Here is a 56,700-nt window from a genome sequence, read left to right as displayed (position 1 = left end):
GGCGGGCGCCGCCAAGTCGATGCTGGACCAGGTCGTTTGGTGGGCGCGCGCGGCGAAGGAGGCCCGGGCCCGGCGTCCGTACCGCTGAATCTCGGCCAGACGGCCCCTTGTCGTGGCTGCCGGGGCGCGCGAAGCTACCTGGCAGCGGACGACTGCCGTCGTGGAGGGGCGATGTGGTGGTTGCGCGTGTTCGGCACCCTGGTCACCATCGTGGTCGTCGTGCTCGGCGGGTTGGGCCTGCAACCAACCGGAACGCTGTCGGTGCCGATCGCCGAGCCGCCCCCGCCACCACCGCCGCCCGAGCCGCCACCTCCGCCGCCGGTCGGGCCGCCGGTGCTCGCGGTCAAGGTGGACAACTCGCCGCCGGCCCGCCCGCCGACCGGGATCGGCGCGGCCGACGTCGTCTTCGTCGAACCTGTCGAGGCGGGAATCAGCAGGCTGATAGCGGTTTTCGCGTCGAACCGGCCGGCGGTGGTGGGCCCGGTGCGCAGCGCCCGGCAGACCGACCTGCGCCTGCTGCCGCAGTTCGGGCATCCGACGCTGGCGTTTTCCGGTGCGGCACCGGAACTCCTGCCGGAGATCGGGCGGGCGCCGCTGAACGACGCCTCGCAGGCAAGCGCGCCCGGCGCCTACTTCCGGGGGCCAGGTCAGGCTCCGCACAACCTCTTCGTGCGCCCGTCCCGGCTGCCGGCGGGCGCGGGTTGGGCGCCGAACGCCCAGCTGCTGTTCGGCGCGGCCCCTCCCGGCGGCGTGCCGGCCGACCGGGAGGAGGTCGCCTACCGCGCCGCGCGCGTGAGTTTCACCTGGTCGCCGGGTGATCGGCGATGGCTGGTGTCGATGGACGGCCGCCCGTACTCGGCGACCGACAGCGGCCGGCTCGGCGCGAGCACGGTGGTGCTGCAGGAGGTCCCGGTGTCGTCCTCGCCGTTCCGCGACGTGGTGGGGAACGTGTCGCCGTTCGCGGAAACCGTCGGTGAAGGGCGCGCGCTCGTGCTCCGCGACGGCCTGTCGTTCGAGGCCCGCTGGTCCCGGCCGATCCCGGAGGCCGGCACCGCCTACACCACACCGGCAGGCGAGCCGATCCCGTTCGCGCCCGGCCAGATCTGGATCGCCCTGGTCCCGGTCTAGGCCGGGGCCGTGAGTCTTTTGGGCTGCTATGGCAACCCATAAGACTCACGGCCCCGGATCGGCGCGGATTTCCCTGCGGATCAGGCGAATTCGAGCAGTGCGTGGACCGGCAGGTGGTCGGACGGGAAGTAGCCGTCGCGGCGGTAGGTGTTGATCGCGACCCGCAGCGCCCGGAAGCGGTCGTTGTGCAGCAGCCAGTCGATCCGCTCCTTGCCCTCGACCGGTTCCTTGTATCCGCCGAAGGTGCCCCACGCCGGGGTGAGCCGCTCGGCGGCCGTCGCCCAGCTGTCGGCCAGCCCGCCGCCGGTCAGGATCCGGAAGGATTCCGACGTTTCGGCCGGCGTGTTGAAGTCGCCGGTGAGCACCACCGGCAGCGCGGCGTCGAAACCGGCGATCCGGTCGCGCACCAGTTGCGCGCTGCGGCGGCGGGATTCCTCCGACTGGTGGTCGAAGTGCGTGTTGACGTGGACGAATTCGCGGCCGGTCCGGCGATCCAGGAAGCGCACCCAGGTGACCATCCGGATCACGTTGTTGCCCCAGCTCTTGGAGCCGATCACGTTCGGCGTGTCGGAGAGCCAGAAGTGGTCGTAGTCCAGCGGCTCGACCCGGCGGGTGTCGAAGTAGATCGACATGAACTCGCCGCGGCCGCCGCCTTCCCGGCCCAGCCCGATCCAGTCGTAGTGCTGCGGGAGGTCCGACCGCACCTCCTTCACCTGGCTGTACAGCGCTTCCTGCACGCCGAGCAGGGTGGGCTGCTCGGTGTTGAGCAGCTCGGCGAGGATCGGGCGGCGGGTGGTCCAGGCGTCGGGGTTCGGCGGCGCGGCCTTGGTGTCGAGGCGGATGTTGAAGGTCATCACGTGCAGCCGATCGCCGCGCGCGGGCCCGATCAGCGCCTTGCCGCCCGGCTGAGCGACCGCCTGACCGCCGGTGCCGAGCACGCCGGCGACCGCCGCGACTCCGGCCATGCCGAGAACTCCCCTTCGGGTAACACCTGACACTGCTGCCTCCTCGATCGTCTGACCGCGATCCTCGCCGCCCACGACCCGGAAATGGTTGACCGGAAGGCGAACATTGCCGGAATTCCGCGGCAGGTTGCCGGTGTGACCTGATCGGCGACCGCCGCCCGTTGTCGGTGGCCGTGGCTAGGCTCGTGCTCATGAGCGATCGCCGCCTGCTGCTGGTTCACGCGCACCCCGATGACGAGTCCACCGCCACCGGCGCCACGATGGCGCGGTACTGCGCGGATGGCGCATCGGTTTCGTTGGTGACCTGCACGAGCGGGGAGCTCGGCGAGGTGATCGTCGACGATCTCGCGCACCTGCGCGGCAATCCCGACGCGTTGGGCGAGCACCGGCGCGGGGAGATCCGCGCGGCGCTGGCCGAATACGGCGACGTCCGGCACCACTGGCTCGGCGGGCCGGGCCGCTGGCGGGACAGCGGCATGGCGGGCGAGTCCGGCAACGACGCGGACGGCTCCTTCGCCCAGGCCGATCCCGCGGAGGTCACCCGCGCGATGGTCGAGATCCTGCGCGCGGAGCGGCCCCAGGTGGTGATCACCTACGACGAGTTCGGCGGCTACGGCCACCCCGACCACATCGGCGCGCACCGCTCGGTGATGACCTCCATCGACCCGGCGGCCGACCCGGACTACGCGCCGGAGCTCGGCGAGCCGTGGCAGGTGTCGAAGGTGTACTGGACGACGCTGCCGCGGTCGATCCTCAAGCAGGTCGAGGAGGCCGGCGTCGAGGGCTTCGAGCCGTACACGGTGCCCGACGAGGAGCTCACGGCGATGATCGACGGCCGGGCCTTCCACACGGCCAAGACCGCCGCCCTGCGGCACTACCGCAGCCAGGTCAACCTGGACGACGGCGGGTTCTTCGCCGGCCTGGTGGCCCGCCCGGAGTTCGCGATGGAGCACTACCTGCTGGTCCGCGGCGAACGCGGCCCCGGAAACGGCACCTACGGCTGGGAATCCGACCTCTTCGCGGGCCTGGCCTGACCGAAAAACCGGCGCCCGCAACAGGAACCGCGGCTAGCGCCGAAAGTTCCCAATTTCAGGCAAAATCGGACGGTTCCTTCGGGAAGTCCGTGCGCTGGTTCCGGGAATCTCCCGATTTAGGCAAAATCGGGAGATTCCCGGCCTGGCGAGGCTCTGCGAGGGTGCGGGGAAGGTCCCGATTCCTTTCGCCGCTGCGCGGTTACCGGGTCGTGCGGCGTTCGTCGTCCGGGATCGGGGCCGGGTGCGCCGGCCAGGGGCCGAGATCCGGGAGCGGGCCGAGCGGGGAGCGCTGCGGCGTCCGGCCCGCGAGCCAGGTCGCCAGGTCGCGGGCCCGGCCGCTGATCTCGGGACGCCCGTCGGCGTCGCCGGTCGACCACCGGCGCGGGCCGTCGGTCTGCCGCATGGCGATGCCGCCCGGTAGCCGGGGCAGCAGGAAATCGACCGCGTGGCAGGAGAATTCGTCGCTCCACTCCTGCGGGCCGACGCCCAGGTCGAGATCCACCAGGTGGATCCAGATCTCCCGCCAGCGCATGTGCACGAGCCCGCCCAGGTCGCCGTTGCGGAACCGGACCGGGCGCGCCCAGTCGTCGGCCGAGGCTTGCGACCACACCGCTTCCAGCGCGGCGGAGTGCCGGGCGATGGCGGACCGGTGTTCGTCGGCGCTGCTTCCGGCGAGCCCTTCGATGATCGCGTCGCGCTCGGCCTGCCCGCCTTCGTAGGCGTCGACCAGCTCGCCGCGCAACGCGAGCTCGGAGACCCGCGCGAACGCTCGCGCGTTGTCGGTCAGGTGGGCCAGCACGTGGCCCCGGCTCCACCCGGGGAGCAGCGACGGCGCGGCGACCTGATCATCGGTCAACGTGGCGAGCACCTCGAGGAGGCGCCGGTGGCCCTGGGCGACAGCAGGCAACGGAGGCATCACGCGCCAGGATCCTAGACCCGTCCCGCTTCGGGACGCCGTCAGTGCGAGTTGTAGGTCTTGTACGCCGCGACGAGCTGGGTTTCGGCCTCGTCGAAGTACTCGTCGAGCCGGTCGGCCGCCGCTTCCATCGAGCCGCCGGTGATCAGGTCCGCGATCGCCCGGTTGAGCGCCAGGTAGGGCTGGTGGAACTCCTGCGGGCGGGACATCACGTGGAACGCCAGGCGCAGCTCGGCCAGCAACTGCCGCATCGTCTCGTTCACCCGCGGACTGGCGGCCAGCGCCGCGAGCGCTTCGTGGAAGCGCATGTTCGCGGTGCCGACGTCGCTCCACCGCTCGTCCTCGGCCGCCCGCTCGCCGTCGGTCACCGCCCGATCCACGGCCGCCACCAGCTCCGGCGCGGCGGTGCCTGCCCGGCGCACCGCACTGGTCTCCAGCAGCCTGCGGATCCGGTACAGGTCGATGACGTCGTCGGCGCTGAGCACTCGAACGAACACGCCGCGGTGGAACTCGTGCACCAGCAGCCGCTCGTGCACCAGCAGCCGGAACGCCTCGCGCAGCGTGTTGCGGGACACCGCCAGCGCCTTGCCTGCGGTTTCCTCGGACAGCCGGATGCCAGGGGCGAGTGCGCCGTCGATGACGCGCTGCCGCAGCACGTCGGCGACCCGTTCGGCCGTGCTGGTGCGGTCCAGCAGCGATCGGTCGGCCGTAAGCAGTTCCGCCCACGGGTCCGCGGTGGTCAATCGAGCTCCCAACGACGCGCCCAGCAGTTGATCTGAGTGTAACGAGACAGCTCCAAAAGAGGTATTGCAGAATTGTTCAACAATTCACTATCTTGGCCGGAACCGCCGCTCCCGCGGCGCGAACGCGAGACCCCCGCCACCGGCGACCGGCCGGTGTTCTGAGTTGATCGGAGGTGCCATGGCTCAGACGACCACGGCCGACGGCAAGTCGTCGGCGGCGAAGCGCAGCACCCTGCTGGGTGCGGTCTTCCTGATGGCCACCAGCGCCATCGGCCCCGGCTTCATCACCCAGACGACGCAGTTCACCATCCAGCTCGGTGCGGCCTTCGCCTTCGCCATCCTGGTGTCGATCCTGGTCGACATCGCGGTGCAGCTGAACGTGTGGCGGGTCATCGGCGTCTCCGGCATGCGGGCGCAGGACCTGGGCAACCGCGTGGTGCCCGGCCTGGGCTACGTGATGGCCGCGCTGGTGGTCTTCGGCGGCCTGGTGTTCAACGTCGGCAACATCGCCGGCACCTCGCTCGGCCTCGACGCGCTGTTCGGCCTGGACGCCAAGATCGGCGGCACCATCTCGGCCGTCATCGCCATCGGGATCTTCCTGAGCAAGAAGGCCGGGGTGGCGATGGACCGCATCGTCGTCGTCCTCGGCGTGGTCATGATATTGCTGACCGCGTTCGTCGCGTTCTCCTCCCACCCGCCCGTCGGGCAGGCCCTGGCCCAGGCGGTGTGGCCGTCGGAGGTCGACTTCCTGTCCATCACCACCCTGATCGGCGGCACCGTCGGCGGCTACATCACCTACGCCGGCGCGCACCGCCTGGTCGACGCCGGGGTGACCGGCCCGGAGCGGATCGTCGACGTCAGCCGCAGCTCCGTCGTCTCGCTGCTGGTGACCGGCGTGATGCGGCTGGTGCTGTTCCTCGCGGTGCTCGGCGTGGTGGCCGGCGGCGTCACGCTGGCCTCGTCGAACCCGACCGCGGAGGCCTTCCACCACGCGGCAGGCGAGGTCGGCCTGCGGCTGTTCGGGATGATCCTCTGGGCCGCCAGCATCACCTCGGTCGTCGGCGCCGCCTACACCTCGGTGTCGTTCCTGGTGACCTTCTCGTCGAAGCTGGCCCGCGCCCGCAACTGGCTGGTCGTCGGCTTCGTGGCGGTGTCGGCGGTGGCGTTCCTGCTGTTGAACCAGGCGCCCACGACGCTGCTGGTGCTGGCCGGCGCGCTCAACGGCCTGATCCTGCCGGTCGGCTTCGGCGTGCTGATGTTCGTGGCGGCCAAGCGGCGGGATCTGCTCGGCGGATACCGGTACCCGCGCTGGCTGCTGGTCGTCGGTGTGGTGGCCTGGTTGCTGACCTTGTACCTGGGATTCAACGCGCTCGGCGGCATCGCCGCGCTGTGGAAGTGAGGTGGGCATGGACCTCAACTCGGACCTCGCGGAGGGCTTCGGCCGCTGGGAGCTCAGCGACGACGAAGCGCTGCTGCGGATCGTCACCAGCGCGAACGTCGCCTGCGGCTACCACGCCGGCGACGCCACGGTGATCCGCCAGGCCGTCGAGCAGGCCGCGAAGCTGGGCGTCGCGGTGGGCGCCCAGGTCAGCTACCGGGACCTGGCCGGGTTCGGCCGCCGGTTCATCGACGTGCCGCCGGTGGAGCTGGCCAACGACGTGATCTACCAGATCGGCGCGCTGGCCGGGTTCGCCCGCGTCGCGGGCACCGAGGTCGCCTACGTCAAGCCGCACGGCGCGCTCTACAACGCGATCGTGCACCACGCGGACCAGGCGGCCGCTTTGGTCGAGGCGGTGCGCGCCTACGACCCGTCGCTGGCGGTGCTCGGGCTGCCCGGCTCCGAGTGGCTGGCCCGGGCCGAGCGCGCCGGGCTGCAGGTGTTCCGCGAGGCCTTCGCCGACCGCGCCTACATGCCCGAGGGCACCCTGGTGTCGCGCCGCGAACCCGGCGCGGTGCTGCACGATCCGGACGTCATCGCGGACCGCTGCGTGCGGTTGGCCGTCGGCGAGCCGATCAAGGCCATCGACGGCTCCGACATCAAGATCGACGCCGATTCGATCTGCGTGCACGGCGACAGCCCGGGCGCGGTGGCCATCGCCGAGGCGGTGCGGGACCGGCTGGTGGCCGGGGGAGTGACGTTGGAGCCGTTCACCTCGCGAGGTCTGTGATGCGTTTCCTGCGGTGCGCCGATTCGGGGCTGCTCATCGAGCTGGCCGATCTAGAAGCCGTGCAGGCGCTTTTCGCCGTACTCGCCGAGAACCCGCCGGAGGGCGTCACGGACCTGGTCCCGGCGGCTCGGACGCTGCTGCTGCACCTGGATCCGCAGCGCGCCAACATCGGCGCGATCGAGGCGGCGGTGCGCGCGGTCGAGCCCCGCGACGGCTCGCGTGCCAGCGATGATCTGGTGCAGGTGCCGGTGGTCTACGACGGCGCCGATCTCGCGGAGGTCGCGGAGCTGACGGGCCTGACCGAGCGCGAGGTGGTGCATCGGCACACGACTGCGGAGTGGACGGTCGCCTTCGGCGGGTTCGCACCCGGTTTCGGCTACCTCTCCGGCGGCCCGGCGGAACTGGTGGTGCCGCGCCGCACTGAGTCGCGGACCAAGGTGCCGCCCGGTTCGGTCGGCCTCGCGGGCGCGTTCAGCGGCATCTACCCGCGCGAATCGCCCGGCGGCTGGCAGCTGATCGGGCGCACCGACCTGGAGATCTGGCGGGTCGACCGTGAGCCGCCTGCGCTGCTGCGGCCCGGCGTGCGGGTGCGCTTCCAGGAGGTCGCATGAGCTGCCTGGAAATCCTGGCCACGGGCCCGCTCGCGACGATTCAGGACCTCGGGCGGCCCGGCCTGGCCGGCATCGGCGTGGGCCGTTCGGGCGCGGCCGACGGCGGCTCCTTCCGGCTGGCCAACCGGCTGGTCGGCAACGACGAGGGCGCCGCGGCCATCGAGGTCACGTTCGGTGGGCTCGCGATCCGCGCGACCCGCGACCTCACGGCCGCGGTGACCGGCGCGCCCTGTCCGATCACTGTGGACGGTCGAGTCGCGGCGGTGAACTCGGTGCTGCGGATCCCGGCCGGTGCCGAGCTGCGAATGGGTGTGCCCGGTCGCGGGCTCCGCAGCTACCTCGCGGTGCGCGGCGGCATCGCCGTCCCGCCGGTGCTCGGCTCCCGCGCCACCGATGTGCTCGCCGGGCTGGGGCCGGAGCCGTTGGCCAGCGGCGCGATGCTGCCGGTCGGCCCGCCGCCCGACCGGTTCCCGCAGGTGGACGTCGCGCCGGTGGAGGCCTGCCCAGCCGACGAGATCGTGCTGCGCGTGGAGCCAGGACCGCGCCACGACTGGTTCGTCGACGACGCCCTGACCACCCTGGTCAGCAGGCCGTACGAGGTCACGGCGGAAAGCAACCGCATCGGCATGCGGCTGGACGGCCCGGCGCTGGAACGAAGCCGCACCGAGGAGCTGCCCAGCGAGGGCATGGTCGTCGGCGCGCTGCAGGTGCCGCCGTCGGCGCGGCCCACGCTGTTCCTCGCCGACCACCCGGTGACCGGCGGCTACCCGGTGATCGCCGTGGTGGCCGCCGCCGACCTGGACGCGGCCGCCCAAGCGCGACCCGGGCAGCGAATCCGTTTCCGCTTGAAAAGCGGTTTCCAAACTCGTCTTCCGTAGCGGTGCGGGTGGCGGCCATCCCTGCGGGAGTTACGGCCGCCGCCTCCCAATTGCGCGGTGCTGGGGCTGTCCTCGGCAGACGACGTCTGAGAGCCCGCGGCGGTGCCGGTTGCGAGGTGGGCTAAGCGCCTTCGGCGCTTCAAAAACGAAGAACTGGCGGAGTTCAACGGCTCAAGTAGGGAGAATTCGATGACGCAGCCGCAGGCGATGTCGCCGGAGCAGGCCCGCGCGGAGTTCCGCGCCGGGCTGCGCGTGCCCACCTCGGGTTACAGCGCGGGTTGGACGCAGGCGAACCTCATCTCGCTGCCCCGCGAGTACGCCTACGACTTCCTGCTGTTCGCGCAGCGCAATCCGCGCTCGTGCCCGGTGCTCGACGTGACCGAGCCGGGCGAGACCAGCATGTCGATCTTCGCCGGCGACCTGCGCACCGACCTGCCCGCGTACACCGTCTACCGGGACGGCGAGCTGGCGGAGGAGCGCGTCGAGGTCGCCGACCTGTGGCGGGACGACCTGGTGTCGTTCCTGATCGGCTGCAGCTTCACCTTCGAGGCGGCGTTGCTGGAGGCCGAGGTCCCGGTGCGCCACATCGAGGCGGGCAGCAACGTCCCGATGTACCGGACGAACCGGGAATGCCGCCCGGCGGGCCGGCTGGCCGGGCCGCTGGTGGTGTCGATGCGGCCGGTGCCGGCGGAACTGGTGTCCACCGCGGTCCGCGTGACCTCCCGCTACCCGGCGGTGCACGGTGCCCCGGTGCACATCGGCGCGCCGGAAGCGTTGGGAATCAACGACATCGACCGGCCCGACTTCGGCGACGCGGTGGAGATCCGGCCCGGTGAGATCCCGGTGTTCTGGGCCTGCGGGGTGACGCCGCAGGCGGCGGTGATGCGGTCCAGGCCGCCGTTCGCCATCGGCCACGCGCCCGGCTACATGGCGATCACCGACGCCCGGGACAGCCGTTTCCTGGTCCCGTGACCGACGCCTCGCGGACCGGGCGAAGCGGCGATTTCGCGCGAAATCGCCATCCGGGACATCCCTTGCGTGCGGTCCCTTAGTCCGAAAAGCACACCTCCTGCCCTGGAGGTTCGTGCATTCTGCGGTGTCCGCCCTCCTTTTCGGACTGTTGACTCCAAGCCGGAGTTTTCAGACGACACAAGGAGGTTCGGGTGGGGGCGCTTTCCGGCCGATTAGGCCGAGCGTTGGCCATCGCGGCGAGTGCGCTGGTCGCGGGCACGGCGGTGGTGGCGGGATCACCGGCGGTGGCACAGCCTTCCGGCGCCGCACCGGTTTCCTGGGGCGAGTGCGACAGCGACGCGCTGGACGGGGTGCCGATCACCGAGCGGTATCTCTACCGCTGCGCGAGCTACCCGGTGCCGGTCGATCACGACGACCCGCGCAAGGGCACCGTCGAACTGGCGATGATGCGTCGCGCGGCGGCCGACCCGGACGCGAAGATCGGCTCGCTGTTCCTGAACCCGGGCGGGCCCGGCGGCGCCGGGTTCAACCGGCCGGTGACCGCGGTGAAGAAGTTCGAGCCGCAGGTGCTGAACCGCTTCGACATCATCGGTTTCGACCCGCGCGGGGTGGATCGCAGCACCCGGCTGCGCTGCTTCAAGTCCGAGGAGCAGGCCGAGAAGGTGCTGGGCCGGATCTCGTCAGTGCCGGTCACCGACAAGCAGATCGGCACCACGATGGCCGCGTTCCGGGACTACGGCGAGGCCTGCGACGACCACGCCGGCGAGCTGCTGCGCCACATGTCCACGAAGGACGTCGCGCGGGACCTCGACCTGATGCGCCAAGGCGTGGGCGACGAACAGCTCAACTACGTCGGTTTCTCCTACGGCACGCTGCTGGGCGCGACCTACGTGAACATGTTCCCGGAGCGCAGCCGCGCGATCATCCTGGACGGCAACGTTGATCCGCAGCTGCGGACCGCCGACGGCGTCCAGTACGACCGGGAGCGGGCGCAGGGCTTCGAGCTGGCGCTGGACTCGTTCCTGAAGCTCTGCGGTGAGAAGGCGCAGCGGTGCGCGTTCGGCGAGGGCGATCCGCGGGCGAAGTTCGACGAGATCCGCGATCACCTGCGGCAGGAACCGATCACCATGCCGGACGGCTCGGAGATCACGCTCGACCAGTTCACCGACAGCGTCAGCAGCGCGCTGTACGCCCCGGACCAGTTCCGGCAGCTCGCCACCGACCTCCAGTCGCTGCACCGGCAGCTGCACCCGAAGCCGGGGCTGGTCCCGGAACTACTTGGCCTGCTTGGCAAGCCGACCTCGCTCGGTCGCCTTGACGCCCCGGCCGACGCCGCGGAGAGCAGCTACGTGGACGACACCTACTACGGGGTGAACTGCGCGGACAAGCCGATTCCCAAGAAGCCCGAGCAGGTGCCGGGCATCGCAGCGCAGTGGGAGGCGGAGTCGCCGACCTTCGGCCGCACGCAGGCGTTCAGCGACGTGGCCGCGTGCTCGAACTGGCCGGATTTCGACCCGGACGTGCACCGCGGCCCGTGGCAGCACCAGGCGGCGAATCCAGTGCTGCTGTTCGGGAACTTCTACGACCCGGCCACCCAGTACGAGTTCTCCCGCCGCATGGAGCAGGAACTGGGCAACGCCCGCCTGGTGAGCGTCGACTCGTTCGGCCACTGCATCCTCGGCAACAGCTCGTGCACCGACCGGATCGCCGCGGACTACCTGACGGACCTGAAAGTCCCAGAACCAGGCCAGGTCTGCCAACCGGACAAGCAACCCTTCGCCTAGTAACTGCATCCACTCGTTTCGCTTCGCGGTGCGGGTGGCGGCCCCCTGCGGGAATCACCGTCGCCTTCTCGCTGTGGTATCCCCGACACACGTATGTCCAATACGACGCGTCGGGACTGTCCTCGCGAGAAGACGCCTGAGAACCCGCGGCGGTGCCGGTTGCGAGGGTGGGCTAAGCGGCTTCGCCGCTTGCGGCGGCACGGGACGAGTGGTCTTGGCTGTCGCGGTGGCCGTTTCGAACGCGGAGAAAAGGTCCTAGGACACGAAAAAGACCCCCGCCCGAGGAGAAGGGTGGGGGTCTGTTTCGTTTGGGTGGCCGATGCGCCGGTCGCCTCTGCGGCGATTGCGCGACGCGGCTCCAGCCGAGCGGTATTCCGCGAAGGCGGTGATTGAGGCCCGGGGGACACGGGCGCACCGACCGAACTGTTAAACGGCCGGACCCGCGGCGGTGTTCCGGTCCCCGGTGTGAGTCACCCCTCACTCGATCGAGATGTCGTCCCGACACGCGCAGATTCGATGCTTGACTCCCGGGGGTCGTCCGCCGGGGCCCTTAGCTTCGAGACATGGATTTCCGCAACGAAGTACGAGTCGGACAACACATCTACGGAGTCACTGCCAAGGGCGAGCCTGCGAGCGACGATCAGCCGGCCACCGTCGCGGTGGAGTTCACCGGCGCGGACGCCGACGGCCGCGTCGTGGCCGAGGGAAACCTGCTGATCGCCATCGACGGGCTCGGCGACGCGAACGCGTTCCTGGCCCAGACCTTGGACGGGCTGGCAGCGCTGCACGCGCCGTGGGCGGCAGGGCGGGGGCGGAGCCGACCACGGCCGCCCAACGCCGGTCGACCGTGGACCGAGGCTGACGGCGAGCGGCTCCGGGAGCGGTGGCTGAGCTCGGTGGGCGAAACCGTGAGCCGGTTGATCGGGGAGCTGGGCGAGGAGTTCGGCCGCACCCGCGGCGCCGTTCGCGCGCAGCTGCCCCGGGTGGGTTGCGATCCGGACGTGCCGGGCCGGGTGCTCGCCGCGGCTTGAGTTCGGCGCGCGGTAACGAGAGCCGGGCTCGATGAATCCGGTGCGGAATCTGGGTTTGCCGGGTGGCGAAGAATTCGTCCGGTGAATCGGAGGCGGTATTCGGACCGGATGTGACTGGGAATCGTGATTTCGACGAGAGGGGAGGTGGGATTCGAGGCTTGTGGCGGAGGCGGCCCGCAATTTCGTGGGCGACGCGTTGGAGCGGTCCTGTTCGGCGCTTGGCGGTGATCGATTCGCCGTTCTCCGGGAGGCGGATTTCCGGGAGGCAGAACGAAGACACCGCCTCGGTGGGGCCCGACGCACGCTGTCGGGACGCCCACGCGAGGCGGTGCCTTGGGAGGCCGCGGCTGACGCCGTCGGCCCCGGTTGCCGGGGTGCACCCGCACCCCGACCACCCGCTCAGAGCCGGGTCAGCACTTCTCGAAGGTGCTCGTCGGGGAGTGCGCGATGGAGCCGGTCGAGCTGAGCGTTTCGGTGTGCACCTTGACGGTGGCGCCGGAGTTGCACGGTGCCTTCGTGGCCAGGTTGATCTCGGTGCCGCTCTGCGCCAGCTCGCCGATCGCCTTCGGCGTCGCGTCCTTCTGCTCGACGACGATCCGCACGGTGACCGTCGCGGTGTTCAGGCATCCGGTGCGCCCGCCGGTCGCGGTCAGGGTGTTGCCTTCACGCGTCGGCTGGTACGCGAAGAGCGCGCAAGCCGGGGCTTTCTCGGCTGCCACCGCGATCGCCGGAGCGGTCGGCGCGATCACGAACGCGGCGGCGGTCAACGCGGCGCTGAGCAGGACGGGCGAGTGTCGCATTCGGGGCCTTCTTCCGTGTACCGAATTGCTGACAGATGCAACGAGAAGTCGATCACTCGCCAGGGTGGCTGTCAATTTGGGGCTGGTTCGGGCGCAATCTTTCACCCGAGCGAGTTTCGCAATTAGTAGTGGTGGCGTGCTCTTGTCGTGCCCGCGCATTTGGGCAGGAGGGATGGGATCGGATTGGATGGTTTTGTGAAAAGTGAATTCTTGTCGTTTTGTGGCGGCAGGAGTGGGTTTCGGCCGGGCGTCGGCGATCGCCCGCATGGGCTCGTGCTGCAATATTTGCAATTCCTCTGTTAATGTTGCAGCGCTATCGAGGGGGTGTCGATGTCCAAGACGGTCGCCAAGGCGGTCCACGTGCTCGAAACCCTCGCCGGAGCGCCCAAGACCATCGCAGAGCTTGCGCGCGAGCTCGGCGTGCACAGCTCGACCGCGCTGCGCATGCTGCAGCCACTGGCCGACGGCGGCCTGATCGCCCGCGGCCCGGACGGCCGGTACCGCCTCGGGTTCCGGCTGGTCGAGCTCGGCCAGCAGGTGCTGGAGGAGATGGACCTGCGCGCGGTCGCCCGGCCGCACCTGATCTCGCTCGCGGACGCCGCGCGCTCGACGGTGCACCTGGCACAGCTGGTGGACGGCCAGATCGTCTACGTCGACAAGATCGACGGCGCGGCGTCGATCCGCACCTGGTCGCGGATCGGCAGGGCGGTGCCGCTGCACACCGCCGCCGCCAGCAAGGTGATCTTGGCGGCGTTGCCCGCCGAACGCCGGGATCGCCTGCTGTCCGCGCACGCCTTCACCCGCTACACCGAGCGCACCATCACCGACGAAGCGGAGTTCCGCGCCCACCTCGCCGAGGTCGCGCGGCTCGGCTACGCCACCGACCAGGCGGAGTTCGAGCCGCTGGTGCACTGCATCGGAGTCGGGATCCCGGACGCCACCGGGCAGCTCGCGGCGGCCGTGTCGCTGACGACGGTGCGCGCGGATGCCGACCTGCCCGAGCTGGGCCGACTCCTCGGCCAGGTCCGGGACACGGCGAGCGCGATCGCCGCGGCTCTCGGCCGCTCGGCGAGCTGACCGCCGGAGATCCGGCGGCGGGCGTTGGGCGATCTCGGGTGATCGGAACAACTCGGGGCAACCCGTGACCGTTCCCAGGGGTGTTCGTTACCAGGGTGTTCGGCGGTGACCTGGAGGATCGCGATGACCTGGATGATCTACGGAGCGAGCGGCTACACCGGTCGGCTGGTCGCCGACCTGGCGCTCGACCGCGGCGAGCGGCCGGTGCTGGCAGGCCGCGATCCGGGGAAGGTCGCGGCCTTCGCCACGCCTCGCGGCCTGCCGTACCGGGTCTTCGACCTCGGCGATCCCGACGCGGTCGCGGAGGCGCTGCGCGATGTCGACGTCGTCGCGCACTGCGCCGGGCCGTTCTCCGCGACGTCGGCACCGATGGTCGAGGGCTGCCTGCGCGCCGGCGCGCACTACCTCGACATCACCGGTGAGATCGACGTGTTCGAGGCGGTTTTCGCACGCCACGAGGACGCCAGCCGGGCCGGGGTGGTGCTGCTGCCGGGCTCGGGCTTCGACGTGGTGCCCACCGACTGCCTGGCTGCGATGGTCGCCGCCGAGCTGCCGACGGCGACGCATCTGGATCTCGCCTTCCATGCCAGCGGCGGGATCAGCGGCGGAACGCTGAAGAGCGCTCTGGAGGGAGCCGCGCTGGGCGGTAGGGCCCGCATCGAGGGCGAGGTACGCGCCGTGCCGATGGCGTGGCGGCGGCGCGAGATCCCGTTCCCGTCCGGGCCGCGCCGGGTCGCCTCGCTGCCCTGGGGCGACGTCAGCACGGCCTACCGCAGCACCGGGATCGGCAACATCACCACTTTCGCGCACCTGCCCGGGCTCGCCCGGACCGGCCGTCGCTCGGCCAGGCTGTCGCAGGTCGTGATGGGTTCGCACGTCGTGCAGCGGCTGGGCAAGGCCGCGATCGGCGCGGCCGTGCGCGGCCCGGGCCGGGCCACGCGCTCGCGCAGCTGGGTCGAGGTGTACGCGGAAGCGACGGCGCCGGACGGCGCGAGCGTGTCGGCGGCCCTGATCGGGCCGGACACCTACGACCTCACGGCGGACGCGGTGCTCCGGGCGGTCGGCGCCCTGCGCTCCGAACGTCCGGCTCCCGGCGCGCACACCCCGGCCACTGCGTTCGGCGCGGACTTCGTCCGGCGCCTGCACGGAGTCAAGATCATCGAACCGGCCCACCGCTGAAACCGTCCACGGTGCACCGAAATTCGACGACGTCGGAGGCTCACCGGATCGCGCACGCAACGAGCCTCGGTGGGAGTGACGGTGTCCGTTGTGGGCTCTCGTGATGCCGCGGGTTACTCGACGAGGACGCGGAGCATGCCGTCCGGGCCGTCGTCGTTCTCCAGGAACTCCAGGAACGGCCCTTCGCCGGAGGCCGGGCGCAGGGATGCGAACTCGGAGCGTTCGCCCGCCAGCTCCATACCGGTCGCCGTCGCCATGGTCCGGGCGTCCGAGCGCGGGTCCGGGGTGTCGACCACGACTGCGGCGACCGGGCCGGTGTAGGCGTAGACCTTGCGCGGTTCGAGCACGCACAGCTCGTTGCCTTCGACGTCGGCCATCACCACCCACGGCACTTCGCTGCTCTGGTCGATGTCGGCGAACCGGGCGCCGGCGTTGAACAACCGCTCCACGATCCGGTTCTGATCGTCGTGCGTCTCGCTGCGCAGGTCCAGGTGCACGCCGTTCTTGCGGGTCTTGGCGCGGGCACTGGCGACGAACCGCAGCAGCACCCCGGGGCCGGTCGGCTCGACGACGATCCCGGACGTCGTGTCGAGCCGCCAGCCGAGCACGTAGGCCCACCACCGCGCGAGCCGCTCCGGCTCCCGCGCCGAGAACTCCACGACGACCGACGCCATGCGGCGAAAGTACGGGCACTCCCCGGCTTCGACAACTTCATCGGGGCGGCCGTTAAAGAGGTGGCGAACGGCCCGCCGGTGGTCTTAGCTTGCGGGCCATGCGGATTCGTGAGGCGCACCCCGACGACTGGCCGGCGATCTGGCCGTTCATGCAGGAGATCGCGGCGGCGGGGGAGACGTTCTCCTGGGACCGCGACATCGACGAGCAGCGCGCCAGGCAGCGCTGGTTCCCCCAGCCGCCGGGCCGGACGGTCGTCGCCGTGGACGATGACGGCCGAGTGGTCGGCACTGCGGTATCCGGCCCGAACCACGAGGGGCCTGCGGCGCACGTCGCGACGGCCAGCTTCATGGTCGACGCCGAACACGCCGGGCGAGGCGTGGGCCGGGCGCTGGGCCGCCACGTGCTGGACCAGGCGCGAGCGGACGGCTTCCGCGCGATGCAGTTCAACGCGGTCGTCGAGACCAACGACCGGGCCGTTGCCCTCTGGCGCTCGCTCGGCATGCGGATCGTGGCGACCCTGCCGGAGGCGTTCCACCACACGACCCACGGCTACGTCGGCCTGCACGTCATGTACCAGCAGTTCTGAAGCCGAAGCCTCGTGAGTGCTCATTCCGGTTCTTACCGGATTGAGCACTCACGAGGGATCTAGCCCGGTGCGGAGGTCGGCGAGCAGGGTGGGCAGGACGGCTTCCTCTTCGATAGCTCGGGCGGCCGTGGCCATCAGGTCTGCCAGCTGCGGATCCCAGGGGGTTTCGAGCGGGGCGCCGACGAGGTTGGGCAGGTCGGTGCGAGTCGCCGCGGCCTGGTCGAGGGCCTCGCGGTAGTCGGCCGCCGACATCCGCCAGGGGCGGGCGCCGTGGTGCGCGAGGAGCGAGCTGGTGATGCTGATGCCCGGCCAGTCGAAGTCGCCGTGGTAGTGCAGAGTGGCGCCGCCGTCTGCGAGGCGCTGCAACAGCGTCCGGGTGACGGTCGTGGGGCGGCCCGACACGCAGACCACGGGATGCGCGATGCCTTCTTCCACGGCCGATTCGAGGACTCGCGGGTTCTCGCACACCGCGATCGCGGTGCCGGGTTCGACGAGGCGGGCCGGAGCGGCACGCAGGTCGAGATGGGTCAGGTGGGTCGGCAAGCCCAGCGCGGTGCGCTGCCGGACGCCCTGCGACCAGTCGTCCGAGCCGACCAGCGGCAAGGCCCAGCACAGCACGGTCGAGGACACGGCATCGAGCGTGACCCCGCAGCGCTCCCACAAGGCCCGGCGCTCGCGCTCGTTGCCCGGCGTTTCCACGCCGTGCGCCAGCGCGGCTGCCTTGAGCACGACCCGGCTCAACGCCGTGCCGTTGTCGAGCCGATGCGCTCCGCCAACGCTCGCCGCGAGCTCGCTACGCGACGTCCACGCCTCCGGCGGCTCCGCCAGCGCTAACGCGCTCAGCGCCTTCGCCGCGCTGCGCGCGACGGCGGGTAGCTCGTCGTCGCCGACTCGCCCGTACTGCTGGAGCCACTGCGTCCACGGCTCCGCCCATGCCGCCGTCGCGAGCCCTCGCTCCGCGAGTGCCGCTCGCAGCGTCTCCGCAGTCCGCTCGCGCCGTTCGTCCCGCTCCGCGGATTCCCGTCGCGCCAATGGCCGCGCGTGCAGGATCTCCAGGATTTCCGCCAGTCCCAACGCGAACCGGCTGCGCCGGATCGCTTCGTCCAGTTTGGACAGGCTGATCCGGGTGCCTTGGCCCCACATCGGGCGGCCGTACAGCTCGCCGACGGCTCGCTGGGTTTCTGCGTCGGGCAGCTCCAGCCGGAACGTCGCCGGTGGATTCGCCGCCTCCAGCGCTTCCCGGGCCTTCTCCCACAACCCGCGCAGCGGCTCGACGCCCCACACCGCGCGGACGTCGTCCTCGACACTCACGTCAGATCGCCCCCATTCCCTTGGAAGTATGCGCGAAGGACATCTGCTACCAGCAAAGATGCCCTTCGCCGCACGCCCGGTCCGGGTGTGCGGATCGCGGCGGAGGGCGCCTTCTGGCAGCTCACGTGCGGGAAGGCGCCCTTCGCCGCGCGAAGATCATCCGTCGGTGCGGTCGAGGGCGGCGCCGTCCCAGGTGGTGTGGGTGCAGGCGATGCCGTGGCCGCTGCGGGGGCGCAGCACGTCGTAGATGTGCATCTTCGGGATCTTCGGGGACACTCCCCAGCCGCTCGGCCAGGTGATCAGCCAGTCCATGTCCAGGTCCACCAGCAGGCCGAGCATCCGCGCGATCGTCGGATCGTCCAGCCGCTCGAACGCCTCGTCCAGCAGTACCAGCCGCAGCGGCCCACGCCCGTCCGAGGACACGCTGACCGCGTCGTAGAACGCCGCCGCCGCGGCGAACAGCGTCACGTAGGAGATCAGCCGCGTCTCGCCGGAGGACAGCTGCCGCAGCCGGCGGACGCGCGGTTTGCCGTCCGGGCCGGTGTCGCGGACCCGCACCGTGAACGCGAACCACGACCGGTAGTCCAGCGCCCGCGCCAGGATTTCCGCGTAGCCGCCCGAGGTGCTGTCCCGCTCGGACTCGATGAGGTCGGTGAACACCCGGCGCAGCAGCGCGTCCTGGTCGTCGCTGCGGCTGGCGAACGGGGTGCGGACCAGGTCGATGGCCTGCTTGATGTCGTCGCCGAGCGCCGCCGACGGCTGCCATTCCAGCTGGACGTGCACGCCCTGGCTGGAGCGGGCGCCGTCGAGCACCTCGTTCATCCGCTTGCACAGGTCTTCGGCGATGCCGACCTGGCCGCGCAGCCGTTCCGCGAGGTCGCGGATCAGGTAGTCGGCGAAGATCGACTGGTAGCGCTCGTTGAGGTAGCCGCGCTGTTCGCCGAGCCGCTCGCCGACCCGGCGCGCGGCATCCGCCACCGGCTGCGGGCCTTCCTCGCCGGTGACGGTCACGGTGAGCAGGCCGTGCTGGTCGGCGGCCGTGATGTCGTAGTTGCCGCTCAGCGAGTGCTGCAGGGTTTGCAGCCGGTTGAGCACCGTGGCCTCCGACGAGCCCCGGCGGTCCGCCTCGGTGAGCAGACCCGCCGCCTCGTCCAGGTCCTCCGGTGCGGTCTCGGCGACGTCCGCGGCCGACCACAGGCCCGGAATGCGCAGCACCTGCCGGAACGTGTCGGTCGCCGTCGTCGCGTCGTGCTCCCGGCCCGCGAGCTGGGATTGCTTGTGCTCCAGCTGGGTTTCCAGCCTCGCCGAGGATTCCCGCAGCGAGCTGATCTTCTCCCGCGCCTGCGGCAGCTGCGTGCGCAGCTCGGCTCGCTCCCGTTCGAACGCGCCGACCTTGTCGGCGATCTGCTGCGCCTCGCCGCCGACGGCGGAGGTGAGTTCCGCGAGGCCGGTGGCCTGCTCCGAGTACTCGGCGCACCGCCGCTCGGCCTGCGACTCGGCCTCCATCCGGTCGGCCACCGCCGCGTCGTGGTGCAGCGAGAGTTCCCGCAGGTCGGTGAGCGTCGGCAGGCAGCGCGACTCGATCGCCTCGCGGAGCGCGTCGATGCCGGCCCTGGCGTCGAGGGCGGCGCGGTGGGCGGCGTCGAGCGCCTGCGTGTCGGCGGGCAGGTCGGCTTCGCCTGCGGAGCGCACCAGCTCGCCTTGCGCCGCCTGCCAGCGCTGATCGGCGCTCTCGTGCTGCTCGCGCAGCTGCACGACCTTCTGGTCGGCGTCCGCGGCGGCCTCGATCGCCGTGGTCAGCTTGGCGTGCGCGGTCAGCAGGTCACTGTCGTCCGGGTAGGACTCGAGGTGCTGCTCCAGCGCCGCGGTGTCCTCGCTCGCTTCGCGGTGCCGCCGCTCGGCTTCGCCGGTCTCCGCGCGCAGCCGCGCGAGGTCCTCTTCCAGCTCAGCGATGCGCCTGGCCCGGGCCGCTTCGCGGGCCCCAGCGCCGACGTACTCCGCGGCCTCCTTGCGCCAGGAGCCGGACAGCACCCCCGCGCGCCAGTCGCCGGTGACCGACACCGAAAGTCCGGCGCCGCCATCGATCGACACCGAGGCCAGCAGGGCGTCGACCCGCTCCGGCGGCACCGGGCAGTCGGCCTCGGCGGCGGGCGACAGCAGCTCGGCCAGCGTGCCGCCGGAGCCGGGTTCGGCCGGGGCGGCGAGCAGATCGGCGAGGCCGGGCACCGCGCCTTCGGTGGTGACCCAGGCGTTGAGCAGCCCGCTGGACTGCAACGCCGCCTCCAGCCCGGCCCGGTCGGATTCGTCCAGCGACGGCTGGAAGTCCACCAGCTCGTAGAAGGCCCGGCCCCGGGCGGCGTCGCGTTCGCCGTCGGCCCAGGCGGGGCGGTTCGGCGTCTGCTCGTGCCCGGCGCGGAGCTCGGCGAGTTCCTGTTCGCGGGACCGGGATTCCGCGCGGAGCTCGGTGATCTCCTGCTCCACCTCGGAAACCTGCCGGCGGGCCTCGTGCAGCTGCGGCTTGGCCCAGCGGCGCGCCTGCTCGCGGGCTTGCCGCGTCGCCGACCGGTCCGCGGCGAGGTCCTCCGCCGACGGCGGCTCCGGTAGCTCGTCATCCACAGTGGACGGCCATGCCACGGCCCACTTCTGCGCGCGCTCCACCCACACCGCCGCGGCGTCGGTGAGCTCCTGCTGCGCCTGGTTGCGCCGGCCGGCCGCCTCCGTCGCGGTCAGCTGCGCCTGCCGCGCCTGCCGCTGGAGCTCGACGACCTTGTCCTGCTCCGCGTCCAGCTCCTGGGCCTGCTGGTGCAGCGCGAGCGTCAACGCCGAACGCTGCCGGGCGACGGCCGAGACCTGCTCGGAAGTCCCCATGGCAGCGCGGAATTCCGCGCTGAGCGCATCGGTGTCCAGCTGCGGCGCGGCGTAGCGCTCGACGGGCAGCGGCTCGGCGTCCGGCTCCGGTGAGGTGCGCACCCGCGCCTGCTCGGACCGCACCTCGGCGGCCGGAATCGCCGGTGGCCGCGGCACCAGCGCCCCGTCCAGTCCCGCCGTGGAAAGCTGCTGTGCAGCGCGTGCCGCTGCTTGCCCGGCCGCTTCGGAATCGCCGGTCAACCGGCGCAGCATGCCGACCACCGACTCCGCCGAGCGGTGTTCCTGCGCGCGGTGCTTGCTCGCCGTGTCGAGCGAGGAAACCGCTGCGGCGCGGGCGCTTTCCACCAGGCGCTCGCGGTCGCGCAGGTTCTGCAGCTCGGAGTACGCCGGATGGGAGCGCAACGCGTCGATGCTGGATTCCAGCTCGGCCTCGCGCCGTTCGAGTTCGGTGATCGTCTCCTGCGCGCTCTCCCTGTCCCGCTGCTTGCCGGTTACCTGCTTCTCCAGGCCGGTCAGCTCCTTGCGCAGCGCCCGCAGCTTCTCCCGCGCGGTGCGCATCGCCTCGGCGCGGTCGCGCAGCGCGCCGAAGGCGTAGCCGGAATAGGTGGACAGGAACGCGGTCAGCGCCTTGTCGGCGCCGGTCAGCCGGACGATGTTCTCCCGGATCGACTCCAGGTCGTCGAACGACGTCGCCAGCCGCTCGATCAGGCCCGGGTCCAGGGGCGGCAGCGCATCCGACAGGATCTGCTCCAGCTGCCCTTCCAGGACCTTCAGGCCTACGTCGGGATTGCGCAGCGTGCGCTGCAGGTGCAGCAGGTCGCCGTAGCGGGCGGCGGGCACGCCGTAGACCGAGGCGGCGACCTTCGCGCGGAACGCCTGGTCGTCGAGGACGCAGTCGGCGCCGAGCAGCTCGCGCAGCTGCGCCGAACCCAGCGGCACCCGGTCCGCGCCGACCAGGTAGAGGTTGATGCCGACCCGGCGGCTGGTGATGAACCGCCACGAGTCGCTGATCGACTGCGAGGTCTTGGACGCCTTCACGCCGATGCCGCAGGTGAGGAATTCCTCGCCACCGCCGGGGGTTTCGCGGTGCAGCTCGATCCAGGCGTAGCCGATCCGGTTCGGCCCGCCCGGGTACTCGTCGAGCATCAGGCGCCGGATGCTGACCGTGTCGAAGCCCTTCGAACCCAGCTGGCGGAGGTCGCCGTCCAGGCACAGCGGCAGCAGCAGCTCCAAGGTGCGGGACTTGCCGGAACCGTTGGTGCCCTGGAAGATCGCCCGGCCGCCGCCCAGGTCGAAGGTCGTCTCGGCGTACTGCCAGATGTTGACGATCCCGCCGCGGTGCAGCCGCCAGCGGTTGGCAGTGGGCACCGATTCCGTGCTGTCCGCGCTCACCGTTGACCGTCCCCTTGCATCTCGTCGAACACCGTCATCTCGTCGAACAGCGACCAGCCCGGTGGCTCCGGGGCCGCCGGTTCCGGTTCCCGGCCTGGGGCCGGGGTGGCGTCCGGCTGCGGCAGCCAGCGGTGCGCCGCCGGGCCGAGCAGCCATCGGCCGTCGCGCTCCTGCAGCAGGCCGAGCCGGCGCAGCAGCGCGACCACCGAGTGCACCAGCGCCTGGTGGTCCTCGGTGGCCTGCCGGGACCAGGCGGCCGGGTAGGAGTCGACCAGTTCCTGGCAGACATCGACGAAGTCCTGCCAGGTCACCGGGTGCTTGCCCGCCCCGTCCGGTTCCGCGCGGCCCAGCAGTTCCGGCAACGCCAGCAGCGCGATGCGCGCGACCGTGCCGGGGCCGGGGAAGACCAGGTCGGTGAGGTAGTCCTCCGGGTCGCAGACCACCACGCCCTCCGCGCGGCACTCGCTGATCAGGCCGAAGAAGCGCTCCAGCAGGCGGGATTCGCCGGTCACGTGCTCGCGCAGCCAGGTGGAGTGCTCGGCCGGCAGGTCGGAGTAGAGCACGACCGGGTCCTCGACCAGCCGGCGCCGCACCGCGTGCTCCAGGTTCCGGGGCCCGGCGGCGGAGGCGAGCTCGACCAGCTGCTCGGGGCTTTCCGCCTCGGCGAGCGGCCCGGCGATGAGCTGGCCGAGCAGATCGGTGTCGATGGTGATCAGCGCCTCGGCGGTGGCCTCCGCGGTCACCGAGCCCTCGGTCTCGGTGATCACGCCGAGCGCCACCAGGTGCCGCAGCGCCGCCGTGAGAGCGCGCCGGTCCGCCGGGTCGTCGACCACCTGGATCTCGGCCTCGGCTGCCGCCGCGCGGACATCGCTGACCAGGCGCGACAGCAACAACTGGCGGCCGATGCCGGTCAGCGCGGCCAGCGTCAGCGCCAGGTACGCGTAGCCGCGGGGCGACAGCGACGCCTCGCCGCGGGTGGCGTCCACGCCCGGCCCGGACTTGTAGAGCCGGGCGAAGCGCCGCTCCACCACTAGGCGGTAACCCAGCAGCGACGAGAAGATCTCTTGGAGCACCACGCGCTGGCGGTAGATCATCGGCAGCAGGTCGCCGTCCGGGCCGCCGGGGCGCAGCAGCGGCCGGCGCAGCAGCACGCGCGCGCAGCGGACCGCGTTCGCCGCGTCGATGTCCGGGAGTTCGTCGAAGGTCGCGATCATCGGGCGGCTCCGCGCAGTGGCTCCGAGGTGTCCGGGATGGCGCCGTCGCCGGAGACTTCGAGCACCGTGTCCCGAAGCGTCAAAGTGCCTGCGGCGCTGGAGATCCGGGTCTCCTGGCCCGCCTCGGGGCGGACCGTGACGCGCAGCCGGTGCACCGGGTCGAGCGCCGTGCCGGCGTCGTCGGAGCCGTCGCGCTGCGCCATCGCCAGCGTCAGCAGCTCGCACAGCACGCCGAGCGCATCGGCGGACAGCCGCCGCTCGTCCAGCCGCGAACTCGCCGCCGCGAGCTCGGCGACCGCCGCGGAGCGCCGCTCGTCGGCCTGCCGGGCCTGCGCCAGCAGCGTTTCCTCGGTCATCGGGTCGTCGAGCACCCGCGAGGTCCGGCCGCGCGCTCCGCGATCTCCCCGGCTGCGCACGCTCACCGTCACGTCGAGCATCGGGCCGTCGCGCCACGAGACCTTGTCGTTGTCGCTGTCGTAGTCCGGCGCGGGCAGCAGGTGCCGCGCCGAGTGCAGGCCGAACGCGGCCGAATACACCTGGTGGGCGGTGGTTTCGTCGGCGCCGTCGAACCACTTCGCCAGCTTCAGCAGCTCGCCCCGCCGCCCCGGCACCAGCCCGCCGCCGGACGTGGCGCGCTTGACGCTGGCCAGCAGCGAGCCGATCGCGCGGGCGGTGGCCTCGCGCAGCGCGGCGACCTGGCTCGGCCGGCCCGGCGAGTCGACGAACCAGTCGGTCAGCTCCTGCCAGTCCGCGGCGGTGCGGCCCCGCGCTCGCTCCACGTCGATGCCCAGCTGGTCGGCCGGGCCGAGCAGCCGGAGCAGCTCGCCGCGGACACCGGCCAGCCCGGCCAGCGAACCGGCGATCGTCCCGGTGTGCCGCAGCACGTCCTCGACGACCATCTGGATGTACTCGACCAGCAGGTTCCGGAACCCGGAGATCTCGTCGGGCGCCAGTTGGTGGCGCGTGACGACCTGGCCCAGGTAGGCGTAGAAGTCGCGCACCGTGGCGGCGAGCTCGGCGTGCTGCAGGAACACCGTGGTGACCTGCTCGGCGAGCCGTTCCCGGGCCTGCCGCGCGGGTTTCGCCCGCGGATCGCGGCTCTCGGCGGTCAGCGCCGTCGAAAGCGCCTCGCCGATCCCGGACAGCCCGCGATCGATGGCGGGCAGCAGCTCGCGCGACACCTCGCGGGCGCCCTCGGGAACCCGCAGCAGCGCGTCGACGTCCCGCTGCACCCGGACCGCGAGCTTGCTGACCTGGTAGCGCACGCTGCCGTGCTGGAACTCGGCGATGCTCGACGCGATCGTCTCGCGGCGGCCCACCACCAGGTTGCCCCACTTGACGAGCTGCTTGAGCCGGTCGATCACGGTGTCCACATCGGACTCACCGGCGGCCACCCGGCCTTCGCGCTCGGCGGCGGCCAGCGCCGCGGCGACCTCGCCGGCGGACAGGTCGGCCAGCAGCGTCGAGGTGAACAACCGCATGATCGCCAGGTAGGTGCGATGCTCGGGCGCCTGCAGGTAGGCGAAGAGCTGCAGGCGCTGCCCACCGTCGCGGGTCTGCTCGGGAGCCTGCGTGGCCGGCGCGTCCGTCGCGGTGGTTCCCGCGACGCCCGCGCGCAGCACGTCGGCATCGTGGTCAGGGGCCGTCACGGTCCGCCACGATATCCCGTCCTGCCGACACGGCAGGTCACCTGGCATGCGGTGACCGGTCCCACCAGCCCCAGCGGTAGCGTTCCGGGGAGCTTTGCGAGGTCGGGGGTGCCCGTGACCGGGCCACTCGCAATGCCGGGAACCCGAGGTGCGCCGGGGCTCGTGAGTGCTTTGGACCGCTCTGGCGATCCAAAACGCTCACGACCGATCACCAGCGCGAACGCCCGTCCGGGCGCGGGTTCCCGGGCTTGTTGGTGGGCATCGGATCGATTTGGAGGAACGGCACCGGTGAGCGCGGGACGTGCGGTCGGACTGCTACTCGGAGTGGCCGCGGACGCGGCGATCGGCGACCCGAAGCGCGGGCATCCGGTCGCGATCTTCGGCAAGGCCGCACAGGCCGCCGAGCGGGCGCTGCACCGGGACCAGCGCCTCGCCGGCATCGCCTACACCGGCCTGCTGGTCGGCGGCACGGTCGGCGTCGGGGTGCTCGCGCAGCGGTTATCGCGGCGCAGCCCCGTGCTGGAGGCCGCCGTCACCGGGCTGGCCACCTGGGCGGTGCTGGGCGGCTCGTCGCTGGCCGACGAGGGCACCGCGATGGCCCGGATGCTCGACGCCGGGGAGATCGACGCGGCCCGCGTGCGGCTGCGCAACCTGTGCGGGCGGGACTCGGCGGTGCTGGACGGGCAGGGCCTGGCGCGGGCCACGGTCGAGTCGGTCGCCGAGAACACCTCCGACGCGGTGGTCGCACCGCTGGTGTGGGGTGCGATCGCAGGGGTGCCGGGGCTGATCGGCTACCGCGCGGCCAACACGCTCGACGCCATGGTCGGCCACCGCTCGCCGCGCTACCGCAACTTCGGCTGGGCCTCGGCGCGCCTGGACGACGTGCTGAACCTGGTGCCGTCCCGGCTCGCGGCCGTGCTGACCTCGGCGTGCGCGCCGGTGGTCGGCGGCTCGGCGGGCGGCGCGTGGCGGACCTGGCGGCAGGACGCCTCGGCGCACCCGAGCCCGAACGCGGGCCAGGTCGAGGCGGCGTTCGCCGGTGCCCTCCAGATCCGGCTCGGCGGCCGGACGGTGTACGGCCACGTGGTGGAGCAGCGCCCGGTGCTGGGCGAGGGCCGGACGGCGGACGCGGGCGACGTGACGCGCAGCGTCGAGCTCTCGCGGGTCATCGGCACGGTCACGGGAGTCCTGACGGCGGCGTTCGCCCTGACCCGAGGCATCCGCCGGGACCGCCGGAACCGCTGACGTTCCGCCTGGTCAGGCCCCGTGAGTGTTTTGTGCTGCTATAGCAGCACAAAACACTCACGGCTCGTGTCAGGCGTGGTTGGTCTGCTGGGTGGCGTCGTCGGCCGGGGTCGCCGGCGCCTCGGATTCGGCGTTGCGGCGGGCCTCTTCTTCGCGCTCTCGGCGCTCTTCCTCGGCGATCGCCTCGGCCACCGACATCTTCCGGCGGCGGCCACCCTTCGCGCCGGGCTCCGCTTGGCCTGTGGGCTTCTCCGCAGCCGGTGCGTTCCGCCAGGCCGGGCGGGCGTCGGCGCGCAGCTCCGAGTACATCAGGTAGCCGATCGCGATGATCGCCATGATGCCGAAGGCGATCCACTGCAGGGCGTAGGAGAAGTACGGCCCGGACTCCAGGCGGGGCAGCGGCATGGCGCCCAGCACGCCCGGCTGGCCGTCGTTGAGCACCACGTAGCCCGGGCGCAGGGCGAGGCCGGTGCCGTTGGAGATGGTCTCCGCGTTCACCGCGTAGGCCCAGCGGTGCCCGTCGTGGTCGAACAGTGGGCGCTGCTTGCTGTCCTGCTCGTCGGCCCGGACGCGGGCGGTGACCGAGATGTCGCCGGTCGGCGCGGCGGCGTAGTCCGGTGCCCGGGTGCCGTCCACCGGGCGGATGAAGCCCCGGTCGACCAGCACCGTCGTGCCGTCGTCGAGCCGGAACGGGGTCAGCACCTCGAACGCGGGCTCGCCGAGCACCGTGCGCTGCCAGGCCAGCGTTTCGCGCTCCGGCAGGTACTGCCCGCGCAGCACGACCTGCGACCACTCGGTCCGCTGGTCCGGCGCCTGCCCGGCGGGCAGCACTTCCGCGAGCGGCTTCGGCGGCGCGTGGAACGACTCGGAGATGGCGTTGTTGCGTACCTGCGCTTCGTCGCTGCGGCTGAACTGCCAAGGGGCCAGGAGCGTGAAGCACAGCGACGCGAACACCACGACCAGTGCGATCAGGCCGAGCCAACCAGGTCGTAGCAAGAACTTCAGGCGCACCCTTCTACGGTAAGCGGCCGACGCCGGGCCTCGCCGCCGCCCCCGGTGCCCGCCGCCCCCGACCCGGTGTCCGAACTCGGGTGTTATGAGTCTTTTGTGAGAGTTGTCACCTCGGACTCAGTGGCGGAGGGCGGAGCGGGCGGCGGCGACGGCTTGTCTCGCGTAGCCACCGCCGAAGAGCACCGCGTGCACCAGCAGCGGGAACAGCTGGTGCAGTCCGATCCGGTGCTCCCAGCCTTCGGCCAGCGGGCTGACCTCTTGGTACGCCGCCACGACGCGGTCCAGGTGGGGGCAGCCGAACAGGTGCAGCATCGCGAGGTCGGTCTCGCGGTGCCCGCCGTGCGCGGCCGGATCGATCAGCCAGGCCCGCTGCGCACCCCAGTGCACGTTGCCGCTCCACAGGTCGCCGTGCAGCCGGGCCGGCGGCTCGGCGGGCCCGGCGATTTCGTCGAGCTGCGAGCACACCAGCGAGATCACCGCGCCGGCCTCGGCGCTGAGCGTTCCCGCGTCGACGGCGCGGCGCAGGTACGGCTCGATCCGGTGCCGGGCGTAGAAGGCGGGCCACTGCTCGCCGGGCTCGTTGCGCATCTGGGCGAGGCCGATCCACGCGTCAGCCGGGCCGCCCGGCGGCGCTGCGCCGAAGGCGGGCGCACCGGCCGCGTGCAGCGCGGCGAGTTCGCGGCCGAGCCGCTCGGCGGCCCGCGGGCTCGGCGCCGCCGCCGGGATGTGCTCGGTGACCAGCCAGTTCTCGTTGTGGCCGTGCACCTCGGGCACGGCGACCGCGTCGGGCTCGGCGAGCCAGGCCAGCGATGCCGCTTCGGCCGCGATGGCGCCGGGCATCGGCGTGGTCTTGGCGAAGACCGTCGTGCCGTCGTCGAGGCGGATCGCGAACGCGGCCGCGGTGCCGCCGCCGCCGAGCCGGCGCACGTCGTCCGGCGTCCGCCCGGTGATCTCCGCTACAGCTGCCCGGGCTTGGTCGCGCATCGCCGTCACAGCCGCTCGCGGACCCAGGCGAGCAGGCCCGGCGTCGCGGCCTCGATCATCGCCAGCACGTCGTCGAACCCGTTCGGCCCGCCGTAGTACGGGTCCGGGACCTCGGCGCCGTCGGCGGAGTCCGGGTCGAAGGCGCGCAGCAGCCGCACCTCGGTCGAGCCGTCGACGAGGCGGCGCACCGCGCGCAGGTGCCCGGCGTCCATGGCGACCAGCAGATCGGCGCTCAGGTGGTGGTCGTCGATCTGGGCCGCGACGTGTTCGGTGGGGTAGCCGTGGTCGGCGAGCACCTTCGCGGTGCGCGGATCGGCCGGCTCGCCGACGTGCCACGGCCCGGTTCCGGCACTGGTGACCTCGACCTGCCCGTCCAGCCCGGCCCGCCGCAGCTGCTCGCGGAACACCAGGGCGGCCATCGGGGAACGGCAGATGTTGCCGGTACAGATGAAGGAGATGTGCACGTTTCCCGAGGGTACGGACCGCTCGCTGCCGGCTCAGGCCACGGGGACCGGAGGAGCGGGTCGTTGGCCTCGAGGCGCGGATCGGGCGGCAGATCGCGCCTGCTGGATCACGAGGGGATCACCGTCGCCTTCGCGGCGCACGGGCCGGATTCAGTCCTGGTTAGACTGCCCGGGATGAACAGCGGGGACGACCGGGATTCGTTGCGCCACCACGGCGACGTCGACGCCGAGCACGGCCTGCTCGACTTCGCGGTGAACGTCCGCCTCGACCGCCCTCCGGCGTGGCTTCGCCACCGCCTCGCGGCGGCGCTGGACCGCCTCGGCCGCTACCCGTCGGCCGCCGACGACCTGGCCGCTCGGACGGCTGCCGCCGCCCGCCACGGCCGCGCTGCCGACGAGGTCCTGCCGCTGGCCGGGGCCGCGGAGGGCTTCGCTCTCCTGCCGTCGCTGCGCCCCCGCCTCGCCGCGCTGGTGCACCCTTCGTTCACCGAGCCGGAGCTGGCGCTGCGCACCGCCGGTGTCGAGGTCGTGCGGGTGCAGTTGGATCCGGCGGATGGTTATCGCCTGGACGCGGCCGCGGTGCCGGAGCAGGCGGATCTCGTGGTGCTGGGCAACCCGACCAACCCGACGTCGGTGCTGCATCCGGCGGCGGAGATCCGGCGGTTGCTGCGACCGGGCCGGGTGGTGCTCGTCGACGAGGCGTTCGCCGACACCGCGCCGGGCGAGCCGGAGTCGCTCGCGGGCTGCCGGGAGCCGGGGCTGCTGGTGTTCCGCAGCCTGACCAAGATGTGGGGGCTTCCGGGGCTGCGCGCCGGGTATGCGCTGGGCGAGCCGGAGCTGCTGCGGCGGTTGTCCCGCTATCGGCCACATTGGCCGGTCAACGCGCTGGTGCTGGAGGCGATGATCGCCTGCTGCGAGCCGGCGGCGCTGGCCGAATCCGGGCAGGCGGCGGCCGAGTTCGAGGAGCACCGCGACGGGTTGGTCGCGGAGCTGGATGGCATTCCGGGGCTGCGGATCGCGCTGCCCGCCCGTGCCCCGTTCCTGCTGTTGCAGGTCGATGGCGGGGCCGAGGTGCGGGAAGCGCTGCGGCAGCACGGCATCGCGGTCCGCCGGGGCGACACGTTCCCCGGCCTCGGCCCCGATCACCTGCGGGTCGCGGTTCGCGACCCGGCGCAGAACGCTTTGCTGGTAAAGGCTTTACGCGACATCTTGGGACGGGGGTGAGCCGGTGGTGGTGCGGCTTCGAGAGGTGATCGGCGCGCTGGAGGAGGCGTATCCGACCGAGCTGGCGGAGAGCTGGGACGCCGTCGGACTGGTGTGCGGCGATCCGGATTCGGTCGTGCAGCGGGTGCTGTTCTGCGTGGACCCGGTCGAGGCCACTGTGGACGAAGCGGTCGATTTCGGTGCGCAGCTGGTGGTTGCGCACCACCCGCTGCTGCTGCGCGGGGTGCACGGGGTGCCCGCGGACGATCCCAAGGGGCGGATCGTGCACCGGCTGATCCGGTCCGGCATCGGCCTGTACTGCGCGCACACCAACGCCGACAGCGCGGTGCAGGGCGTCTCGGATGCGCTGGCCGCGGCGATCGGCCTGACCGTGCTCCGGCCGCTGGCGCCGCACGCGGAGGGCGCCGGCACCGGGCTCGGGCGCATCGGCGAGCTGCCCGAGGCCGAGCCGTTCCGCGACTTCGTGAGCCGCGTCGCGCACAACCTGCCCACCACGGCTTGGGGCGTGCGCGGCGCGGGCGACCCGGACCGGCCGATCCGCACCGTCGCGGTGTGCGGCGGCGCGGGTGACTCCTACCTGGCGACCGCGGCGGCCGCCGGTGTCGACGCCTACGTGACCGCCGACCTGCGGCACCACCCGGCCGGCGAGCACCTGGCGCGGGCCGACGTGCCCGGCGCCGAGGTGCCGGCCCTGGTGGACGTGGCGCATTGGGCGAGCGAATGGCCGTGGTGCCAACAGGCCGCGGACACCGTCGCCGCCGCGCTGCCGGATACAGTCGAAGTCCTCGTTTCCACCCGCCGCACCGACCCGTGGACCGTTCACGCCGGCGCGGCATCCGACCCAGGGAGGGCGCTCGCGTGAAAGCCGACCCCGCCGTTCAGCGACGGCTGCTCGATCTCGCGGAGGCGGACGCGGAACTCAACCGCGTCGAGCACCGCCGGCGCACGCTGCCGGAGCTGGATCAGATCGGCCAGGCCGAGGGCGAGGTGCGCGCCAAGCGCGACGAGCTGGTGGTCGCCCAGACCGCGTTCAGCGACCTGGACCGCGAGGTCAAGCGGCTGGAGAACGAGGTCGACCAGGTGCGCGCCCGGGAGCAGCGGGACCGCGACCTGATGGCGGCCGGCGCGTCCGCCAAGCAGCTCGAAGACCTGGAGCACGAGCTGCAGACGCTCGCCCGCCGCCAGGGCATCCTCGAGGACGAGCAGCTGGAGGTCATGGAGCAGCGCGAGGCCCTCGAAACGAACGTGACGAAGTCGCGCGAGGCCGTCGCCGCGGCAGAGGAGCGGCTCACGGACATCCAGTCGCGCCGCGACGAGGCGCTCACCGACCTCGAGGTGGCGGAGACGCGCCGCAAGAGCGAGCGGGATCTGATCGTCAAGGCGATGCCCGCGGACCTCCTCGCGCTCTACGAGCGCATCCGCGGGCAGCGCGGCGTCGCGGCCGGGCTGCTGCAGGGCGCCCGGTGCGGCGCGTGCCGGATCGAGCTGGACCGCACCGCGCTGAACGAGGTGCGTGAGGCCGCGGCCGATGACGTGGTCCGCTGCGAGGAATGCGGCGCGATCCTGGTGCGGGAGAACCGGTGAGCTCGCGGGTCGTCGTCGAGGCCGACGGCGGATCGCGCGGCAATCCGGGCCCGGCCGGCTGCGGTGCGGTGGTCAGCGATGCCGAGTCCGGCGAGGTGCTCGCCGAGCGCTCGATCGGACTGGGCGTGGCGACCAACAACGTCGCCGAATACCAGGGCGCCATCGCCGGTCTGCGGGCCGCCGCCGAGCTCGGTGCCACCGAGCTCGAAGTGCGGATGGACTCCAAGCTGGTCATCGAGCAGCTCGCCGGCCGCTGGAAGGTCAAGCACGTCAACCTGCAACCGCTGGCCGCCGAGGCGCGGCAGCTGATCGCCGGGTTCGACCGCGTGGACCTGCAGTGGGTGCCGCGCGCGCAGAACGCGCACGCCGACCGGCTGGCCAACGAGGCGATGGACCAGCAGGCCGGCGGTACCAAGCAGTCGAGCGGCGCGGCGCCTTCCGGTACCGAGCAGGCGGAGACGAGCTCCGCGCGGATCCGGCCGTCCGGATGGCTCGGAGCCGACGGCACGCCGACGAAGATGCTGCTGCTGCGCCACGGGCAGACCCCGATGTCGGTGGACCGGCGCTATTCCGGCCGGGGCGACGTCGCGCTGACCCCGCTGGGGGAGCGGCAGGTGCGCGCCGCCGGCAAGCGCCTGGCCGCGATGGACGGCGTGATCACGGCGGACGGCGTCGCGCCGGTGATCGCCTCGCCGCTGACCAGGACCCGGCAGTCCGCGCAGGCGGTGGTCGACGCGACCGGCGGCGAACTGCACTTCCACGACGGCCTGCTGGAAACCGACTTCGGCGACTGGGAGGGCCTCACCTTCGGGGAGGCCTCCGAGCAGTTCCCGCAGCTGCACCGGAAGTGGCTCGGCGACCCGAGCATCGTGCCGCCGGGCGGCGAAAGCCTCGACGCGGTCTTCCAGCGGGTCACGGCGGCCCGTGACGATCTCCTCGCCCGGTACGCGGGTCAGACGATCATCGTGGTCAGTCATGTGACGCCGATCAAGGCGCTGCTGCGCCTCGGCCTCGACGTCGGCCCGTCGATGTTCTACCGGCTGCACCTGGATCTGGCGTCGCTGTCGATAGTGGAGTTCTACCCGGACGGCAACGCCTCGGTCCGCCTGGTCAACGACATCTCCCACTGGTCGTAGAACCTGTTTCCAGGCTCGTCCTGCTTAGCGGTGCGAGTGGCGGAATCTCAGAGGCCTTCTCACTGTGGGATCCCCGACTTATGTATGTCCAAATACGCGGCGTCGGGGCTGTCCTCGCGAGAAGGCCTCTGAGAACCCGCGGCGGTGCCGGCTGCGAGGGTGGGCTAAGCGGCTGCGCCGCTTCAAAGACAAAGGCCAAACCACAGTCGAAACCCTCTGAAGAGCCTCGTTACCGTTTCAAACGCCGAGCCTTGGTGCTGTTGCGCCGAAAATTCGCTCCCGATGATCACCCAGCGCATCTGATCCGCTTCGCACCGTTCCTGGTTCAGACCATTGACATGTGTGAGGTGGGTTACTAGCGTGCCCTGAAACCGTATAGGAAGTTAACGGATAGGGGTTTCGGTGGCGCGGGAAGCGGGGGCGGCGCGGGACGGGAGTCCGCGGCTGCTGCGGGCGATCAACGATCGGGCCGCGATCGAGGCGATGCTGCGGCGGGGCGCGCTGACCCGGGCCGAGCTCGAAGCCGTCATCGGCCTGTCCAAGCCCGCGACCGTCGCGCTGCTCGCCCGGCTGGAGAAGGCCGGCATGGTGCGCCGCGACAAGCTGCGCGGCGGGAATCGCGGGCCCGCCGCCCAGATGTGGTCGGTGAACGGCGTCCTCGCGCACGTCGCGGGCGTGAGTCTGACCCCAGACGAGGTCGACATCGTGATCGCGGACATCACCGGCGAGATCCGCGTGGAGCACCGCAGCGCGCTGCCGTCCGGCAACGACGCGCCGCTAGCGTTCGCCACCGCGATGACCGAGGCCGCCGCCCGCGCCGAGCTGCGCCCCGACCAGCTCGCCAAGGTCGTGATCGGCTCGCCGGGCGCCGTGAACCCGGCCACCGGGCACCTCGGCTTCGCCCCGCACCTGCCCGGCTGGGAAGGCTTCGACCTGCCCGGCCGGCTGCGCGCCGAACTGGGCACCGACGTGCTCGTCGACAACGACGTGAACCTGGTCGCGCTCGTGGAGATGACCGCCGGACGGGCCCAGCAGGTCCGGGACTTCGTGCTGGTCTGGCTCAGCGACGGGCTCGGCGCCGCCGTGGTGATCGACCGCGTGCTGCACCGCGGGGTGACCGGCGGGGCGGGGGAGATCGACTGGATGCGCGCGCCCGACCGGGCCCGGCTGGACACCGGCGTCGATCGCACCGGCTCAAGGCTGGGCGGCCTGCTCAGCTACCGGTCGATCAACAAGCTCGCCCGCGCGCACGGCCTGAAGGCCCGCAACGGCGCGGCGGCCGTGCAGGCGGCTCACGCCGCGGGCGCCGCTGGGCAGGCGTTCCTCGCCGACCTGGCGCGCCGCGTCGCCACCGGCGTCGCCGGTGTCGTCAGCGTCCTCGACCCCGAAATCGTGCTGCTGACCGCCGAGATCGCGCAGGTCGGCGGCCGTCAGTTCGCCGACCTGGTCGCCGCCGAGCTGCACCGCCTCGTCGTGCCGCGCACCCCCGTGGAACCGGCGGAGTGCACCGAGCGCGCGGTGCGCGCGGGCGCCCTGCAAGTAGCCCTCGGCCTCGCCCGGGAGCAGGTCTTCGGCCTGCCCGCCACGGCGGTGGGAATCCGATCCGACCCGGAAGTCCAGTTGGAGGAGGCGCGATGAGTCGGTTAACGGTCGTGAGCGGCCGTTCCGGTAAGAACCGGAACTATCGCTCACGAGCACTAGCGGCAGCGGGCACGGCGGTGGCGGCACTGGTCGCCGCGTCCTGCACGGCAGGATCCACATCGGACGGTCCGCAGCCCGCGCCGGGACCGGACCAGCAGGTCACCATCTCGGTGTCCAGCCAGTTCACCGACCGCGAGCTCGACGTGCTCAACCGGGTGCTCGACGGGTTCCACGCCAAGCACCCGAACATCACCATCAACAGCCAGGGCAACCAGGACGACGACAAGATCACCCAGGCCATCCGCGGCGGCAACCCGCCGGACGTGGCGATCTCGGCGGAGACGATCAACCTCGGCCAGTTCTGCTCCAGCGGCGCCTGGCAGGACCTCGGCCCCTACCTGCAGCGCGACCAGGTCGACCTGAACCAGATCCCGAAGGTCGTCCAGGAGTACACGCAGTTCCAGGGCAAGCGCTGCGCGATGCCGCTGTTGGCCGACGTCTACGGCATGTTCTACAACGCCGACCTCTTCGCCAAGGCGGGCATCACCGCGCCGCCGAAGACCATGTCCGAGCTGACCGATCTCGCCAAGCGGCTCACGGAGTTCAACCCGGACGGCTCGATCAAGGTCGCCGGTTTCCTGCCGGTGCTGACCTCGCAGGCCAACCACCCGTGGAACTGGGCGCCGCACTTCGGCGCGGAGTGGCTGGACGCGCAGGGCAAGTCGGTGCTGGGCCAGGACCCGGGCTGGCAGGAGATGTACCGCTGGCAGAAGGAACTCGTCGACTTCTACGGCTGGGACAAGCTGGTGCAGTTCACCGCCGGGCTCGGCCAGCAGTACTCCGCGGACAACGCCTTCCAGCAGGGCAAGATCGCGATGATGATCGACGGCGAGTACCGCACCGGGTTCATCGAGGACGACGCCCCGAACCTGCGCTTCGGCACCGCGCCGTTCCCGGTCGCCGACAGCAGGCCCGAGCTCTACGGCACCGGCTTCGTGACCGGCACCATCATCGGCATCCCGCGCGGCGCGGAGAACGCCGGCGCGGCTTGGGAACTGGTCCGCTACCTGACCACCGACACGACGGCGCTGGTGGAACTGGCCAACGGCCTCAAGAACGTGCCGACCACCACCGCCGCGCTGCACGATCCCCGGTTGGAGAGCAGCGAGCAGTACAAGACCTTCCTGGACCTGTTCGACAACCCGCAGCTGGTGGCCAGCCCGCCCAGCCCGAACGGCAGCGCCTACATGAAGTCCACTGAGGACTTCTCGGTGAAGTGGCAGAGCGGTCAGGTCGCCGATCTCGGCGGGGCGTTGCGGGAACTCGACGCCCAGATCGAGGCGGCCAAGGCGCTGGGCGGCGGCTGACGGCATGGTGGCGACGTTGGAACGGACGCGGCCGGGGCGGGCTGCCCCGCCCCGCGCCCGCACGGCGCGGAACCGCCTGCGGGTGCTCGGCTTCATGGCGCCCTGGATCATCGGGTTCAGCTGCTTCTTCGCGTATCCGCTGCTGGCCACGGTGTTCTTCTCGTTCACCGGCTATGACCTGCTGACCCCGCCGGAATGGGTCGGGCTGCGCAACTACGCGTACCTGTTCTTCGGCGACCCGGTGGTGCGCATCGCCGTGGTGAACACGATCTGGCTGGTCGTGGTCCTCACCGCGCTGCGCGTGGTGTTCGCGCTCGGCGTCGCCGCCGTGCTCGCCCGGTTGCGCAGCGGCGTCGGGCTGCTGCGCACCCTCTGCTACCTGCCCGCGCTCGCCCCGCCGGTGGCGGCCACGCTGGCGTTCACCTTCCTGTTCAACCCCGGCACCGGGCCGGTGAACGGGCTGCTGGGGCTGCTGGGCATCGACGGCCCGCTGTGGTTCAACGACCCGGCGTGGGCCAAGCCCGCCCTGACGCTGCTCACGCTGTGGGGCAGCGGCGAGCTGATGATCATCATGCTGGCCGCGCTGCTGGACGTGCCGCAGGAACTGCACGAGGCGGCGGCGCTGGACGGCGCGGGGCCGGCCCGCCGGTTCTGGCACATCACGCTGCCGTCGATCGCGCCGGTGCTGCTGTTCGGCGTGGTCAACTCGATCATCTTCGCGCTGCAGTACTTCACCCAGGCCGTGGTCGCCGGTTCGGTGGCCTCCGGGCAGGCGGAGGTGGTGGGCAGCAGCAAGGTCCTGGGCTACCCGGACAACGCGACGCTGACCTTCCCGGCCTGGCTCTACCAGCAGGGATTCCACTACTACAACATGGGTTACGCGGCGGCGATGGCGGTCGTGCTGTTCGTGTTCTCCCTCGGTTTCACCGCGTTGCTCATCCGCCGGATGCGCGGCGGCACCAACGCCGAGGAGGTGGGCTGAATGGCTTTGTTGAAGCGGCGAAGCCGCTTGACCCACCCTCGCAACTTGCACCGCCGCGGGTTCTCAGGTGTCTCCTCGGGAGGACAGCCTCAGCGCCACGTATTGGCATACACAAGTCGGGGATCCCGGACCGAGCGGGCGCCCGAGGTTCCGCAACCCGCACCGCCACGCAAATCGAGCACCAGGAAGGAGGTGGGCTGATGTCGCACGGCCGGTTGTACTGGGTCGCGGTGCACAGCGTCGGGATCGCGCTCGGGCTGATGTTCCTGCTGCCGCTGGTTTTCGTGTTCCTCACCGCGGCGATGTCCGACCAGCAGGCGCTCACCGCCGACCTGTGGCCGCAGGAGTGGCACTGGGAGAACTTCGGTGAGGTCTTCACCAAGGCGCCGATGCTGCAATACCTGACCAACAGCCTGCTGTACTCGGTGCTGGCCACGGCGTTCATGCTGATCTCCAGCATCCCGGTGGCCTATGCGCTGGCGAAGCTGCGCTGGCGGGGCCGCAACGCCGCGTTCGTGCTGGTGATCGCGGCCATGATGCTGCCGCCGCAGGTCACTGCGGTGCCGCTGTACATCGTGTGGACCCGCTTCGAGCTCACCGGCACGATCTGGCCGCTGATCATCCCGTACCTGTTCGGCGACGCGTTCAGCATCTTCCTGCTGCGCCAGTTCTTCCTGACCATCCCGCAGTCCTACGTGGACGCCGCGAAGGTGGACGGCTGTTCCGAGTTCACCGCGATGCTGCGGGTCGTGCTGCCGATGGCGCGGCCCGGCATCGCCGCGGCGGCGATGTTCTGCTTCCTCTACACCTGGAACGACTTCTTCGGCCCGCTGCTCTACGCCGGTGAGAGCCAGCAGTCCTGGACGCTGTCGGTCGGGCTGGCGTCGTTCCGCGGCATGCACCGGGTGGAGTGGAACCTGACGATGGCCGCGACCGTGCTGGTGATGCTGCCGGTCATCGTGCTCTTCCTGTTCGCGCAACGAGCCTTCGTCCGCGGTATCACCTTCACCGGAGTCAAGGGGTAGCGGAATGTGTCGAGGGGGGAGGAGGTTGATGATTTGGTAGATCGTGGAGGTTGTCGGTGCCGGTCGATACTGTTCTCGGTGATGAGGACGGCGCTGCAGGCGTACCGGTTCGCTCTGGACCCGAACCCTGGGCAGGAGTCGGCGTTGCGGTCGCATTGTGGTGCGCAGCGGTTCGCGTTCAACTGGGGGCTGGGCCGCATCAAAGCCAACCGTGATCAGCGGAAAGCCGAAGCATCGTACGGCCTGGACGGTGATGAGTTGACGCCGTCTGTGAGCTGGTCGGCCTACAGCTTGCGCAAGCCAAGCTGCGCCTGTCCGACCGTGCTTTCACCTGCTCCTCCTGCGGGATGAGCTTGGATCGTGACCTCAACGCGGCCCACAACCTCGCCAAGCTTGCTGAGGCCACGACGTCCTCCCCGAGTTGCGGGGCGACGGTAAACGAGCCCGACGGAAACCCACACAAGCCCCGCAATACGCGGGCAGCGGGTATCGCCACGGGAAGACCCGCGCTCAACAGCGCGGGCCAACGCCGGCACCGCAAGGTGCTGGCTCACAACACGTGTCCACACACTTCGTGAACGGTAGCCAGCGATGAAACTAACCGTGGTGGGCGGCGGTTCCACCTACACACCCGAACTCATCGACGGTCTCGCGGCCCGGCGGGAGCCGGCCATCGACGAGATCGTGCTGGTCGATCCGGACGCGGAGCGGCTGGAGGTCGTCGCCGCGTTCTGCCGCCGGCTGCTGCAGGAGGCGGGCCACCCGGCGCGGCTGCGCACCACGCCGGACGTCGTGGAAGCCGCCAGCGGGGCGTCGGCCGTGCTGCTGCAGCTGCGCGTCGGCGGCCAGGAGGCGCGCTTCGGGGACGAGACGTTCCCGCTGGACTGCGGCTGCATCGGACAGGAGACCACCGGTGCCGGCGGCCTCGCGAAGGCGCTTCGGACCGTCCCGGTGGTGCTGGACATCGCCGAGCACGTGCGGGCCGTCGCGCCGGACGCCTGGATCGTCAACTTCACCAACCCGGTCGGCATCGTCACCCGTGCGCTGCTGGCGGAGGGGCATCGCGCGGTCGGGCTGTGCAACGTCGCGATCACCTTCAGCCGCTGGATCGCGCAGCTGCTCGACGTCACGCCCGACGCCGTCCGGCTGGAGCACACCGGCCTGAACCACCTCACCTGGGTGCGCGGGGTCCGCGTCTACGGCTGCGACGTCCTGCCGGAGCTGCTGGCCGAGCACGCCGACGCGCTGGCCGGGCACATCGGCCTGCCGCCCGGCCTGATGCGGCGGCTCGGCATGGTGCCGTCCTACTACCTGAAGTACTTCTACGCCCACGACGAAGTGCTGGCGCAGCAACGCAAATCGCCACCTCGCGCGGCCGTGGTCGCCGACGTCGAACGCGACCTGCTCAAGCGGTACGCGGACCCGTCGGTGACGAGGAAGCCCGAGGAGCTGACGCAGCGCGGCGGGGCCTACTACTCGGAGGCCGCGGTGCAGCTGGTGCACGCCCTGACCGCGGGCGGCCCGGCGGAACACGTGGTGAATGTGCGAAACGACGGCGCGTTGCCGTTCCTGCCGGACGACATGGTCGTCGAAACCAACTCCACTGTGGACTCAATGGGAGCCCGGCCGCTGCCGGTGCGGCCGGTGGAGCCCGCGCTGGCGGGCCTGATCGGCCACGTCGCCGGATACGAGCAGCTGGCCCTGGACGCGGCGCTGCGCGGCGGCCGCGACCGGGTCGCCGACGCGCTGCTGGCGCACCCGCTGATCGGTCAGCACGCCGTCGCCGACGAGCTGGCCGACGAACTGGTCCGGCGCAACGCCCCGTTCCTGCCGTGGGCCCGATGAAGCCCGCGGTGCTGGCCATCGACGGCGGCAACAGCAAGACCGACGTGCTGCTCGTCGCCGCCGACGGGTCGGTGCTGGCCGCCGTGCGCGGGCCCGGCGCATCGCCCCAGCACGTCGGCGTGCAGCGGTGCCTGGACAGCCTCGCCGACCTGGCGCGGCAGGCCGCCGCCCGGGCCGGGTTGCCGCCCGCGTCGCCGTTCGCGGCGCACACCGCGGCGTGCCTGGCCGGGGCCGACCTGCCCCGCGAAGAGCTCGAACTCCGCCGGGCGATCGAAGAACGCGGCTGGTCGGATTCGGCGACGGTGGACAACGACACCTTCGCGCTGCTGCGCGCCGGCACCGACGACGGCGTCGGTGTCGCGGTGGTCTGCGGTGCCGGGATCAACGCCGTCGGCGTCGCGCCCGACGGCCGGACCTCCCGCTTCCCGGCGATCGGCCGGATCTCCGGCGACTGGGGCGGCGGGGCGTTCCTCGGGCAGGAGGCGCTGTGGTGGGCGGTGCGCGCCGAGGATGGTCGCGGCGCGCCGACCGAACTGCTGCCCGCCGTGCTGGCCCACTTCGGGGTGCGCACCGCGGCGGAGGTCGTCGAGGCGCTGCACTTCGACGAACTGCCCGCGACCGCGCTGCACGGGCTGTGCCCGGTGCTGTTCGAGGTCGCCGAGGGCGGCGATGCCATCGCCGGCGAGCTGGTCGACCGGCTCGCCGAGGAGATCGGGCTGCTCGCCACCGTGACGCTGCGCCGACTCGGGCTGCTCGACGGGCCCGCGGTGGTGGTCCTCGGCGGCGGGGTGCTCGCCGGGGCCGGGCGGCGGCTGCTGCCGGACATCACGCGCCGCTGCGCGAAGGTCTCGCCGGAGGTGGATGTTCGCGTCGTCGAGGCGCCGCCGGTGATCGGCGCGGGACTGCTCGGCCTCGACCGGATCGGCGCCGACCCGGTCGCCCTGCGCAGGCTGGCCGGGGCCGAGCCCCGGCCCGTCGGCTGAGCGGCTGTTCGGGATGTAGTGGAGTGCGGTAGGGCGGGTTTTTGAAGCGGTGCAGCCGCTTTGCCCACCTACGCAACTTGCACCGCCGCGGGTTCACGGTGCCCACCCCTTCCGGGGTTCTTCCAGCGAGGACAGCCGACGCGTCGTATGGGTCCAGACTTGTGTGTCGGGGATCCCACAGCGAGCAGGCCGCAGTAACTCCCGCAGGGGGCCGCTACCCGCACCGCTATGCGAACCGAGCCCTCGAACAACTGAACAAGCTGTGGCGGATGAGCCGGCCTGTAAGCCGGATTCTGTTCTCGGGAGCCTTGCGGCCGGCCCGGTCGGTGACCATCCATCTGGGCCTGCCGTCGCCGGCAGGCTCGGTGCGGCCTACCCGCGGACATCGGGCGAGCAGCCCTCGAACGTCCGCGCAGACGCCGCGAGGGCGTCCTCTTGACCTTGCTCCGGGTGGGGTTTACCGAGCCACCCCGGTCGCCCGGGGTGCTGGTGGTCTCTTACACCACCGTTTCACCCTTACCCGGCGAAAACGCCGGGCGGTCTGTTCTCTGTGGCACTGTCCCGCGGGTCGCCCCGGGTTGCCGTTAGCAACCACCCTGCTCTGTGGAGTCCGGACTTTCCTCGACGAGATCGCTCCCGCCGCGGTCACCCGGCCGACTCATCCGCGCGTTCGAGTCTAGAGGGTCCGGGAGGCCTTCCGCGCAGGTGGTCGACGCAGCCCCGGGCGCTGGAACACATGATCGACCCGGCAATCGGCGGATCCCTCGGGCGGGCTAATCTCTGCGTGCGCGCGATGGGCGTTTTGCGAAGTTTCCCAGCGTGCGCGTTCAGTTGCGGAGGGTGACGGCGTTGGGTTCTTGAGGTCGGGGCGATCGGTGCCGCTGCGGCATCGGTTTCTCGGGAGTCCGCGACGCCGCGCCGACGCTTCGCGCCGCCAGTCGGCGTCCTTCTTTCTTCTCGCGCGTCGAAAGCGAAACGCGCTGATCCATCGTTCGGAGCGAACATGACGAGATTCGTGGCGCCCAGCGCCGACGAACACGACGAGATACCGGCCGAGTCGCCCGCCGAAACCGCGGCCGGGACGCCCACCCGCCCCGCCGGCCGGCCCTTCCGGGATGCCGCCGCGTGGCTGATCGGCGGGCTGTCGTTACTCGTCACCGTGTTGTTCCTGGTGGTCAACCTGGCCTACAACCAGTGGCACTTCATCCCGCCCGTCGACGACGTCTACATCCACCTGCAGTACGCGCGGCAGATCGGCACCGGGCACTTCCTGCAGTACAACACCGGCGACCCGATCAGCACCGGCGCGAGCAGCCTGCTCTACGTGCTGATCCTCGGCGGCGCCTACGCGCTGGGCGTGCAGGGCGAGGCGTTCCTGCCGTTCGCGATGCTGTTCGGCGCGCTGTGCATGGCGCTGACCGCCGCGCTCACCTACCGGCTCGGCACCCGGCTCGCCGGCCGCCAGGTCGGGATCTGGGCCGGGCTGCTCGTCGCGCTCAGCGGCCCGCTGGCGTGGGGCGCCACCAGCGGCATGGAGATCGCGTTCGTCGCCTTCCTGCTGATCGCGCTGCTGCTGGTGTTCACCGCCGAGCGCGCGACGAACCGGTTCCTGTGGACGCCGCTGGTCGCCGTGGTGGCCGCGATGACCCGGACCGAGGCGCTGCTGTTCGCCGGCGTGCTCAGCCTGGCGATGATCTGGCACGTGATCGCGCACGCCCGCGGCACCCGCGCCGCCTGGCCGCGTGTGATCGGGCGGATCGCCTGGATCGGCCTGCCGGTCTACGCCGCCGCCGGGCTTTACGCGTACTACTGGGCGGCGACGGGTTCGGCGGAGCAGAACGGCGTGCTGGCCAAGTCGCTGCTGCACATGCCCGCGGTGTACCCGCTGGAAGTCGCGGACAAGGTGCTCAGCAACTTCCACACCTTCCTGACGGCCTTCGCCGGACTGTCCACTCAGGACTACATCTTCCCGGGCGCGCTGCTGCTCGCGGTGATCGGCGTGATCGGCCTGTTCCGGCGGTCCCCGCAGTGGCGCGGCCTGGCTCTGGCCGTCGGGATCGGCGTGGTGCTGGTGCTGGCCTCGGTGTCGACGCTGGAGTTCGCCGACGTCCACCACATGCGCTACGTGCAGCCGCTGATGCCGATCCTGCTGCTGTTCGCCGTCGTCGGAATCCACACGGCGGCGCAGCTGTTCACCGGCGGCGCGCGGCGCTCCGTGCTGGCCGGCGGCGTCGTGCTGGCGCTGCTGTTCACGGTCTCCCAGCTGCCGGCGTGGAGCCTGCGGCAGGCCCAGCAGGCGGCCGGCATCCGCGACCAGCAGGTGAGCATCGCCCACTGGATCAAGGGGAACCTGCCGCGCGGGGCGAACGTCGCGGTCAACGACGTCGGCGCGATCACCTACTTCTCGGACCGCTACGTGGTCGACCTGATCGGGCTGGCCACCACCGGGTTCGCCACGCCGAACCTGCACGGCGCCGGCAGCCTCTACGAGGAACTGCGGTACCTGCCGGAGGACCGGCGACCGGACTACTTCGCCATTTTCGACTCGTGGAGCGTGCACGGCCTCGGCGAGGCCGGCCTGTTCGGCCGCGAGCTGATCACCTTCGAGCTCAAGTCGCCGACGTTCTCGCACACGCCGCTCGGCGGGCTGTCGGCCTGCCAGGCCGCGCGGACCTGCAACAAGGTGACCATCTACCAAGCGGACTGGAACGCGCTGGGCTCCGGCGACGAGCCGCTGACGGCCATCGACGGGCAGATCCGCGACCGGCTCAACGTCGCCGACCTGCGCGACGAGGAACGGCACGACTACCAGGTCGTCCCGGCGCACCAGGGCTTCCAGCCGCGCACCCACGTCAAGACGGTCACCGGGCCCGACGGCGGTGACGTCGTCGACAGCGGCCGGCACGTCGTCGGCGGCGAGACCTTCACCTTCCACGACCTGACCCCGAACCGCGCGGTGACGATCATCGGCCGCGTCGACGCGACCGAGCCGCAGGGCGCCGAGCCGACCGGTTCTCGCGCCGTCCAGGTCGCGGTGAACGGGGAGGTCGCGGGCGTCTGGAACTTCGACGCCGACCCGCGCGGCTGGGTCGAAAGCACCTTCTCGATCCCGGCCGAGCTGGTCACCGACTCGACGATGACCGTCGAACTGGGCCCGCTGCAGGAATTCCTCGGCCCGTATCCGGATTACCAGTCCTACGCCTACTGGGTCAGCCAGTAGCGCAATCGGCGGATGCCAGCGCCCCGGCCCTCGCGGCCGGGGCGTTTCGGCATTCCGGCCGGAAGTGGCCGGAAGTGGCCGGAAGTGGCCGGTAGACAGTCCACTGTGCACAACCCGAGCGGCAGGCGCGGCCGCCCTGCCCGCCGGGCGCTGTACCCGAACCGCTACCCTGAGTTGGCGCGCCAAGATCACCTTGTTTCGATCCGGCTCCGTGGCTTCACATTCGCGTGATCCGGTCGGGTGCATCATGACGCGATGTGCGGAAATCCACTGGCTCACCGAAGTCATGCACTGTGTGTTACGAAGGGGCTCGCAAGCGGGTGAACAGCCACACGAATCCAGACCAGAACCGGCCTGGTGGGCGTCTTTTTCCCGATGATCTGCCGAAAGCGGCCCGCCCGAACGGCCTATTCACGGCGTGACGGCGAGGACTCCGCGACACCGTTTCCGCCACACCGGAACTCGCAACCACTACTTCTGGTGACCATGTCATGTTCTACTCGTACCTGCGTGCCGGGCCGTGCCCGGCGGGCTGAGGTACCGACCCGACGACACTCCGCGCAATCAGGGGTTAAGAGATGACCGCCATGCCGCTGGAAACTCTGGCGCAACTGGACGTACTGGCGCAGCAGACGCAGGTGGGCACCGGAGGCATTCAGAGCTGGATCCTCGAGAACCTGCTGCCGCTCCTGCTGCTCACCGTCGCGATCCTGCTGCTGTGGCTGGGCGGCGGCAAAGGCGACAACGCGGGCGTCATGCGCCGCGTCGGCGGGGTGATCGTCGCGCTCGCGATCATCGGTTTGGCCGTGAACGGCGCAGGCGTGAACATCGGCACGTTCATCGCGGGCCTGTTCAGCACCACCGGCGGGTGATCCGGCGTGCGAATACGGACCGACGACGAGATCTACCGGGTCGACGCGGTCTGGCTCGGCCCGCCCAAGGCGACCTTCCCGTGGCGCGCTCGCTACGTCGCATGGGGCGTGGGGCTCGTGGTGTTCCTGCTCGTGCTCGCCGTGGAACGCCGGATGAACATCGGCTTCGACTTCTTCTCCACCGCGTGGGCCGTGATCATCACGATCGTCATGACCCGGATCATCTGCTCCCGGATCGGACACGAGCGACCGCTGGGCGCGGTGCTCGTGATGTGGCTGCGCGAACTCACCGCGCCCCGGGAGAAGACGTCCGGCACGGGCGGAGCCGCCAGCGCCGCCCGGATCAGGGTGCAGTCGCAGCGCCCTCGGCCCAAGAAGTCCAAGCGGGGACGTCCGGCACCGCCGCAACAGCAGCGGCCCGCCCGACCCAGGCAGCAGCCGGTCGCCCGCAGCACGGTTCCCAGCAGGCGCACGCGTAGCAAGGAGGTTCGCGGTGTTCGGTCGCCGGCCAGGCCGTGAGCGCAACACGCACCAGGTTCCGGGTCCCCGCGGCTCGAACGGCAAGGTCCGCAGCGCGAAGGGCAAGCCGGGCAAACGTGGCCGCGGGCCCGGCGACGAGCAGTCCATCCCGAACTACACGCCGTCGATCGCCACGCGGTCCATCGACGGCCACCTGCTGCGCACCGGTCAGGACGTGTTCGCCTGGTACCGGCTCTCCCCGCAACGCTGGTCCTTCCGCTCCGACTCGCAGCGCCAGGACCTGATCGCGGCGATCGCCGGCCAGTACGCCGAGCTGCAGGGCCGCTGGATGCACCTGCGCGTGACCAACCGGCCGTACCCGATCCGGATGTGGGCCGAGGCGCACGTGCACAACGCGCGCTACCCGCTGCCGGACGCGCCCGGCGCGCTGTCCTTCGACGACTACATGGTCGGCGAGCAGCAGCAGCTGATGGGCCGCTCCATGGCGGAGAAAGAGGTCTACCTGGGCGTCCAGGTGCAGACCCGCAACGTGGTGGACCGCGCGGTGGAGCGCGCCGCTCCGCTGCTGCGCCGGGTGTTCCCGGAGGCGGTGGACGCCGAACTCGTCGCGCTGGACAGCGAAGTCGAGCACCTGGACCAGGTGATCGGCTCGGCCGGGCTCGATGGGCGCCCGGTGACCGCCGAGGAGATCTCCTGGTTGATGCACCGCTCGTGCTCGCTGGGACTGCCCGCGCCCCGCAACCTGCCCGCGGTGCCCGGCGCGCCGTGGGAACCCGAAGACCTCGCGTCCTTCACCGACGCCTCCGACATGCACCAAGACCCGTACGCGCCGACCGTGACGGTGCGCGGCCGCACCGGCTCGAACGCGGGCGTCACCCGCCACCTCGCGGTGCTCACCGTCGGGCAGACGCACGGCCTGCAGATCCCGGAGATCGACGACCCGTGGGTGCAGCACTCCGACCGGCTGCCCGCGCCGGTCGAGTGGTCCGCGCGGATCTACGTGCGGCGCCCCGAGGACGTCGGCGGCGAGCTGCAGCGGCAGATGAACAAGGTGCGCTCCCAGGTCCGGCACTACACCGAGGAGCACGGCCTGGAGCCGCCGACCTCGCTGGCCCGGCAGGCCGGCCGGGTGCTCGAGGTCGACGACGAGATGACCTCCGGCTTCACCGCGCTGGCCACCCGCGTCAAATCCTGGTGGCGGCTGGCGGTTTCCGGCCCCACCGAGCGGGACGCGCTGCGGTTGGCGCAGCAGATCCTCGACCTCTACAAGCCCAAGATCGCCGTCGAGCACCCCGAAGCGCAGTACGCGATGGCCCGCGAGTTCATCCCCGGCGAGCCGCTGGCCAACAGCGCCTACCTGCGCCGCGGCTCGGTGGTCTGGGCGGCGTCCGCGGTGCCGCAGGCGACCGCGGAGGTCGGCGACCGGCGCGGCGTCCTGCTCGGCGAGACCTGCACCGCGACCCGGCGGCCGGTGGCCTGGGACCCGTGGATGGCGCAGGAGATCCGCGACGCCTCCGGCCTGACCGCGATGGTCGCCGGGCTCGGTGGCGGAAAGTCCTTCCTGGGCGGCGGAATCGTCTACAAGACGCTGCGCTCGGGCGCGCACTGGACGCTGCTGGACCCGTCCGGCCCGCTGGCGGAGCTGTGCACGCTGCCCGAACTGCGGCCCTACGCCCGGCCGATCAACCTGCTCAACGCCCAGCCCGGCATCCTCAACCCGTACCGGGTGGTCGCCGAGCCGGACCTGGAGCACTTCGTCGACGAAGAAGACCCGGAACGCAGCTGGCGCCGCGAACGCGCGCTGGCCGCGGCCACCCGGCGTCGCCTGGTGCTCGACGTGCTGACCGGCCTGCTGCCGTACGAGGTGGCGAGGCTGCCGCAGACGCGAATCGTGCTGCTGCGCGCGGTCCGCGCCGTCGGCGGCCGGCCGGACGCCCACCCGGGCATGGTCTTCGAGGCGCTGCGCCGTGACGCGAGCGAACACCACGAGCACGCCGTGGTGGTTGCCGACTTCCTCGACGAGATCCGGGAACGGATGTCGCTGCTGATCCCAGAGATCAACGCCGACCCGTACTCGGAGCGGCGCGAGGACCGGCTCACGGTGCTGACCATGGCCGGCCTGACGCTGCCGAAGGACGGCGTCGGCCGGGAGCACTGGACCGACGCGGAGGCGCTCGGCGTCGAGATGCTCAACCTGGCCGCCTGGCTGACGCAGCGGTCGATCTACGAGCGGCCCAAGAACGAGCGCAAGGGCGTGTGGATCGACGAGGCGTTCTTCCTCTCCGAGGTGCCGACCGGCCGGGTGCTGATGAACCGGTTCGCCCGCGACTCCCGAAAGTGGAACGTCCGGGTGCTGCTGTCCAGCCAGATCCCGGCCGACTTCCTGCGCATCCAGGGCTTCGTGTCCCTGCTGGACTCGGTGTTCATCGGCCGGCTGGACGACGAGCAGGCGCAGGCCGACGCGCTGCGGCTGCTCAAAGTTCCGGTCGGCGCCGGGTACGAGCAGGTCGTGGCGGCGCTCGGCCGCCGGCCGGGCCCGGCCCGCAACGCCACCGAGCGCGACCGCTCGCCGCGCCAGTTCATCTTCGGCGATGGCGCCGGTGGCGTGGAGAAGATCCGCATCGACTTCTCCGGCCCGCACCTGGAGCACCTGCGCGACGCGCTCGACACCACGCCGACCGCCGACGACTACGTCGAGCACCGGTCCCTGAAGCCCGCCGGCGACGGAGCGAACTCCGACTCCAGCGCCCCCGCGCTGCGCTCGGGCGACGAGTATCCGGACGACTACGAATCGTTCGACGAGTTCGAGCTCGAAACGGTCGGCATCGGCTACGCCGAGGACGGCAGCGAGCGCTCGACCGGCCGGCCGGGCGAGCGGGGTGGGGAAGACGCGCGGTGAGCGGCCAGATCAGCGGAGCTGCGCTCGCGACCCTGCTGCTCGCGGTGGTCGTCGCGATCCTGTTCTCCCGCCACCGGAAGCGGCGTGAGCGGCTCGTTTCGGCGGCTCCGAAGCGCCGCGCGTTCGCGCTCGTCGCCGGGCTGATCGCCCTCCAGGCGCTGATCGGAGCCCCGGCCTGGGGCCAGGGCTCCGACTGCAAGGAAGCGCCGAACCCGGAGCGACCCGGCTCGGGCATGGTCGGCGCGCTGGATCCCGCGCCGATGGGAGTCGGGAACCCGGGCAGTGCCTACGACGAGGTCGGCTACGCCGGGCTGGTCTGGCACACCTACGACCTCGGCTGCGGTCCGCAGGGCGTGACCAACCCGAACGCGCTGGTCGACACGTGGCTCGGCAACGAGATGTTCAACATCGCCAAGAACCTCGTCGGCTCGACCAACGGCCTGCACTACGCGCTGCTCAACGGCGACCTGATGGACCCGCTGGACGACGTCATCGCCACCGGCACCGTCGCGCTCTACGACAGCGTGTTCACCCCGTGGTTCGGGCTGGTCGCGCTGGTGCTGGCGATAGTGCTGTTCCGCTACATCTGGTCGGGCGACCTGGCCAGCATCGGCAAGCGCGGCATGTGGGCGCTGGCCGGGCTCTGGTTCGCCTCCGCGACCTACCTGACGCCGCTGGTCTACACGCACGCGCTGGACGACGTGGTGATAACCGGGACATCGGCGGTGCAGGCCGGGTTCCTGCGGGAGGTCGGCGTCGACGAGAGCAACGCCCTGCCCACGTTGCTGCACGACCAGGTCATCTACCGCAACTGGCTGCGCGGGGAGTTCGGCTCGCCCGATTCGCCGCAAGCCCAGGAACTCGGCCGGGAACTGCTGCGCGCCCAGGCGTGGACCAAGCAGGAGGTCAACGCCGGGGCCGACGCCGGCTCACCGGAGCCGAAGAAGCAGGCGTTCGAGGACGTCGCCGGCAAGATGGGCAGCTCCTACGGCTACTTCCAGGGCGTCGACGGCAGCCGCGTCGGCGCCGGTGTGCTGGCGTTGGTGCAGGGCTTCTCCTACGCGGCGTTCCAGCTGCTTGCCAAGGCGACGATCCTGCTCGCCCAGGTGCTGCTGCGGGTGCTGATCCTGGCAGGCCCGCTGATCGGCCTCGTGGCGCTGATCTACCACCAGGTGCTGCGCACCATCGGCCGGGTGGCCGGTGCGGCGGTGCTCAACGTGGTGATGATCTCGGCGCTGGCCGGGCTGCACACACTCATCCTGACCTGGATCTTCGACCCGCTGCGCAATTTCTCGCCGCTGACCCAGATCCTGCTGGCCGCGCTGGTGACGATCGTGTTCCTGCTGGTCGCCAAGCCGGTCCGGCGGATCGGCCAGATGGTCCAGCTGTCGGTGGGCACCGTCAGCCGCGCCATGCCGCGCGCTCCGCAAGGGCTGTTCTCCCGGTTCCGCGGTCGCCCCAAGCCGGACGAGGACGGCGGCAACTTCTGGGACCAGGTGCGCGACATGGATCCCGACGAAGAGTCCGGGACGCCGCAGCGCGGCCGCTGGCGGAGCCGGCCGGAGGCACAGCACATGTCGGTCGCGACCGCGCAGCGGTTGGACCGCGACACGCCGACAGCGGTGGCGGCGGGCGCGGGCACCGCGCTGCCGGCCGGAGGCGCGGTGCGCCGACCGGGCGGTGCGGCGGCGCTGCCGGAGGCGCGGAGCACGAGCCGAGTCGTCGATACCAACCCGGTGGCGGATGCCAAATGGGACGGGATCGAGGAAGATCCGGTGCTGATCCCGTCGCGCACGGCGGGTTCCCCGGTGCCCGGCCCGCCGGAGCCGCCGGGACCGCGCCGAGCGGAGATGGAGGTCGTGGCCGGCCGTCCGGTCTACGTGGTCTACCGGCCATCCCGAGGGCTGGAGGTGGCCGATGGCTGAGGACTTGACCATGAGCTCACCTTGCATTGCGGTGCGGGTGGCGGCCCCCCTGCGGGAATCACCGTCGCCTGCTCGCTGTGGGATCCCCGACACACGTATGTCCGATACGACGCGTCGGGGCTGTCTTCGCGAGAAGACGCCTGAGAACCCGCGGCGATGCGAGTTGCGAGGGCGGGCTAAGCGGCTGCGCCGCTTCGAAGACGGCACCTGGCGCAAGAGGGGGAGCTGATGCCGATCCGGACGCACCGCGGGCGGGCCGCGGTGTACCGCAGGTTGTGGGGCTGGCCGCTGCGCTCGCCGAAGCACCTGGTGGGCGCGGTCATCGTGCTCGCCGTGGTGGCCACGGGCATCGGCTACCTGCTGCCCGAGCCACCGCCGAGCTCGAACATGGCCGCTTCCCGCACCACGGCCCCCCAGCACTCCGCGGTGGTGCCGCCGCCGACCCGGACGAAGGCGCCGCCGACGATCTCGGTGCCGCAGGCCGCCCCGGTGCCGGTCGCCCCCGATCCCGCCGGGCTGGCCATCGTCGAGCAGTGGGGCAAGGCGTGGGTGGACCACCCGGTCGGCGCCGATCGCCAGCAGTGGCTGAGCAAGCTGCGCCCGTACACCACCGACGAGTTCCTCACCGAGATGTCGTCGGTGGACCCGAGCAACGCGGGCAACGTGATCACCGGCGCGGCCAGCGCGGTCAACGCCACCGCGGGCTCGATGGTGGTGCGGCTGCCGACCGACATCGGCGCGCTGGCGGTGACCGTGAACAAGACCCCGGCAGGTTGGCGAGTGGCCCAGTACGACAAGGAAGGCTGACATGCGGAAGCTCGTGGTTGCGGTCGTCGTGCTCGCGGGTTTCGCAGGTCTGATCGGCATCGGCGCGGTGACCGCGCTGCTGGTCGGCAGCGGTGGTCGCGGCGCGGGCTGGTCGAATTGCAGCGCCGACCTGGGGCCGTGGGGCGACGGCGCGGGGCGCGGCGAGAAGGACGCCTCGACGCTCACCGACGAGTCGGTCGGCATCGCCCAGCGCATCATCGAGATCGGCAAGCAGCGCGGCCTGCCGCCGCGGGCCTGGCAGATCGCGATCCAGGCGGGCAAGACCGAGTCGAACCTGGCCAACCTGTTCCACGGCGACCGGGACTCGCTGGGCATCTTCCAGATGCGGCCGTCCATGGGCTGGGGCACGGTGCAGCAGGTCACCGACGTCGACTACCAGATCAACAAGTTCTACGACGTCCTGCTCGCGGTGCCCGGCTGGGAGGAAATGCGGCCCGGCGAAGCCGCCCAGCGGGTGGAGCGCTCGGCGTTCCCGCTGCGCTACCACAAGTGGGAGCCGATGGCCGCGCACCTGGTGAGCGTGGAGGGCGACGTCGAGGGCGTCAGCGCCTGCGAGGACCTGCCCAGCGCGGGAGTGCTGGCCGATCAGGCCATCAAGTACGCCCAGACCCAGCTCGGCAAGCCGTACGTGTGGGGCGCGGCCGGGCCGAACTCCTTCGACTGCTCGGGCCTGACGCAGCAGGCGTGGAAGGCGGCCGGGGTGGAGATCCCGAAGTACTCGCAGACGCAGTACTTCCAGGGCGGCGTGCACGTCCCGCTGGCCCAGGCGCAGCCCGGTGACCTGGTGTTCTGGGGCTACGGCCGGGACCCGAAGGGCATCCACCACGTGGCGCTGTACCTGGGCGACAACGAGGTCCTGCACGCGCCGCAGCCCGGCGAGTCGGTCGAGGTGACGAAGCTGTGGGACGGCGGTCAGCTGCTGCCCACGGTGGTGCGCCCGGCCACCGATCCGCCGCCGGCGGGCCAGACCGCGCCGCCGTCGACCGGGCCGGCTCCGCCTGCCGACGCGCCTGCGCCGCCCGCCGACACGCCGTCGACGGGCGTGCAAGCTCCTGCCGCCGGGGGTGCGCGGTAGGTAAGAATGGCGGCGGCCTGCTGACCTTCGGAAAGGGTTGATCATGTTCACACCAGACCCGATTCCGCGGCCGTCCGGTCCGCCCGCGTCGAGCACTCCGCTCGGGGACTACCTGGCCCGGCCCCTGCCCGGCGTGGACGCCGGGTACGCGGTGCTGCCGCGATCGCTGGCCGAGGCGATGCCGCTGCCGTGGCAGCACCAGATGAGCAACCTGCTGGCGGAGTTCCACCAGGCCTTCGGGCACCTGCAGTGGCCGGTGTACCGGGTGGTGCCGTCCCGCTACGAGCGGCTGGTGGACCTCGACGACGACCAACTCGCCGAGGTCGGGTGCACCGTCGAGGTCGACGACAACGGCGAGCTGGAGTACCGGATGCGGGACGGGCGCCGCATCGACAATCCGGAGACGCACCAGGTGCTGGTGTCCTGCCTGGACCCGATCCCGCGGCAGACTCCCGGCGGCCCGCAGCCGACCCCGGCCGCGCCGCCCCCGCCGGCCTGGTGAGGTTGGGACATACCGGTCGTGTCGCCGCTTGGCGCGTGACACGTGCGCGTCGTCGTGCGAGGCTCGATGCATGGGCCGCGGAAGTTGGTACTTCTGTTTGACGCATCGGCAGGTCGAGCCGAAGGCCGGTTGCCGGGCTGCAGAGCGCCTGGGGCCGTACCCGGACCGCGAGACCGCGGCTCGCGCGCTGGAGATAGCCGAGGAGCGGACCAAGGCGGCCGACGAGACCGACCGGCGCTGGAACAGCGAGGACTGAGCTCGTGGCGGCGGCGGGAACCCCACCGGGTGGCACCGGAGTTGCCGCCGCCTTACCGACCGGCCGCAGCCGGCCGGAGCTGGGCCTGGACTTCTCGGCGATCCGCGCCGAGCTGGGGTTGCCCGTCGACTACCCGACAGCCGCGCTGGCCGAGGTGGAGCACACCGTCGCGCAGCAGGTGCCGACCGGCGCGCGGGTGGATGCCACCGACCTGCCGCTGGTGACGGTCGACCCGCCCGGGGCGAAGGATCTCGACCAGGCGGTGCTGGTCCGGCGGTGGCGCAGCGGCTACCGGATCCACTACGCGATCGCCGACGTCGCCGCCTTCGTGGTGCCCGGCGGCGCGCTGGACGTGGAGGCGCGGCGGCGCGGGCAGACCCTCTACCTCCCGGACGGCAACGTTCCGCTGCACCCGACGCGGCTGTCCGAAGACGCCGCGAGCCTGCTGCCGGACCAGGTGCGCGCGGCGGTGCTGTGGACGATCGATCTGGATTCCGATGGGCTGCCGGTGGGCGTCGACGTCCGGCGGGCGCTGGTGCGGTCGGTCGCGCAACTGGACTACGACGGGGTGCAGCGCTCCCTGCGGCTCGGCGTCCCGCATCCGTCCATCGAGCTGTTGCCGGAGGTCGGGCGGCTGCGCCGGGAGCAGGCGGTGCTGCGCGGCGCGATCGAACTCGGCCTGCCCGAGCAGCAGGTCGAATCCGACGGAGGCGGCGGGTGGCGGCTCGTGCTGCGGCCGCGGCTGGTGGTCGAGGCGTGGAACGCGGAGATCTCGCTGCTCACCGGAATGTGCGCGGCGGAGATGATGCTGTCGGCCGGGATCGGCGTGCTGCGCACGGTGCCCGATCCGGAGCCGGAAACGGTGGCCGGGCTGCGCCGGTCGGCGACCCGGCTCGGCGTGCACTGGCCGGTGGACACGCCGCCCGCGGCCGCGCTCGCGGGGCTCGATCCGATCCAGCCGGAGGCGCTGGCCGTGCACGTGGCGGCGACCCGTCTGCTGCGCGGCGCCGGCTACACCGCCTTCGGCGACGGCGCGCCGGCGAAGGCCAACCACGCGGGCATCGGCGCCTCGTACGCGCACGTCACGGCCCCGCTGCGGCGGCTGGTCGACCGCTACAGCGCCGAGGTGTGCCTGGCGGTGGCATCGGACCGGGAAGTACCGGAGTGGGTGCAGGCCGCGCTGGCCGCGCTGCCTTCGGCGATGGGCAGCTCCGACCGGATGGCCGGACAGGTGGAGCGGGCCTGCATCGCGCAGGCGCAGGCCTGGTCGCTGGCGTCGCGGGTCGGCGAGGAGTTCGCCGCGACGGTGCTGCGCGTGCCCAACGGCACGGCCGGCGAGGTGTTCGTGGCCGATCCGCCGGTCATCGCGCGGTGCAGCGGCACCGGCCTCGGCGAGGGCCAGCAGGTCCAGGTGCGGCTCGTGGAAGCCGACCCGGTGCGCCGCGACGTCGCGTTCGAAGTGGCCTGACACACACCCCGTGGCAAATTGGTCTCCTCAGGTCGATCGTGGGTTACGCATGGTCGATGGCGACGAAAGGGGCCGAGGGTGGCTGAGGTGCGGGAGATGACGGTCGGAGTGCTGGGCGGCACCGGGGCGCAGGGCCGCGGGCTGGCGATCCGGTGGGCGAAGGCGGGCCTGAAGGTCGTGATCGGCTCGCGCAACGCCGAGCGCGCCCAGCAGGCGGCGGCCGAGATCGTCGAGATCGCGGGCGGCGACGTCTCCGGCCAGGACAACGCGGGATGCGCGGCGGCGTCGGACATCGTGCTGGCCGCGCTGCCGTGGGAGGGCCACGCGGAGACGCTGAAGTCCCTGCAGGCGGAGCTCGCCGGCAAGATCCTGATCGACTGCGTCAACCCGCTCGGCTTCGACAAGAAGGGGCCGTACGCGCTGCCGGTGCCGGAGGGCAGCGCGGCGCAGCAGGCCGAGCAGCTGCTGCCGGAGTCCCGGGTGACGGCGGCGTTCCACCACGTCTCCGCGGTGACCCTGGCCGATCTCGCGGTCACCCACGTGGATCTGGACGTCCTGGTGCTCGGCGACGACCGCGAGGCCACCGACGTGGTCCGCGAGCTGGCCGACGTGATTCCGGGCGTGCGCGGTATCTACGGCGGACGCCTGCGCAACGCCCACCAGGTGGAGGCGTTCACGGCGAACCTGATCGCGATCAACCGCCGCTACAAGGCGCACGCGGGCCTCCGGATCACCGACGTCTGATCGGGCGACGCTCCCACCCACCATCGGCCCTGATCACCCGGAGCCGGCGCGATTTCTCGTGAAATTGCGCGGGCTCCGGGTGATCGGCGTCGGGCGGCGCGAAATTGTCCTCTGCGGCCGGGGACGGCACCCTGAGCGACGGAGGTGGTTCGTGGTGCTGCCGGACGAGGCGAGCAGTTGGAGCGACGACGAGCGGGAGCGGGCGGACGCCCTGCTCGACGGGCACACCATCGTGGTCAACGTGCGCAAGGACGGCCCGCACAAGCACCTGGTGCCGTGGCTGGAGGAGCAGGGCCTGCTGACCTACGTGGGGCACGCCGGGCCGCGGCACCACTGGCCGGAGTCGGATTTCGCCAGCCCGTTCCTCAAGGAGGCGAAGATCGATCGCGAGGCGATGGTCCGGCACTACGAGCAATGGTTGGACGAGCAGCCCAACCTGCTCGCGGAGCTCCGCGAGGGCGTGCTGAACGGCCGCGCGCTGGGCTGCTGGTGCGCGCCCAAGCCGTGCCACGCCGACGTGCTCGCCAAACGCGCGGGCTGACCTAGCGGGCCGGCGCGCGCTGGGCGGCGCCCTGCTCACGACTCTCGGCCCGGCAGCGATCCCAGCGGCGAGCGCGGTCCTGACCACTGCTGTCACTGCCGCTGTACAAAGCTGCGCGACCGGCCAGGGCGGTAGTGCCCTCGTGAGCGTTTTGGGCTGCTGTAGAGGCTGTTTTGGATGTGGTGACGTGTGGATGTGGTAACGCGGGCGTTTTGTCTTTGAAGCGGCGCAGCCGCTTAGCCCACCCACGCAACCGGCACCGCCGCGGGTTCACGGTGCCCACCCCTCCGGGGTTCTCCCAGCGAGGACAGCCCCGACGTGGTGAATTGGCCATTCATGATGTCGGGGATCCCACAGCGAGAAGACCGCGGTGACTCCCGCAGGGGGGCCGCCACCCGCACCGCTATACAGGACGAGTTTGGAAACAGCCTCTATAGCGATCCAAAACGCGCACGAGGCACGGGCAACGGAGCTCTAACCTGGCGGGGTGGAGATGCTGATCGGAGAGCTGGCCCGGCGAACGGGGTGAGCACCCGCGCGCTGCGCCACTACGAGCACAGCGTCGCCTGATCACATCTCGGCGCGTCGCCCGCCGTCCACCGTCCAGGCCGCCCCGGTGACGTAGGAAGCCTTGGGGGACAACAGGAACGCAGCGACCGCGGCCAGTTCCGCCGGGTCTCCGGACCGGCGCAGGGCCGCCGCTTGCTCGGCTTGCTCTTGCGCCTTCGGGTTGCCGGCGGCGAGTTGGCGGGCGCGTTCGGTGTCGAAGCGGCCGGGCAGCAGCGCGTTGATCCGGACGCCGCGCGGCCCGATCTCGTTGGCGAGGTCCTTCACGAAGCCCTGCGTCGCGGGCCGGGCGACGTTCGAGCTGGCCAGCCCGGTCAGCGGCTCCGCGCCGGAGGTGGAGGTCAGGACCACGATCGAGCCGCCATCGCCGAGTTCGGCGGCGACCTCGCGGGCGATCCGGATCGGGGCGATGGCGGCGACCTCCAGGCCCCGGCGCAGCGTGTCGTCGTCGAGTCCGCTGGGCAGCCCGGCGGGCGGTCCGCCGTGGCTGACGAACAGCCCGTCCAGCCGCCCGAACTGCTCCCGCGCGTAGTCGATCAGGCGGCGCGGAGTGGTGGGGTCGGTGATGTCGGCGGCGAGCCCGCGGGCGCGGTCGCCGAGCGCGTTGACGGCGGCGGCGGTGTTGTCCTCGGACGAGGACGACACGACGACGTTGGCGCCCTCGTCGACCAGCGCCCGGGCGGTGGCGAAGCCGAGCCCCTTGCTGGCGCCGGTGACGAGGAAGCAGCGTCCGGAGAGATCGAGATCCATGCCCGGAACCCTAATCCGCGGCGGGGCAAGGAGGCGGCAGCGCGGTGTTGTACTGGGTGATGAAGCACTTACTGCTCGGGCCCGTGATGAAGCTGTTCTGC

The 56,700-nt window shown here is 71.6% G+C and carries 51 protein-coding genes and 1 other RNA gene (1 of these 52 only partly in view); 38 read left to right on the top strand and 14 right to left on the bottom strand.

What is annotated here, in order from left to right; genetic code table 11:
- Window positions 1–88 carry the 3' portion of an NAD(P)H-dependent oxidoreductase gene (locus tag AB0I53_RS26180; protein WP_358608088.1) on the top strand. It extends 482 nt beyond the left edge of the window, so only the last 88 of its 570 coding nucleotides appear in the window; its start codon lies beyond the left edge, outside the window; it ends in the stop codon at window positions 86–88.
- A gap of 83 nt (window positions 89–171) precedes the next feature.
- On the top strand, window positions 172–1,128 hold the full coding sequence (locus AB0I53_RS26175; protein WP_358608085.1) for a DUF3048 domain-containing protein: 957 nt from the start codon (window positions 172–174) through the stop codon (window positions 1,126–1,128).
- Window positions 1,129–1,208: 80 nt separating this feature from the next.
- Here the strand turns inward: AB0I53_RS26175 and AB0I53_RS26170 are convergent, their stop codons facing one another.
- Window positions 1,209–2,141 carry an endonuclease/exonuclease/phosphatase family protein gene (locus AB0I53_RS26170; protein WP_358608171.1) on the bottom strand — a complete coding sequence of 311 codons (933 nt, stop codon included), beginning with the start codon at window positions 2,139–2,141 and terminating at the stop codon, window positions 1,209–1,211.
- A gap of 161 nt (window positions 2,142–2,302) precedes the next feature.
- Between AB0I53_RS26170 and mshB the strand changes: the two genes are divergently transcribed.
- On the top strand, window positions 2,303–3,127 hold the full coding sequence (mshB, locus tag AB0I53_RS26165) for an N-acetyl-1-D-myo-inositol-2-amino-2-deoxy-alpha-D-glucopyranoside deacetylase (protein ID WP_358608168.1): 825 nt from the start codon (window positions 2,303–2,305) through the stop codon (window positions 3,125–3,127).
- Between the two features lie 199 nt (window positions 3,128–3,326).
- Here the strand turns inward: mshB and AB0I53_RS26160 are convergent, their stop codons facing one another.
- Both AB0I53_RS26160 and AB0I53_RS26155 read right to left on the bottom strand, forming a co-directional pair.
- Window positions 3,327–4,043, bottom strand: coding sequence for a maleylpyruvate isomerase family mycothiol-dependent enzyme (locus tag AB0I53_RS26160; RefSeq protein WP_358608165.1), 717 nt, complete (start codon window positions 4,041–4,043; stop codon window positions 3,327–3,329).
- A 41-nt stretch (window positions 4,044–4,084) separates the two neighbouring features.
- Window positions 4,085–4,786, bottom strand: coding sequence for a GntR family transcriptional regulator (locus AB0I53_RS26155; protein WP_358608082.1), 702 nt, complete (start codon window positions 4,784–4,786; stop codon window positions 4,085–4,087).
- A gap of 178 nt (window positions 4,787–4,964) precedes the next feature.
- Here AB0I53_RS26155 and AB0I53_RS26150 point away from each other — a divergent pair, with 178 nt between their 5' ends.
- The 7 genes from AB0I53_RS26150 to AB0I53_RS26120 all read left to right on the top strand — a co-directional run bounded on the left by AB0I53_RS26150 (window position 4,965) and on the right by AB0I53_RS26120 (window position 12,230).
- Window positions 4,965–6,185, top strand: a complete 1,221-nt coding sequence (locus AB0I53_RS26150) for an NRAMP family divalent metal transporter (protein WP_358608079.1) — start codon at window positions 4,965–4,967, stop codon at window positions 6,183–6,185.
- Between the two features lie 7 nt (window positions 6,186–6,192).
- A complete protein-coding gene (locus AB0I53_RS26145) occupies window positions 6,193–6,954 on the top strand; it encodes a 5-oxoprolinase subunit PxpA (protein WP_358608076.1) in 762 nt (253 codons plus the stop codon).
- A complete protein-coding gene (locus AB0I53_RS26140) occupies window positions 6,954–7,565 on the top strand; it encodes an allophanate hydrolase subunit 1 (protein ID WP_358608074.1) in 612 nt (203 codons plus the stop codon). Before AB0I53_RS26145 ends, AB0I53_RS26140 begins: the two co-directional genes overlap by 1 nt.
- Window positions 7,562–8,443 carry a biotin-dependent carboxyltransferase family protein gene (locus AB0I53_RS26135; RefSeq protein ID WP_358608071.1) on the top strand — a complete coding sequence of 294 codons (882 nt, stop codon included), beginning with the start codon at window positions 7,562–7,564 and terminating at the stop codon, window positions 8,441–8,443. Before AB0I53_RS26140 ends, AB0I53_RS26135 begins: the two co-directional genes overlap by 4 nt.
- Before the next feature lie 189 nt (window positions 8,444–8,632).
- A complete protein-coding gene (locus AB0I53_RS26130) occupies window positions 8,633–9,415 on the top strand; it encodes a putative hydro-lyase (RefSeq protein WP_358608069.1) in 783 nt (260 codons plus the stop codon).
- Window positions 9,416–9,606: 191 nt separating this feature from the next.
- Entirely contained in the window at window positions 9,607–11,199 is a 1,593-nt protein-coding gene (locus AB0I53_RS26125) for an alpha/beta hydrolase (protein ID WP_358608067.1), read from the top strand.
- Window positions 11,200–11,762: 563 nt separating this feature from the next.
- The gene (locus AB0I53_RS26120) at window positions 11,763–12,230 is read left to right on the top strand and encodes a hypothetical protein (protein ID WP_358608064.1); all 468 of its coding nucleotides are present in this window, start codon (window positions 11,763–11,765) and stop codon (window positions 12,228–12,230) included.
- 410 nt (window positions 12,231–12,640) lie between these two features.
- On the opposite strand, the gene AB0I53_RS26115 is transcribed toward AB0I53_RS26120, so the two are convergent.
- Window positions 12,641–13,030: a hypothetical protein gene (locus AB0I53_RS26115; RefSeq protein ID WP_358608061.1), complete on the bottom strand. Its 390-nt coding sequence runs from the start codon at window positions 13,028–13,030 to the stop codon at window positions 12,641–12,643.
- A gap of 330 nt (window positions 13,031–13,360) precedes the next feature.
- Here AB0I53_RS26115 and AB0I53_RS26110 point away from each other — a divergent pair, with 330 nt between their 5' ends.
- Window positions 13,361–14,107, top strand: coding sequence for an IclR family transcriptional regulator (locus AB0I53_RS26110; protein WP_358608058.1), 747 nt, complete (start codon window positions 13,361–13,363; stop codon window positions 14,105–14,107).
- Window positions 14,108–14,212: 105 nt separating this feature from the next.
- Window positions 14,213–15,286, top strand: a complete 1,074-nt coding sequence (locus AB0I53_RS26105; RefSeq protein WP_358608055.1) for a saccharopine dehydrogenase NADP-binding domain-containing protein — start codon at window positions 14,213–14,215, stop codon at window positions 15,284–15,286.
- A gap of 113 nt (window positions 15,287–15,399) precedes the next feature.
- Here AB0I53_RS26105 and AB0I53_RS26100 read toward each other — a convergent pair whose 3' ends face one another.
- Window positions 15,400–15,960: a VOC family protein gene (locus AB0I53_RS26100; RefSeq protein WP_358608052.1), complete on the bottom strand. Its 561-nt coding sequence runs from the start codon at window positions 15,958–15,960 to the stop codon at window positions 15,400–15,402.
- Window positions 15,961–16,058: 98 nt separating this feature from the next.
- On the opposite strand from AB0I53_RS26100, the gene AB0I53_RS26095 reads away from it, so the two are divergent.
- Window positions 16,059–16,547, top strand: coding sequence for a GNAT family N-acetyltransferase (locus tag AB0I53_RS26095; RefSeq protein ID WP_358608049.1), 489 nt, complete (start codon window positions 16,059–16,061; stop codon window positions 16,545–16,547).
- 48 nt (window positions 16,548–16,595) lie between these two features.
- On the opposite strand, the gene AB0I53_RS26090 is transcribed toward AB0I53_RS26095, so the two are convergent.
- From AB0I53_RS26090 to AB0I53_RS26075, 4 genes are all read right to left on the bottom strand, one after another.
- Window positions 16,596–17,858, bottom strand: a complete 1,263-nt coding sequence (locus AB0I53_RS26090; RefSeq protein ID WP_358608046.1) for a TIGR02679 family protein — start codon at window positions 17,856–17,858, stop codon at window positions 16,596–16,598.
- A gap of 156 nt (window positions 17,859–18,014) precedes the next feature.
- Window positions 18,015–22,118, bottom strand: coding sequence for a TIGR02680 family protein (locus AB0I53_RS26085; RefSeq protein ID WP_358608043.1), 4,104 nt, complete (start codon window positions 22,116–22,118; stop codon window positions 18,015–18,017).
- Entirely contained in the window at window positions 22,115–23,332 is a 1,218-nt protein-coding gene (locus AB0I53_RS26080) for a TIGR02678 family protein (protein ID WP_358608040.1), read from the bottom strand. Before AB0I53_RS26080 ends, AB0I53_RS26085 begins: the two co-directional genes overlap by 4 nt.
- The gene (locus tag AB0I53_RS26075; protein WP_358608037.1) at window positions 23,329–24,981 is read right to left on the bottom strand and encodes a TIGR02677 family protein; all 1,653 of its coding nucleotides are present in this window, start codon (window positions 24,979–24,981) and stop codon (window positions 23,329–23,331) included. The genes AB0I53_RS26080 and AB0I53_RS26075 overlap by 4 nt, the downstream gene beginning before the upstream one ends.
- A 288-nt stretch (window positions 24,982–25,269) precedes the next feature.
- On the opposite strand from AB0I53_RS26075, the gene AB0I53_RS26070 reads away from it, so the two are divergent.
- Window positions 25,270–26,226 carry a cobalamin biosynthesis protein gene (locus tag AB0I53_RS26070; RefSeq protein WP_358608034.1) on the top strand — a complete coding sequence of 319 codons (957 nt, stop codon included), beginning with the start codon at window positions 25,270–25,272 and terminating at the stop codon, window positions 26,224–26,226.
- Between the two features lie 69 nt (window positions 26,227–26,295).
- On the opposite strand, the gene AB0I53_RS26065 is transcribed toward AB0I53_RS26070, so the two are convergent.
- From AB0I53_RS26065 to AB0I53_RS26055, 3 genes are all read right to left on the bottom strand, one after another.
- Window positions 26,296–27,237, bottom strand: coding sequence for an SURF1 family protein (locus AB0I53_RS26065; RefSeq protein ID WP_358608031.1), 942 nt, complete (start codon window positions 27,235–27,237; stop codon window positions 26,296–26,298).
- A 117-nt stretch (window positions 27,238–27,354) separates the two neighbouring features.
- On the bottom strand, window positions 27,355–28,221 hold the full coding sequence (locus tag AB0I53_RS26060) for a fructosamine kinase family protein (protein WP_358608028.1): 867 nt from the start codon (window positions 28,219–28,221) through the stop codon (window positions 27,355–27,357).
- A 5-nt stretch (window positions 28,222–28,226) separates the two neighbouring features.
- A complete protein-coding gene (locus tag AB0I53_RS26055; protein ID WP_358608025.1) occupies window positions 28,227–28,685 on the bottom strand; it encodes a low molecular weight protein-tyrosine-phosphatase in 459 nt (152 codons plus the stop codon).
- Window positions 28,686–28,859: 174 nt separating this feature from the next.
- On the opposite strand from AB0I53_RS26055, the gene cobC reads away from it, so the two are divergent.
- From cobC to AB0I53_RS25995, 12 genes are all read left to right on the top strand, one after another.
- A complete protein-coding gene (gene cobC, locus AB0I53_RS26050) occupies window positions 28,860–29,909 on the top strand; it encodes an Rv2231c family pyridoxal phosphate-dependent protein CobC (protein ID WP_358608022.1) in 1,050 nt (349 codons plus the stop codon).
- 7 nt (window positions 29,910–29,916) lie between these two features.
- Window positions 29,917–30,771 (top strand): Nif3-like dinuclear metal center hexameric protein, encoded by an 855-nt coding sequence (locus AB0I53_RS26045; protein ID WP_358608019.1) that lies wholly within the window; start codon window positions 29,917–29,919, stop codon window positions 30,769–30,771.
- A complete protein-coding gene (locus tag AB0I53_RS26040) occupies window positions 30,768–31,493 on the top strand; it encodes a C4-type zinc ribbon domain-containing protein (protein WP_358608016.1) in 726 nt (241 codons plus the stop codon). The genes AB0I53_RS26045 and AB0I53_RS26040 overlap by 4 nt, the downstream gene beginning before the upstream one ends.
- Window positions 31,490–32,629 (top strand): bifunctional RNase H/acid phosphatase, encoded by a 1,140-nt coding sequence (locus tag AB0I53_RS26035; protein WP_358608013.1) that lies wholly within the window; start codon window positions 31,490–31,492, stop codon window positions 32,627–32,629. The genes AB0I53_RS26040 and AB0I53_RS26035 overlap by 4 nt, the downstream gene beginning before the upstream one ends.
- Window positions 32,630–33,031: 402 nt before the next feature.
- On the top strand, window positions 33,032–34,267 hold the full coding sequence (locus AB0I53_RS26030) for an ROK family transcriptional regulator (protein WP_358608010.1): 1,236 nt from the start codon (window positions 33,032–33,034) through the stop codon (window positions 34,265–34,267).
- On the top strand, window positions 34,264–35,637 hold the full coding sequence (locus tag AB0I53_RS26025) for an ABC transporter substrate-binding protein (RefSeq protein WP_358608007.1): 1,374 nt from the start codon (window positions 34,264–34,266) through the stop codon (window positions 35,635–35,637). The genes AB0I53_RS26030 and AB0I53_RS26025 overlap by 4 nt, the downstream gene beginning before the upstream one ends.
- A 94-nt stretch (window positions 35,638–35,731) precedes the next feature.
- Entirely contained in the window at window positions 35,732–36,619 is an 888-nt protein-coding gene (locus AB0I53_RS26020) for a sugar ABC transporter permease (RefSeq protein ID WP_358608162.1), read from the top strand.
- Between the two features lie 200 nt (window positions 36,620–36,819).
- Window positions 36,820–37,644 (top strand): carbohydrate ABC transporter permease, encoded by an 825-nt coding sequence (locus AB0I53_RS26015; RefSeq protein WP_358608004.1) that lies wholly within the window; start codon window positions 36,820–36,822, stop codon window positions 37,642–37,644.
- Between the two features lie 81 nt (window positions 37,645–37,725).
- Complete coding sequence (locus AB0I53_RS26010; protein ID WP_358608001.1) at window positions 37,726–37,995, top strand: helix-turn-helix domain-containing protein; 270 nt, start codon at window positions 37,726–37,728, stop codon at window positions 37,993–37,995.
- Window positions 37,920–38,222 (top strand): zinc ribbon domain-containing protein, encoded by a 303-nt coding sequence (locus AB0I53_RS26005; protein WP_358608159.1) that lies wholly within the window; start codon window positions 37,920–37,922, stop codon window positions 38,220–38,222. The genes AB0I53_RS26010 and AB0I53_RS26005 overlap by 76 nt, the downstream gene beginning before the upstream one ends.
- A gap of 13 nt (window positions 38,223–38,235) precedes the next feature.
- On the top strand, window positions 38,236–39,489 hold the full coding sequence (locus tag AB0I53_RS26000; protein ID WP_358607998.1) for a 6-phospho-beta-glucosidase: 1,254 nt from the start codon (window positions 38,236–38,238) through the stop codon (window positions 39,487–39,489).
- Window positions 39,486–40,472 (top strand): BadF/BadG/BcrA/BcrD ATPase family protein, encoded by a 987-nt coding sequence (locus AB0I53_RS25995; RefSeq protein ID WP_358607995.1) that lies wholly within the window; start codon window positions 39,486–39,488, stop codon window positions 40,470–40,472. Before AB0I53_RS26000 ends, AB0I53_RS25995 begins: the two co-directional genes overlap by 4 nt.
- Window positions 40,473–40,738: 266 nt before the next feature.
- Here the strand turns inward: AB0I53_RS25995 and rnpB are convergent.
- Window positions 40,739–41,133, bottom strand: an RNA gene (rnpB, locus tag AB0I53_RS25990) — RNase P RNA component class A.
- Window positions 41,134–41,475: 342 nt separating this feature from the next.
- Here rnpB and AB0I53_RS25985 point away from each other — a divergent pair.
- From AB0I53_RS25985 to AB0I53_RS25930, 12 genes are all read left to right on the top strand, one after another.
- Window positions 41,476–43,692 carry a hypothetical protein gene (locus AB0I53_RS25985; RefSeq protein ID WP_358607992.1) on the top strand — a complete coding sequence of 739 codons (2,217 nt, stop codon included), beginning with the start codon at window positions 41,476–41,478 and terminating at the stop codon, window positions 43,690–43,692.
- A gap of 578 nt (window positions 43,693–44,270) precedes the next feature.
- Complete coding sequence (locus AB0I53_RS25980) at window positions 44,271–44,564, top strand: hypothetical protein (protein WP_358607989.1); 294 nt, start codon at window positions 44,271–44,273, stop codon at window positions 44,562–44,564.
- Window positions 44,565–44,570: 6 nt separating this feature from the next.
- Window positions 44,571–45,083, top strand: coding sequence for a hypothetical protein (locus AB0I53_RS25975; protein ID WP_358607986.1), 513 nt, complete (start codon window positions 44,571–44,573; stop codon window positions 45,081–45,083).
- Complete coding sequence (locus AB0I53_RS25970; protein ID WP_358607984.1) at window positions 45,058–47,943, top strand: ATP-binding protein; 2,886 nt, start codon at window positions 45,058–45,060, stop codon at window positions 47,941–47,943. Before AB0I53_RS25975 ends, AB0I53_RS25970 begins: the two co-directional genes overlap by 26 nt.
- Entirely contained in the window at window positions 47,940–49,868 is a 1,929-nt protein-coding gene (locus tag AB0I53_RS25965) for a hypothetical protein (RefSeq protein ID WP_358607981.1), read from the top strand. The genes AB0I53_RS25970 and AB0I53_RS25965 overlap by 4 nt, the downstream gene beginning before the upstream one ends.
- Window positions 49,869–50,096: 228 nt before the next feature.
- Window positions 50,097–50,675: a hypothetical protein gene (locus tag AB0I53_RS25960; protein WP_358607979.1), complete on the top strand. Its 579-nt coding sequence runs from the start codon at window positions 50,097–50,099 to the stop codon at window positions 50,673–50,675.
- Between the two features lies 1 nt (window position 50,676).
- Window positions 50,677–51,771, top strand: a complete 1,095-nt coding sequence (locus AB0I53_RS25955; RefSeq protein WP_358607977.1) for a C40 family peptidase — start codon at window positions 50,677–50,679, stop codon at window positions 51,769–51,771.
- Between the two features lie 43 nt (window positions 51,772–51,814).
- On the top strand, window positions 51,815–52,273 hold the full coding sequence (locus AB0I53_RS25950) for a hypothetical protein (protein ID WP_358607974.1): 459 nt from the start codon (window positions 51,815–51,817) through the stop codon (window positions 52,271–52,273).
- A 70-nt stretch (window positions 52,274–52,343) separates the two neighbouring features.
- The gene (locus AB0I53_RS25945; protein WP_358607971.1) at window positions 52,344–52,529 is read left to right on the top strand and encodes a hypothetical protein; all 186 of its coding nucleotides are present in this window, start codon (window positions 52,344–52,346) and stop codon (window positions 52,527–52,529) included.
- A gap of 4 nt (window positions 52,530–52,533) precedes the next feature.
- Window positions 52,534–53,997 carry an RNB domain-containing ribonuclease gene (locus AB0I53_RS25940; protein WP_358607970.1) on the top strand — a complete coding sequence of 488 codons (1,464 nt, stop codon included), beginning with the start codon at window positions 52,534–52,536 and terminating at the stop codon, window positions 53,995–53,997.
- Between the two features lie 78 nt (window positions 53,998–54,075).
- The gene (gene npdG, locus AB0I53_RS25935; RefSeq protein ID WP_358607967.1) at window positions 54,076–54,741 is read left to right on the top strand and encodes an NADPH-dependent F420 reductase; all 666 of its coding nucleotides are present in this window, start codon (window positions 54,076–54,078) and stop codon (window positions 54,739–54,741) included.
- Between the two features lie 154 nt (window positions 54,742–54,895).
- Window positions 54,896–55,282, top strand: a complete 387-nt coding sequence (locus AB0I53_RS25930) for a DUF4326 domain-containing protein (RefSeq protein WP_358608156.1) — start codon at window positions 54,896–54,898, stop codon at window positions 55,280–55,282.
- Between the two features lie 570 nt (window positions 55,283–55,852).
- On the opposite strand, the gene AB0I53_RS25925 is transcribed toward AB0I53_RS25930, so the two are convergent.
- Entirely contained in the window at window positions 55,853–56,599 is a 747-nt protein-coding gene (locus tag AB0I53_RS25925; RefSeq protein WP_358607964.1) for an SDR family oxidoreductase, read from the bottom strand.
- Window positions 56,600–56,700 lie beyond the last annotated feature (101 nt).

Source organism: Saccharopolyspora sp. NPDC050389 (genome assembly GCF_040655595.1).
In the GTDB taxonomy this organism is placed as follows: domain Bacteria; phylum Actinomycetota; class Actinomycetes; order Mycobacteriales; family Pseudonocardiaceae; genus Saccharopolyspora.
This window is presented reverse-complemented; position numbering and strand designations above follow the sequence as displayed.

Bases quoted from the DNA above. Each gene is read 5' to 3' on its own strand.
- AB0I53_RS26175 (WP_358608085.1), top strand. From the start codon at position 172: ATGTGGTGGTTGCGCGTGTTCGGCACCCTGGTCACCATCGTGGTCGTC.
- AB0I53_RS26160 (WP_358608165.1), bottom strand. From the start codon at position 4,043: ATGCCTCCGTTGCCTGCTGTCGCCCAGGGCCACCGGCGCCTCCTCGAG.
- AB0I53_RS26150 (WP_358608079.1), top strand. From the start codon at position 4,965: ATGGCTCAGACGACCACGGCCGACGGCAAGTCGTCGGCGGCGAAGCGC.
- AB0I53_RS26145 (WP_358608076.1), top strand. From the start codon at position 6,193: ATGGACCTCAACTCGGACCTCGCGGAGGGCTTCGGCCGCTGGGAGCTC.
- AB0I53_RS26140 (WP_358608074.1), top strand. From the start codon at position 6,954: ATGCGTTTCCTGCGGTGCGCCGATTCGGGGCTGCTCATCGAGCTGGCC.
- AB0I53_RS26135 (WP_358608071.1), top strand. From the start codon at position 7,562: ATGAGCTGCCTGGAAATCCTGGCCACGGGCCCGCTCGCGACGATTCAG.
- AB0I53_RS26130 (WP_358608069.1), top strand. From the start codon at position 8,633: ATGACGCAGCCGCAGGCGATGTCGCCGGAGCAGGCCCGCGCGGAGTTC.
- AB0I53_RS26120 (WP_358608064.1), top strand. From the start codon at position 11,763: ATGGATTTCCGCAACGAAGTACGAGTCGGACAACACATCTACGGAGTC.
- AB0I53_RS26115 (WP_358608061.1), bottom strand. From the start codon at position 13,030: ATGCGACACTCGCCCGTCCTGCTCAGCGCCGCGTTGACCGCCGCCGCG.
- AB0I53_RS26110 (WP_358608058.1), top strand. From the start codon at position 13,361: ATGTCCAAGACGGTCGCCAAGGCGGTCCACGTGCTCGAAACCCTCGCC.
- AB0I53_RS26100 (WP_358608052.1), bottom strand. From the start codon at position 15,960: ATGGCGTCGGTCGTCGTGGAGTTCTCGGCGCGGGAGCCGGAGCGGCTC.
- AB0I53_RS26095 (WP_358608049.1), top strand. From the start codon at position 16,059: ATGCGGATTCGTGAGGCGCACCCCGACGACTGGCCGGCGATCTGGCCG.
- AB0I53_RS26080 (WP_358608040.1), bottom strand. From the start codon at position 23,332: ATGATCGCGACCTTCGACGAACTCCCGGACATCGACGCGGCGAACGCG.
- AB0I53_RS26060 (WP_358608028.1), bottom strand. From the start codon at position 28,221: ATGCGCGACCAAGCCCGGGCAGCTGTAGCGGAGATCACCGGGCGGACG.
- cobC (WP_358608022.1), top strand. From the start codon at position 28,860: ATGAACAGCGGGGACGACCGGGATTCGTTGCGCCACCACGGCGACGTC.
- AB0I53_RS26025 (WP_358608007.1), top strand. From the start codon at position 34,264: ATGAGTCGGTTAACGGTCGTGAGCGGCCGTTCCGGTAAGAACCGGAAC.
- AB0I53_RS26020 (WP_358608162.1), top strand. From the start codon at position 35,732: ATGGCGCCCTGGATCATCGGGTTCAGCTGCTTCTTCGCGTATCCGCTG.
- AB0I53_RS26015 (WP_358608004.1), top strand. From the start codon at position 36,820: ATGTCGCACGGCCGGTTGTACTGGGTCGCGGTGCACAGCGTCGGGATC.
- AB0I53_RS26010 (WP_358608001.1), top strand. From the start codon at position 37,726: ATGAGGACGGCGCTGCAGGCGTACCGGTTCGCTCTGGACCCGAACCCT.
- AB0I53_RS26000 (WP_358607998.1), top strand. From the start codon at position 38,236: ATGAAACTAACCGTGGTGGGCGGCGGTTCCACCTACACACCCGAACTC.
- AB0I53_RS25995 (WP_358607995.1), top strand. From the start codon at position 39,486: ATGAAGCCCGCGGTGCTGGCCATCGACGGCGGCAACAGCAAGACCGAC.
- AB0I53_RS25985 (WP_358607992.1), top strand. From the start codon at position 41,476: ATGACGAGATTCGTGGCGCCCAGCGCCGACGAACACGACGAGATACCG.
- AB0I53_RS25980 (WP_358607989.1), top strand. From the start codon at position 44,271: ATGACCGCCATGCCGCTGGAAACTCTGGCGCAACTGGACGTACTGGCG.
- AB0I53_RS25960 (WP_358607979.1), top strand. From the start codon at position 50,097: ATGCCGATCCGGACGCACCGCGGGCGGGCCGCGGTGTACCGCAGGTTG.
- AB0I53_RS25955 (WP_358607977.1), top strand. From the start codon at position 50,677: ATGCGGAAGCTCGTGGTTGCGGTCGTCGTGCTCGCGGGTTTCGCAGGT.
- AB0I53_RS25950 (WP_358607974.1), top strand. From the start codon at position 51,815: ATGTTCACACCAGACCCGATTCCGCGGCCGTCCGGTCCGCCCGCGTCG.
- AB0I53_RS25945 (WP_358607971.1), top strand. From the start codon at position 52,344: ATGGGCCGCGGAAGTTGGTACTTCTGTTTGACGCATCGGCAGGTCGAG.
- AB0I53_RS25925 (WP_358607964.1), bottom strand. From the start codon at position 56,599: ATGGATCTCGATCTCTCCGGACGCTGCTTCCTCGTCACCGGCGCCAGC.